Origin of the sequence: Geodermatophilus pulveris (assembly GCF_900188375.1) — a bacterium.
Lineage (GTDB): Bacteria > Actinomycetota > Actinomycetes > Mycobacteriales > Geodermatophilaceae > Geodermatophilus > Geodermatophilus pulveris.
The window spans coordinates 1-55,459 of the sequence record NZ_FZOO01000001.1 but is presented as its reverse complement, the minus strand read 5'-3'; the positions used below and the strand labels follow the sequence as shown (position 1 = coordinate 55,459).

The 55,459-nt window shown below is 75.8% G+C and carries 58 protein-coding genes (1 of these 58 cut by a window edge); 35 read left to right on the top strand and 23 right to left on the bottom strand.

Annotated elements, in window-relative coordinates:
* On the bottom strand, window positions 1-275 hold the 5' portion of the coding sequence (locus tag CHB98_RS21285; protein ID WP_179224056.1) for a MurL-like N-terminal domain-containing. 1,045 nt of this gene lie to the left of the window's left edge; only the first 275 of its 1,320 coding nucleotides appear in the window; its start codon is at window positions 273-275; its stop codon lies off the left edge, out of view.
* Window positions 268-1,596: a UDP-N-acetylmuramoyl-L-alanine--D-glutamate ligase gene (murD, locus tag CHB98_RS00280; RefSeq protein ID WP_179224054.1), complete on the bottom strand. Its 1,329-nt coding sequence runs from the start codon at window positions 1,594-1,596 to the stop codon at window positions 268-270. Before murD ends, CHB98_RS21285 begins: the two co-directional genes overlap by 8 nt.
* Before the next feature lie 168 nt (window positions 1,597-1,764).
* On the opposite strand from murD, the gene nhaA reads away from it, so the two are divergent.
* Window positions 1,765-3,150 carry a Na+/H+ antiporter NhaA gene (nhaA, locus tag CHB98_RS00275; RefSeq protein WP_089303628.1) on the top strand — a complete coding sequence of 462 codons (1,386 nt, stop codon included), beginning with the start codon at window positions 1,765-1,767 and terminating at the stop codon, window positions 3,148-3,150.
* 320 nt (window positions 3,151-3,470) lie between these two features.
* The gene (locus CHB98_RS00270; RefSeq protein ID WP_089303627.1) at window positions 3,471-4,154 is read left to right on the top strand and encodes a hypothetical protein; all 684 of its coding nucleotides are present in this window, start codon (window positions 3,471-3,473) and stop codon (window positions 4,152-4,154) included.
* A 3-nt stretch (window positions 4,155-4,157) separates the two neighbouring features.
* On the opposite strand, the gene CHB98_RS00265 is transcribed toward CHB98_RS00270, so the two are convergent.
* Together CHB98_RS00265 and CHB98_RS00260 are read right to left on the bottom strand one after the other, a co-directional pair.
* On the bottom strand, window positions 4,158-5,846 hold the full coding sequence (locus CHB98_RS00265; RefSeq protein ID WP_089303626.1) for a DUF885 domain-containing protein: 1,689 nt from the start codon (window positions 5,844-5,846) through the stop codon (window positions 4,158-4,160).
* Window positions 5,843-6,388: a heme-binding beta-barrel domain-containing protein gene (locus CHB98_RS00260; RefSeq protein ID WP_089303625.1), complete on the bottom strand. Its 546-nt coding sequence runs from the start codon at window positions 6,386-6,388 to the stop codon at window positions 5,843-5,845. Before CHB98_RS00260 ends, CHB98_RS00265 begins: the two co-directional genes overlap by 4 nt.
* A gap of 212 nt (window positions 6,389-6,600) precedes the next feature.
* Between CHB98_RS00260 and CHB98_RS00255 the strand changes: the two genes are divergently transcribed.
* Genes CHB98_RS00255 through CHB98_RS00245 form a run of 3 tightly spaced genes read left to right on the top strand, consistent with a single transcriptional unit; the run spans window position 6,601 to window position 9,151 of the window.
* Entirely contained in the window at window positions 6,601-7,146 is a 546-nt protein-coding gene (locus CHB98_RS00255; protein WP_245820831.1) for a PadR family transcriptional regulator, read from the top strand.
* On the top strand, window positions 7,143-7,817 hold the full coding sequence (locus CHB98_RS00250) for an ABC transporter ATP-binding protein (protein ID WP_089303623.1): 675 nt from the start codon (window positions 7,143-7,145) through the stop codon (window positions 7,815-7,817). Before CHB98_RS00255 ends, CHB98_RS00250 begins: the two co-directional genes overlap by 4 nt.
* Complete coding sequence (locus tag CHB98_RS00245; protein ID WP_089303622.1) at window positions 7,814-9,151, top strand: FtsX-like permease family protein; 1,338 nt, start codon at window positions 7,814-7,816, stop codon at window positions 9,149-9,151. The genes CHB98_RS00250 and CHB98_RS00245 overlap by 4 nt, the downstream gene beginning before the upstream one ends.
* A 178-nt stretch (window positions 9,152-9,329) precedes the next feature.
* Here CHB98_RS00245 and CHB98_RS00240 read toward each other — a convergent pair whose 3' ends face one another.
* Window positions 9,330-10,259 carry an NAD-dependent epimerase/dehydratase family protein gene (locus tag CHB98_RS00240; RefSeq protein ID WP_089303621.1) on the bottom strand — a complete coding sequence of 310 codons (930 nt, stop codon included), beginning with the start codon at window positions 10,257-10,259 and terminating at the stop codon, window positions 9,330-9,332.
* 128 nt (window positions 10,260-10,387) lie between these two features.
* Between CHB98_RS00240 and CHB98_RS00235 the strand changes: the two genes are divergently transcribed.
* On the top strand, window positions 10,388-11,071 hold the full coding sequence (locus tag CHB98_RS00235) for a TetR/AcrR family transcriptional regulator (protein ID WP_089303620.1): 684 nt from the start codon (window positions 10,388-10,390) through the stop codon (window positions 11,069-11,071).
* 81 nt (window positions 11,072-11,152) lie between these two features.
* Here CHB98_RS00235 and CHB98_RS00230 read toward each other — a convergent pair whose 3' ends face one another.
* From CHB98_RS00230 to CHB98_RS00215, 4 genes are all read right to left on the bottom strand, one after another.
* Window positions 11,153-11,446 carry a DUF1416 domain-containing protein gene (locus CHB98_RS00230; protein WP_089303619.1) on the bottom strand — a complete coding sequence of 98 codons (294 nt, stop codon included), beginning with the start codon at window positions 11,444-11,446 and terminating at the stop codon, window positions 11,153-11,155.
* 2 nt (window positions 11,447-11,448) lie between these two features.
* Window positions 11,449-12,282, bottom strand: coding sequence for a sulfurtransferase (locus CHB98_RS00225; RefSeq protein WP_089303618.1), 834 nt, complete (start codon window positions 12,280-12,282; stop codon window positions 11,449-11,451).
* 435 nt (window positions 12,283-12,717) lie between these two features.
* Window positions 12,718-13,410, bottom strand: coding sequence for an LmeA family phospholipid-binding protein (locus CHB98_RS00220; RefSeq protein WP_089303617.1), 693 nt, complete (start codon window positions 13,408-13,410; stop codon window positions 12,718-12,720).
* Between the two features lie 11 nt (window positions 13,411-13,421).
* Window positions 13,422-14,231, bottom strand: coding sequence for a hypothetical protein (locus tag CHB98_RS00215; RefSeq protein WP_143424908.1), 810 nt, complete (start codon window positions 14,229-14,231; stop codon window positions 13,422-13,424).
* A 176-nt stretch (window positions 14,232-14,407) separates the two neighbouring features.
* Between CHB98_RS00215 and CHB98_RS00210 the strand changes: the two genes are divergently transcribed.
* The 6 genes from CHB98_RS00210 (at window position 14,408) to pstB (ending at window position 20,423) form a co-directional block, all read left to right on the top strand.
* Complete coding sequence (locus tag CHB98_RS00210; protein WP_089303615.1) at window positions 14,408-15,166, top strand: winged helix-turn-helix transcriptional regulator; 759 nt, start codon at window positions 14,408-14,410, stop codon at window positions 15,164-15,166.
* 7 nt (window positions 15,167-15,173) lie between these two features.
* Window positions 15,174-16,100, top strand: a complete 927-nt coding sequence (gene mshD / locus CHB98_RS00205) for a mycothiol synthase (protein ID WP_089303614.1) — start codon at window positions 15,174-15,176, stop codon at window positions 16,098-16,100.
* Between the two features lie 245 nt (window positions 16,101-16,345).
* A complete protein-coding gene (gene pstS / locus CHB98_RS00200) occupies window positions 16,346-17,467 on the top strand; it encodes a phosphate ABC transporter substrate-binding protein PstS (RefSeq protein WP_245820830.1) in 1,122 nt (373 codons plus the stop codon).
* 123 nt (window positions 17,468-17,590) lie between these two features.
* Window positions 17,591-18,541 (top strand): phosphate ABC transporter permease subunit PstC, encoded by a 951-nt coding sequence (pstC, locus tag CHB98_RS00195; RefSeq protein ID WP_089303612.1) that lies wholly within the window; start codon window positions 17,591-17,593, stop codon window positions 18,539-18,541.
* Window positions 18,541-19,623 carry a phosphate ABC transporter permease PstA gene (gene pstA / locus CHB98_RS00190; RefSeq protein ID WP_089303611.1) on the top strand — a complete coding sequence of 361 codons (1,083 nt, stop codon included), beginning with the start codon at window positions 18,541-18,543 and terminating at the stop codon, window positions 19,621-19,623. Before pstC ends, pstA begins: the two co-directional genes overlap by 1 nt.
* Window positions 19,624-19,643: 20 nt before the next feature.
* The gene (gene pstB, locus CHB98_RS00185) at window positions 19,644-20,423 is read left to right on the top strand and encodes a phosphate ABC transporter ATP-binding protein PstB (protein WP_089303610.1); all 780 of its coding nucleotides are present in this window, start codon (window positions 19,644-19,646) and stop codon (window positions 20,421-20,423) included.
* A 24-nt stretch (window positions 20,424-20,447) separates the two neighbouring features.
* Here pstB and CHB98_RS00180 read toward each other — a convergent pair whose 3' ends face one another.
* On the bottom strand, window positions 20,448-22,367 hold the full coding sequence (locus CHB98_RS00180) for an LCP family protein (protein ID WP_245820829.1): 1,920 nt from the start codon (window positions 22,365-22,367) through the stop codon (window positions 20,448-20,450).
* 336 nt (window positions 22,368-22,703) lie between these two features.
* Here CHB98_RS00180 and CHB98_RS00175 point away from each other — a divergent pair, with 336 nt between their 5' ends.
* Window positions 22,704-23,840 (top strand): hypothetical protein, encoded by a 1,137-nt coding sequence (locus CHB98_RS00175; protein WP_143424907.1) that lies wholly within the window; start codon window positions 22,704-22,706, stop codon window positions 23,838-23,840.
* 40 nt (window positions 23,841-23,880) lie between these two features.
* Here the strand turns inward: CHB98_RS00175 and CHB98_RS00170 are convergent, their stop codons facing one another.
* Complete coding sequence (locus CHB98_RS00170) at window positions 23,881-24,312, bottom strand: DUF2795 domain-containing protein (RefSeq protein WP_089303608.1); 432 nt, start codon at window positions 24,310-24,312, stop codon at window positions 23,881-23,883.
* Between the two features lie 40 nt (window positions 24,313-24,352).
* Window positions 24,353-24,562, bottom strand: a complete 210-nt coding sequence (locus CHB98_RS00165; RefSeq protein ID WP_089303607.1) for a hypervirulence associated TUDOR domain-containing protein — start codon at window positions 24,560-24,562, stop codon at window positions 24,353-24,355.
* Window positions 24,563-24,842: 280 nt separating this feature from the next.
* Here CHB98_RS00165 and CHB98_RS00160 point away from each other — a divergent pair, with 280 nt between their 5' ends.
* From CHB98_RS00160 to CHB98_RS00130, 7 genes are all read left to right on the top strand, one after another.
* Window positions 24,843-25,631, top strand: a complete 789-nt coding sequence (locus CHB98_RS00160) for a siderophore-interacting protein (RefSeq protein WP_089303606.1) — start codon at window positions 24,843-24,845, stop codon at window positions 25,629-25,631.
* A gap of 110 nt (window positions 25,632-25,741) precedes the next feature.
* A complete protein-coding gene (locus tag CHB98_RS00155; RefSeq protein WP_089303605.1) occupies window positions 25,742-26,464 on the top strand; it encodes a response regulator transcription factor in 723 nt (240 codons plus the stop codon).
* Window positions 26,465-26,538: 74 nt separating this feature from the next.
* Window positions 26,539-28,119: a sensor histidine kinase gene (locus CHB98_RS00150; protein ID WP_245820828.1), complete on the top strand. Its 1,581-nt coding sequence runs from the start codon at window positions 26,539-26,541 to the stop codon at window positions 28,117-28,119.
* A 30-nt stretch (window positions 28,120-28,149) separates the two neighbouring features.
* A complete protein-coding gene (locus CHB98_RS00145; protein ID WP_089303604.1) occupies window positions 28,150-28,833 on the top strand; it encodes a PaaI family thioesterase in 684 nt (227 codons plus the stop codon).
* Complete coding sequence (locus CHB98_RS00140) at window positions 28,830-29,579, top strand: inositol monophosphatase family protein (RefSeq protein ID WP_089303603.1); 750 nt, start codon at window positions 28,830-28,832, stop codon at window positions 29,577-29,579. Before CHB98_RS00145 ends, CHB98_RS00140 begins: the two co-directional genes overlap by 4 nt.
* 175 nt (window positions 29,580-29,754) lie before the next feature.
* Window positions 29,755-30,663: a sulfate adenylyltransferase subunit CysD gene (gene cysD / locus CHB98_RS00135; protein WP_089303602.1), complete on the top strand. Its 909-nt coding sequence runs from the start codon at window positions 29,755-29,757 to the stop codon at window positions 30,661-30,663.
* Entirely contained in the window at window positions 30,663-31,967 is a 1,305-nt protein-coding gene (locus tag CHB98_RS00130) for a sulfate adenylyltransferase subunit 1 (RefSeq protein WP_245820827.1), read from the top strand. The genes cysD and CHB98_RS00130 overlap by 1 nt, the downstream gene beginning before the upstream one ends.
* A gap of 60 nt (window positions 31,968-32,027) precedes the next feature.
* Here CHB98_RS00130 and CHB98_RS00125 read toward each other — a convergent pair whose 3' ends face one another.
* The 5 genes from CHB98_RS00125 to CHB98_RS00110 form a co-directional block, all read right to left on the bottom strand.
* Entirely contained in the window at window positions 32,028-32,840 is an 813-nt protein-coding gene (locus CHB98_RS00125) for an FAD binding domain-containing protein (protein WP_089303601.1), read from the bottom strand.
* The gene (locus CHB98_RS00120) at window positions 32,837-33,340 is read right to left on the bottom strand and encodes a (2Fe-2S)-binding protein (protein ID WP_089303600.1); all 504 of its coding nucleotides are present in this window, start codon (window positions 33,338-33,340) and stop codon (window positions 32,837-32,839) included. Before CHB98_RS00120 ends, CHB98_RS00125 begins: the two co-directional genes overlap by 4 nt.
* Complete coding sequence (locus CHB98_RS00115; protein ID WP_089303599.1) at window positions 33,340-35,616, bottom strand: xanthine dehydrogenase family protein molybdopterin-binding subunit; 2,277 nt, start codon at window positions 35,614-35,616, stop codon at window positions 33,340-33,342. The genes CHB98_RS00120 and CHB98_RS00115 overlap by 1 nt, the downstream gene beginning before the upstream one ends.
* A gap of 92 nt (window positions 35,617-35,708) precedes the next feature.
* The gene (locus CHB98_RS21280; RefSeq protein WP_179224052.1) at window positions 35,709-35,885 is read right to left on the bottom strand and encodes a hypothetical protein; all 177 of its coding nucleotides are present in this window, start codon (window positions 35,883-35,885) and stop codon (window positions 35,709-35,711) included.
* The gene (locus CHB98_RS00110) at window positions 35,882-36,328 is read right to left on the bottom strand and encodes an ATP-binding protein (RefSeq protein ID WP_143424906.1); all 447 of its coding nucleotides are present in this window, start codon (window positions 36,326-36,328) and stop codon (window positions 35,882-35,884) included. The genes CHB98_RS21280 and CHB98_RS00110 overlap by 4 nt, the downstream gene beginning before the upstream one ends.
* 215 nt (window positions 36,329-36,543) lie before the next feature.
* On the opposite strand from CHB98_RS00110, the gene CHB98_RS00105 reads away from it, so the two are divergent.
* Window positions 36,544-36,906, top strand: a complete 363-nt coding sequence (locus CHB98_RS00105; RefSeq protein WP_089303598.1) for a hypothetical protein — start codon at window positions 36,544-36,546, stop codon at window positions 36,904-36,906.
* Between the two features lie 82 nt (window positions 36,907-36,988).
* Here CHB98_RS00105 and hrpA read toward each other — a convergent pair whose 3' ends face one another.
* Window positions 36,989-40,918, bottom strand: a complete 3,930-nt coding sequence (hrpA, locus tag CHB98_RS00100; protein ID WP_089303597.1) for an ATP-dependent RNA helicase HrpA — start codon at window positions 40,916-40,918, stop codon at window positions 36,989-36,991.
* A gap of 182 nt (window positions 40,919-41,100) precedes the next feature.
* Between hrpA and CHB98_RS00095 the strand changes: the two genes are divergently transcribed.
* Together CHB98_RS00095 and CHB98_RS00090 are read left to right on the top strand one after the other, a co-directional pair.
* Entirely contained in the window at window positions 41,101-41,628 is a 528-nt protein-coding gene (locus CHB98_RS00095) for a MarR family winged helix-turn-helix transcriptional regulator (protein WP_089303596.1), read from the top strand.
* Window positions 41,625-43,394 carry an MDR family MFS transporter gene (locus CHB98_RS00090; protein WP_089303595.1) on the top strand — a complete coding sequence of 590 codons (1,770 nt, stop codon included), beginning with the start codon at window positions 41,625-41,627 and terminating at the stop codon, window positions 43,392-43,394. The genes CHB98_RS00095 and CHB98_RS00090 overlap by 4 nt, the downstream gene beginning before the upstream one ends.
* A gap of 9 nt (window positions 43,395-43,403) precedes the next feature.
* Here the strand turns inward: CHB98_RS00090 and CHB98_RS00085 are convergent, their stop codons facing one another.
* Together CHB98_RS00085 and CHB98_RS00080 are read right to left on the bottom strand one after the other, a co-directional pair.
* A complete protein-coding gene (locus tag CHB98_RS00085; protein WP_245820826.1) occupies window positions 43,404-44,570 on the bottom strand; it encodes a zinc-dependent alcohol dehydrogenase in 1,167 nt (388 codons plus the stop codon).
* 5 nt (window positions 44,571-44,575) lie between these two features.
* Entirely contained in the window at window positions 44,576-45,028 is a 453-nt protein-coding gene (locus CHB98_RS00080) for a hypothetical protein (protein WP_089303593.1), read from the bottom strand.
* A gap of 108 nt (window positions 45,029-45,136) precedes the next feature.
* On the opposite strand from CHB98_RS00080, the gene CHB98_RS00075 reads away from it, so the two are divergent.
* The gene (locus CHB98_RS00075) at window positions 45,137-46,945 is read left to right on the top strand and encodes an acyl-CoA dehydrogenase (protein ID WP_089303592.1); all 1,809 of its coding nucleotides are present in this window, start codon (window positions 45,137-45,139) and stop codon (window positions 46,943-46,945) included.
* 72 nt (window positions 46,946-47,017) lie between these two features.
* On the opposite strand, the gene CHB98_RS00070 is transcribed toward CHB98_RS00075, so the two are convergent.
* Complete coding sequence (locus CHB98_RS00070; protein WP_089303591.1) at window positions 47,018-47,200, bottom strand: hypothetical protein; 183 nt, start codon at window positions 47,198-47,200, stop codon at window positions 47,018-47,020.
* A gap of 187 nt (window positions 47,201-47,387) precedes the next feature.
* Between CHB98_RS00070 and CHB98_RS00065 the strand changes: the two genes are divergently transcribed.
* Together CHB98_RS00065 and CHB98_RS00060 are read left to right on the top strand one after the other, a co-directional pair.
* Entirely contained in the window at window positions 47,388-48,812 is a 1,425-nt protein-coding gene (locus CHB98_RS00065) for an MFS transporter (protein WP_089303590.1), read from the top strand.
* A 95-nt stretch (window positions 48,813-48,907) separates the two neighbouring features.
* Entirely contained in the window at window positions 48,908-49,951 is a 1,044-nt protein-coding gene (locus CHB98_RS00060; protein ID WP_089303589.1) for a YihY/virulence factor BrkB family protein, read from the top strand.
* Window positions 49,952-50,008: 57 nt separating this feature from the next.
* Here CHB98_RS00060 and CHB98_RS00055 read toward each other — a convergent pair whose 3' ends face one another.
* Window positions 50,009-50,716, bottom strand: a complete 708-nt coding sequence (locus tag CHB98_RS00055) for a hemerythrin domain-containing protein (protein WP_089304165.1) — start codon at window positions 50,714-50,716, stop codon at window positions 50,009-50,011.
* Between the two features lie 177 nt (window positions 50,717-50,893).
* Here CHB98_RS00055 and CHB98_RS00050 point away from each other — a divergent pair, with 177 nt between their 5' ends.
* The 8 genes from CHB98_RS00050 to CHB98_RS00015 all read left to right on the top strand — a co-directional run bounded on the left by CHB98_RS00050 (window position 50,894) and on the right by CHB98_RS00015 (window position 54,132).
* Window positions 50,894-51,367: an Asp23/Gls24 family envelope stress response protein gene (locus tag CHB98_RS00050; RefSeq protein ID WP_089303588.1), complete on the top strand. Its 474-nt coding sequence runs from the start codon at window positions 50,894-50,896 to the stop codon at window positions 51,365-51,367.
* Complete coding sequence (locus tag CHB98_RS00045) at window positions 51,364-51,693, top strand: Asp23/Gls24 family envelope stress response protein (protein WP_089303587.1); 330 nt, start codon at window positions 51,364-51,366, stop codon at window positions 51,691-51,693. Before CHB98_RS00050 ends, CHB98_RS00045 begins: the two co-directional genes overlap by 4 nt.
* 22 nt (window positions 51,694-51,715) lie before the next feature.
* Entirely contained in the window at window positions 51,716-51,955 is a 240-nt protein-coding gene (locus CHB98_RS00040) for a hypothetical protein (protein WP_089303586.1), read from the top strand.
* 26 nt (window positions 51,956-51,981) lie between these two features.
* Window positions 51,982-52,164, top strand: coding sequence for a hypothetical protein (locus tag CHB98_RS00035; RefSeq protein WP_089303585.1), 183 nt, complete (start codon window positions 51,982-51,984; stop codon window positions 52,162-52,164).
* A complete protein-coding gene (locus CHB98_RS00030) occupies window positions 52,161-52,556 on the top strand; it encodes an Asp23/Gls24 family envelope stress response protein (protein WP_089303584.1) in 396 nt (131 codons plus the stop codon). The genes CHB98_RS00035 and CHB98_RS00030 overlap by 4 nt, the downstream gene beginning before the upstream one ends.
* A gap of 13 nt (window positions 52,557-52,569) precedes the next feature.
* Window positions 52,570-53,100, top strand: coding sequence for a DUF6286 domain-containing protein (locus tag CHB98_RS00025; RefSeq protein ID WP_089303583.1), 531 nt, complete (start codon window positions 52,570-52,572; stop codon window positions 53,098-53,100).
* Window positions 53,101-53,108: 8 nt separating this feature from the next.
* Window positions 53,109-53,660, top strand: a complete 552-nt coding sequence (gene amaP, locus CHB98_RS00020; protein WP_245820825.1) for an alkaline shock response membrane anchor protein AmaP — start codon at window positions 53,109-53,111, stop codon at window positions 53,658-53,660.
* A gap of 127 nt (window positions 53,661-53,787) precedes the next feature.
* Entirely contained in the window at window positions 53,788-54,132 is a 345-nt protein-coding gene (locus CHB98_RS00015) for an STAS domain-containing protein (protein WP_179224050.1), read from the top strand.
* Between the two features lie 27 nt (window positions 54,133-54,159).
* Here CHB98_RS00015 and CHB98_RS00010 read toward each other — a convergent pair whose 3' ends face one another.
* Window positions 54,160-54,942 (bottom strand): TetR/AcrR family transcriptional regulator C-terminal domain-containing protein, encoded by a 783-nt coding sequence (locus CHB98_RS00010; RefSeq protein ID WP_089304164.1) that lies wholly within the window; start codon window positions 54,940-54,942, stop codon window positions 54,160-54,162.
* Window positions 54,943-55,136: 194 nt separating this feature from the next.
* Here CHB98_RS00010 and CHB98_RS00005 point away from each other — a divergent pair.
* The coding region (locus tag CHB98_RS00005) for a PRC-barrel domain-containing protein (protein WP_143424905.1) at window positions 55,137-55,459 on the top strand (323 nt) is incomplete at its 3' end.

The following is a 55,459-nucleotide window of genomic DNA, read 5'->3' as shown; positions in this document are numbered from 1 at the left end:
GTGTAGGCGGCCTCGGCGACGGCGGCCTGCGCCTTGCTCACCGGCCGCTGCACGACGACCCGGCCCGGGGCCCGCAGCTTGTAGTAGCTGGTGCCCATCACCAGGTGCACGAGGTCCAGGGCGGCGTCCAGGCGGGCCGGGTCGGCGCCGGCCAGCAGCGCCGGGTCGAGGGTGAGCCGCTCGGTGAACTCGTCGCCGGCCAGCCGGAAGGTGAAGGCCGCCTCGCCGGTCGCGGGGTCGACGGAGCGGCCGGCGACGACGAACGCGTCAGACACGGGTCGCCCCGGCGTCGAGGAGGATCTGCTCATAGGTCCGTGCCAACTCCTCGTAGTTGCGGAAGCGGTTGTAGCTGGGCGCGCCCGGCGAGAGCAGCACCAGGCCGCCCGGGCGGGCCGTCCGCAGCGCCTCGGCGACGGCCTCGGCCAGGGAGCCGGTCTCGGTGACCGGGGGGTCCACGCCGGCGGCGGCCGCGGCGGCGCGGAGGTCGGCGGCGAACCGGGCGCCGGTGTCCGGGACGGTGAGCACCCGGACGGTGCCGGCGCGGGCGACGACCGCGCCGGCCAGCTCGGCGTGGTCCAGCCCGCGGTCCTGCCCGCCGGCGATCAGGGTCACCTGCTGCCCGGCGAAGGCGTCGATGGCCGCGCGCACCGACACCGGGGTGGTGCTCAGCGTGTCGTCGACGAAGGTGACGCCGTCCCGGGTGGCCACCGGGCACAGCCGGTGCGGCAGCGCCCGGAAGCCGGCGACCGCGGCGCGGACGGCGTCGGCGTGCCGGTCGAGGTCCACGCCCATGCGCACGCAGGCGGCCAGCGCGACGTGCACGTTGGCGACGTTGTGCACGCCCGCGAGCCCCTCGGGCCGGAAGCCGGCGGCCTGCTCCGGGCGGACGACGTCGGCCGGGTCGGCCAGCACCGCCGGGTCCAGGTGGGTCTCCGCGACCGGGCGGGCCTGCGGGGAGACGACCACCGACCCGGGGCCGCAGCCGGCGAACACGTGCAGCTTGTCGCGGTAGTAGGTGGCCACGTCGCCGTGCCAGTCCAGGTGCTCGGGGGACAGCGAGGTGATCGCCCCCCACCCGGACCAGCCCTCGACCGCGGCGGCCTGGTAGCTGGACACCTCGACGACGAGCGACGTCCCTCCCGCCACGGCGTCGTCGAGGAGGACGTCGAGCAGCGGGGTGCCGATGTTGCCCGCGTGCACCGCCGGGCGGCCGGCCGCGCGCAGCACGACGGCGGCCAGCGCGCTGGTCGTGCTCTTGCCCTTGGTGCCGGTGACGCACAGCGTGGGCACGCCCCGCGCGGCGAACTCGGCCAGGGCGATGCCCGTGCCGGAGGTCAGGGTGGTCCGGGCGGCCAGGGCCCGGGCGTCCTCCCGGTAGGGGCTGATGCCCGGCGAGCGCACCACCACGTCGCAGCCGGCCAGCCCGGCGACGTCCGTGCCGGCCCGCACGCCGATCGGCAGGTCCGTGGGCGGGACGGCGTCGACGACGACGACCCCGGCCGCCCCGGCGGTCAGCGCCGCGCGCACGGCGGCTCGGCCCTCCCGCCCGTGACCCCAGACGCCGACCCGGCGCCCGGCCAGCTCGGCGAGCCTCACCGGCGGGGTCGGCGCGGCCGCGCGCAACGGGGGGTCACGGCGCCCACTCTACGGAGCGGGGGGCCACCGGACGGCGCGTGCGGCCCGTCGCCGGTAGGGTCACGCTCAGGTGCGCCGGGAAGTCTGGTCGGCAGTCGATCCACCGACCCCACCTCCGGAGCCGCCCCCATGCCGTCCACCTCCACCACCCGGCTCTTCAGCCGGGGCTCCTGGGCAGAGACCAGGCGCGTCACCGACGTCCTGCGCCGGGAGACCGTCGGCGGCGCGCTGCTGCTGGTCGCGGCGACCGTCGCGCTGGTGTGGGCGAACTCCCCGTGGGGCGGGGCCTACGAGGGCCTGCGGGACACCGTGGTGGGTCCGGCCTCCCTGCACCTGGACCTCAGCCTCGGCACCTGGGCGGCCGACGGGCTGCTGGCCGTCTTCTTCTTCGTCGCCGGGCTGGAGCTCAAGCGCGAGTTCGTCGCCGGCGACCTGCGCGACCCCCGCCGGGCGGCGCTGCCGATCGCCGCGGCCGTCGGCGGGATGGCCGTGCCCGCGCTGCTGTTCGTCCTGTTCAACCTGGGCCGGGACGACGGCGCGCTGCGCGGCTGGGCCATCCCCGCCGCCACCGACATCGCCTTCGCCCTCGCCGTCCTGGCCGTGATCAGCACGCACCTGCCGGCCGCGCTGCGCACCTTCCTGCTCACCCTCGCCGTGGTCGACGACCTGCTGGCGATCATGGTGATCGCGGTCTTCTACACCGCCGAGCTGGCCGTCGGCCCGCTGCTGCTGGCGCTCGTCCCGCTGGCGCTGTTCGGGCTGCTGGTGCAGAAGCGCATCCGCTCCTGGTGGCTGCTGCTGCCCCTGGCCGCGGCCACCTGGGTGCTCGTGCACGAGTCCGGGGTGCACGCCACCGTCGCCGGCGTGCTGCTGGCCTTCACCGTGCCGGTGGTGCGCAGCGAGGCGGCCGGCGGCCCGGACGCCGGCCCGGGCCTGGCCGAGCACTTCGAGCACCGCATCCGACCCCTCTCGGCCGGCGTCGCGGTGCCGGTGTTCGCGTTCTTCTCCGCCGGCGTCGCGGTGGGGGGCGTGTCGGGCCTGGTCGAGTCGGTCACCGACAGCGTCGCCGTCGGCATCACCGCCGGGCTGGTGCTGGGCAAGGCCGTCGGCATCACCGGGGCCACCTGGCTGGTGTCCCGGTTCACCCGCGCCGAGCTGGACAGCGAGCTCGGCTGGCCGGACGTGCTCGGCCTGTCACTGCTCGGCGGCATCGGGTTCACCGTCTCGCTGCTGATCACCGAGCTGGCCTTCGGCATGGGCACCGAGACCTACGAGCACGCCAAGGTCGGCATCCTGACCGGCACCCTGCTCGCCGCGCTGCTGGCCACCGTGGTGCTGCGGCTGCGCAACCGCCGGTACAAGCGGATCTACGCCGACGAGCGGGCCGACTTCGACCACGACGGCATCCCGGACGTCTACCAGCGCGAGACGGTCGACGACCGTGCCGAGCACCGGCCCGGCTGGGAGGGCGCACCCCCTCCCGGGCGCACCGCCGGCCCTTCCGCCGAGAGCTGAACAACGGCGTTGCCGACCCCTCCGAGGCGACGTACCGTCGGGGCACACGAGAGAGGAGGTGGTCCGAACAATTGAATTCTCATCGGACTCGTGAGGTGGCTGTCCGCTAGCCGCCGTCCAGATGGGCCGCCCGTCCGGAGTGGAATCCGGACGTCGGCTCGACCGCCCGTCCGTCGCACGGCGGCGAGCGAGAACCGGACAGTCACCCGACCCCCGGGCCGCCGACACTTGTCCAGTCGGCCCACGCGCAGCCCCTGGCCCCGCCAGGCCGGTCGCCGTGGAACAGCCCGGGGGTTGTCCGTTCCCCGGGGAGGCCCGCGGTGTCCACCGGCGAGGCCCCCGGCGCCTGGGTCGCGGCCGCCCTCCGGCGGGACCGCACCGTCGCCTCCCTCGTCCCGCCGGTGTTCGCCGCCTACGCGCGGGTGCTGCACCCCGCCGTGCGCTACGCCGGGGACGACGACGTCGACGTCCGGTGGGACGAGGTCGCGGCCCACAACGGCACCGCCGCCCACCCGCTGGTGCAGTGGCCGGCGCTGACCGGTTCGTGGGAGCACGTCGCCGAGGAGGACCAGCCCGGCGTGTGGAACGACAGCCCCGCCGAGGGCCACCTCGCCGCGCACGTCGCGGCCGCGCTGGCCGCGCTGCTCGCCGGGTGGACGACCACGCCGCACGAGTGCTGGTTCGGCTGGTGCGAGGACGCGCCAGGCGGCCGCCCGCACCTGCGCCTGCCCGGCTGCGACCTGCTGCTGCGCCGCGGCCCGGTCACGCTGGCCGCGGCCAACTTCGCCCCCGAGCCGCGGGAGCAGAGCGCGGCGGTGTGGTGGCCGGCCGACCGCGCCTGGTTCGTCGCCACCGACCCGCGGCTGATGAGCAGCTACGTGGGCGGGCCGGCCGGTGCCGTCGACGCCGTCCTCGCCTCGCCGCTGGAGGCGCACCCGGCCGCCCCCGACGACCCGGTCGGCTTCGACGCCGACCGGGTCAACCCCGAACCGACCCGCTTCTGACGGCTAGAGGACGGCGAGCTCCGCGGCGAGGTCGTCGAGGCCCAGCGAGCCCTGCGACAGCGCCGCCATGTGCCACGCCTTGGCGTCGAAGGCGTCCCCCCGGGCCCGGCGCGCGGCGTCCCGGCCGGCGAGCCACGCCCGCTCGCCGAGCTTGTAGCTGATCGCCTGCCCCGGCCAGCCCAGGTAGCGCACCAGCTCGCTGTCCAGGAAGGCGGCGTCGCGGCCGCAGTTCTCCCCGAAGAAGGCGCGCGCCAGCTCCGGCGTCCAGGGCTCCCCGCGGTGCCCGGCCAGCGCGCCGTCGGCGTCGTCCGGGACGGGCAGCCGCAGGTGCATGCCGATGTCGACGACCACCCGCACCGCGCGCATCTGCTGGGCGTCGAGGTACCCGAGCCGGTCGCCGGGGTCGGTGAGGAAGCCCAGCTCGTCCATGAGCCGCTCGGCGTACAGCGCCCAGCCCTCGACGTTCGCGCCGACCGAGCCCAGCGAGGTCTGGTAGGTCGACAGCTGCCCGGAGACGTACGCCCACTGGGCCAGCTGCAGGTGGTGGCCCGGGACGCCCTCGTGGTACCAGGTCGAGGTGAGGTCCCACAGCGGGAAGCGGGTGCGGCCGAGCGTGGGCAGCCAGGTGCGGCCCGGGCGGGAGAAGTCCTGGGCGGGCCGGGTGTAGTACGGCGCGGCCGCGCTGCCCGGCGGGGCGATCCTCGCCTCGACCCGGCGCACCGGCTCGGCGAGGTCGAAGTGCGTGCCGTCCAGCGCGGCGATCGCGTCGTCCATCATCGTCTGCAGCCGCTCGCGCACGGCCTCGACGCCCTCGACGGCGGGACCGTGCACGTCCAGCCAGCGCATCGCCTCCATCGGCGTCGCGCCCGCGAGCACGCGCCCGGCCTCGGCCCGCTGCTCGGCCAGGATCCGCCGGTGCTCGGCCCAGCCCCAGGCGTAGGCCTCCTCCAGCCCGTCCCCGGCGCCCAGGTCCGACCCGGTCCAGCGGCGGGCGGCCACCGCGTACCGGTCGCGGCCGACGGCGTCCGGCGTCCCGTCGGCCTGCGGCAGGTAGACGTCGCGCAGGAAGTCGCGGACCTCGGCGACCGCGGCATCGGCGGCGCGCGCGGCGGCGTCCAGCTCGCCGCGCAGGGCGTCCGGGCCGACGGCGGCGAGCCCGGCGAAGTACGGCCCGGCCAGCCACTCGTCCAGCTGTCCCACCACGGTGACGACCTGCCGCGGCGCGGCGAACAGCCCGCGCCGGGCGCCCTCGGCCAGCGACGCGGTGAACCCGCGGTATGACTCGGGCACCCGCGCCATCCGGCGGGCCACCACCGCCCAGTCGTCGTCCGAGGCCGTCGGCATGAGCAGGAAGACCTGGCGGACCGAGTGCACCGGGCTGGCCAGGTTGGACACCGCCCGCAGCCCCTCCCCGGCGTCGTGGGCGGCCAGCTCGGCGCCCAGGCGCTCGCGCAGCAGCCGGGCGCAGCGCCGCTCCACGGGGTCGCCGTCCAGCGCCGGGTCGGCGGCCAGGGTGCGGTCGAGCTCGGCGAGGGTGTCGCGGGCCAGCTGCGCCTCGGCCTCCAGCCCGGCCGGGCCGAGGTCGGGCAGCCGGTCGTCGCCGGGGCGGGTGCCCAGCGAGGTGGCCACGATCGGGTCGAGGTCGCAGACGGCGTCGACGTACCGGTCGGCGACCTGTCTCGGGGTGCTCATCGGATCCTCTCCAGGCGGGCGGACATCGTGGGCCGCAGCGGCCCGTCGGCGTCGGCGCGGTCGATGGCGTACATGAGCGCACCCTCGACGATGCCGTAGAGCCGCACGGCGCGGGACACCTCCGGGGCGTCCGGCGTGCGGGCGAGGACGTCGCTGGTCAGCTCCCAGCTGGTCGTCGTCCGGGCCCGGCCGACGTAGAGCTCGACGAGCCCGTCGGGGCTGGTCACCAGCAGCTCGACGTCGTCCCCGCCACGGGGCCGCCAGAATCCGCTCTCCCGGACCGCGGGCCCGGCCGGCCGGCCGTCCTCGGTGAGCCGCCAGGTGCGCGACTCGTAGGCCAGGAAGCCGCGGCCGTCGTGGCTGAAGCGGGTCCACTGCCCGAAGCGGACGTCTCCGGCGGACCCGGCGACCGCGCTGGTCATGACGCCCTCACCGTGCCACTCGCCGAGCAGCGGGAGGACGGCGAGCAACTCCTCGGAGACCTCCGGGCCGGAGCGGACGTCGACGGTGTCGGGGACCGGCAGCTCGGTGTCGCCGGTCACCGGCGGGTGTCCCGCGGACGGCGCGCGAGCCGGACGGCGCCGTACCCGCAGCCGAGCGCCCCGAGCGAGGTCAGGACGACGAGGACCCAGGCGGAGACCATGCCCCCACCGTAGGCACCGCCACACGAGGTGCGGGAACGGCCCTGTCCGGCGGGTCGCGCCGCCGACTATTCACTTCATGTGTACTCATGGTGTAGACAGCTCCCGTGTCGATGACCGAGCTCCACCTGGCGCTGCTCGCCGGTGCGCCGAGACACGGCTACGACATCAAGCACGAGCACGACGCGTGGTTCCCCGACAGCCGTCCGCTGGCGTTCGGCCAGGTGTACGCGACGCTGGCCCGGCTGCAGCGCGACGGCCTGGCCCAGGTGGTGGAGACCCGCACCGACGGCGGTCCCGAGCGGACGGTCTACGCGCTGACCGAGGAGGGTGAGCGGCGCCTGCGGGCGTGGCTGGCCGAGCCGGCTGCCGCCGCCGGGTCCGGCGCCGACGAGATCGTGCGCAAGACCATCGCCGCGCTGCACACGGGCATCGACGTCCGGGGCTTCGTCAGCCGCCAGCGGGCCAGCCACCTGCGCCGCATGCGTGAGCTGCAGCGGAACCCGCCGGGTGCGGGTGCTGCCGAGCAGCTCGTCCGGGAACACGTCATCGCCCACCTCGACGCCGACCTGCGCTGGCTCGAGCTGGCCACCGAGCTGCTGCCGTCGTCCGGCCAGCAGCAGCCCCTCCGCACCGCCACCGAGAGGAACAACCCATGAGCACGGTCGAGCTGTCCGGGGTCAGCCACGCCTACGGGCGGACCCAGGCGCTGCGGGACGTCTCGCTGACCGTCGCGCCCGGCGAGGTCGTCGCGGTGACCGGCCCCAGCGGGTGCGGGAAGTCCACCCTGCTCCTGCTCGCCGCCGGGGTGCTGCGCGCGCAGAGCGGCCGGGTCGTGCTGACCGGCACCGACCTCGCCGGCGCCGACGAGGCGGCACGGGCGAGGATCCGCCGGCGCTCGGTGGGCATCGTCCTGCAGTTCGGTCAGCTCGTGCCCGACCTCCCGGTGCTGGACAACGTCGCGCTCCCCCTGCTGCTGGAGGGTCACGCGCCCCGCGAGGCCCGGGCCGCCGCCGCCGGGTGGCTCGACCGGGTCGGCCTGGACGTGCCGCCCACGACGCTGCCCAGCGAGCTGTCCGGCGGGCAGGCGCAGCTGGCCGCCGCCGCCCGGGCGCTGGTGACCGGCCCGCTCCTCGTGCTCGCCGACGAGCCCACCGCGAGCCTGGACACCGCGACCGGCCGGCAGCTGCTGGACCTCCTGGTCACCAGCACGACGGCGGCCGGCGGCTCCGTCGTGCTGGTCAGCCACGACAACGCGGTCGCCGCGCGGGCCGATCGCGAGGTCCGGCTGCGCGCGGGGTCCGTCGTGCACGAGGTGGCGCTCTCGTGAGGACGGCGACCGTCTGGCTGCTCGCCCGGCCGCGGTCGGCCGCCTCGCGCACGCGCGGCCGGCTGGTCGCCGCCGGCACCGCCGTCGCGGGCGCACTGACCCTCGCCGGGCTCGCCGTCCTGCGCGTCCCCACGGTGTCGTGGGCCACGGGGCCCGACGCGCGCCCCGTGGCCCCGGACCTCCGTCTCTCGCCACTGGTGACCGAGGCCGGGCTGCAACCCGGCGTGCTCACCGGGCTGGGGTTGCTCGTGGTGCCGGCCCTGGCGCTGGCCTGGCAGGCCCTCACGACCGGCAGCGCGCGACGGACGACGGTGCTGCACGCCCTGCGCCTGGTCGGCGCCACGCCGGCCGACCTGCGCCGGCTCGCCGCGGCGGATGCCGGCGTCCTGGGGCTCGTCGGCGGACTGCTCGCCGGTCCGCTCTACGTCGCGCTGTGGCTCGTGCTGGGTGCGGCCGTCCCGCCGTCCGCCCGGCTGCTGCCTCCCCTGGATCCGCGCGACGTGGTGAGCTGGCCGGTCGTCGCGGTGCTCGCCGGGCTGGTCGCGGCCGCTGCCGGTGCGCTGTCGACCCGCGCGCGGCGCCGGCGCCGCGTCCGCCTGTGGTGGCGGCTGGCCGGGCTGGTGCTCGCGGTCGTCGCGATCGCGGCCGCGCTGCAGACCCGGGAGGTCGGACGCGCCACCTCGGTCGCCCTGCTCGGGGGTGGACTGCTCCTCTTCCTGGTCGCCGTGCTGACCGCCGGCTCCGCGTGGGTCCGCTGGCGGGCCTGGCGGCTGGCGCGCAGCGGCCGGGCGGTGGACGTCCTGACCGCTGCCGGGTTGCGCGGGCTGAGCGGGGCGGGCGGACGGACCGCGGGCTCGGTGTTCGTCGCCGGGATCGCGCTGGGCATCGCGACGCAGTTCGCCACCGCCCTGCTGGGCGACGCGTACGGGGACGCCACCGTCTACGTCCCGGGCGTGGCCCTCGCCGCCACCGCCGCGGTGCTCGCCGTGCTCGTGGCGATCGCGGCGATGACCCTCGCCGCGGCCGACGACCTGGCGACCACGCGTCGAGCGCTGGCCTCGACCGCCGCGCTCGGAGCGCCCCCGGCCGTGCTCGAGCAGGTGCAACGGCGCCGCCTCCAGGTGGTCACCGTGACGCCGGTGGCCGCCGGTGTGCTGCTGGGCACCGCCGTCTACCCAGCATCGCTGGAAGGGCCCGGCCCGCTCGTCCTGGCCACCCTCGGGGTGCTGGGAGTGGCGGTGCTGCTGGTGTGGGCGGCCTGCCGCGGGGTGGTCCGGGCGCTGCGGCCGAGGACGAGGCTCGCCGCCGACCCGTCCTCGCTCCGGGTCGCGTGACCGACACCCGGCCCGCCCCGGCCGACGAGGAGCCCGCCACGGTCGTCGCCGCGCGACAGCTCGCCGACGAGGCCCGGGAACGCCGGCAGCTCCCACCCCGGCGCCCGGCCCCGGTGACGAGGCAGGGCCGAGGCCGGCCGCGCGTGCCCCAGGTCCCGCCGGGGAGCGAGGTCCTCCCTCAGGCGGCCGCCGGCACCGCCCGCGCGGTGGCGGCCACCACCTCGTCCCAGGGGGTGGCGCGCAGCCCGAAGATGGCCGTCGTGGCCGACGCGTCGGTGACGTAGGGCCGGTCGAACTGGTGCCGGACGTCGACGATCTCGCGCATCCGCGGGGCGGCGAGCCCGAGCCCGCGCAGCACCGGCCACGGGATGCCGCGGACCCGCGGCGGGGGCGCGCCGAGGGCCGCGGCGAGGTCGGTGAGGGCCCGGCGCTGGGAGCGCGGGGGTGCGCTGGGCACGTGCCAGGCGCGGCCGAGGGCGCGCTCGTCGGCCCCCAGGGTGACCAGCGTGGCCGCGACGTCGGGCAGGTAGGCCCAGCTGCGGGGGACGTCCGGGTCGCCCACCACCCACGCCCGCCGGCCGCGGTGCAGCGTGTCCAGCTGGCGGACCAGGTGCGACTGCGCGGCCGGCACCTGGGGGCCGACGAAGTCCGCGGCCCGGGCCTCGGTCACCCGCACCCGGCCGGCCTCGTGGGCGGCCAGCGCGTCGCGCCACATCGCGGCGCGGACCCGCCCCTTGACGTCGGTCGCGGCCAGCGGCGTCTCCGGGCCCATCGGGCCGGCCGGCGCCCCGTAGCCGTACAGGTTGCCCATGGTGACCAGCACCGCACCGGTCCGCTCGGCGGCGGTGAGCAGCGCGGCGGCGACCGGCGGCCAGTCGGTCGCCCAGCGGTGGTAGGGCGGGTTGACCGCGTTGTAGACGACGTCGGCGCCACCGGCCGCGGCGGCCAGGGCGTCCGCGTCGGCGGCGTCCACCTGCCGGTGCTCGACCGCGTCGGTCGACGTCCCGCCGCTGCGCGACAGCACCCGCACGTGGTGCCCCCGGTGCGCGAGCAGGTCGGCGGTCGCCGTCCCGACCGGGCCCTTGCCGACGATCACGTGCAGTGCCATGTCTCCTCCTGGACGTCGGGCCGAGAGCAGTGCTCTCGGTGGTGAACGACGCTCGCAGGGGAAGTCGGTGGTGTCAAGAGCAGTGCTCTCTCTTGTGTGCACCGCTCACGTCGGGCACCATCGGGCAGGTGCCGACCACCGTCCGCGACCGCGTCCGCGCCGAGCTGACCGCGGAGATCACCGCGGCGGCGCGCCGGCAGCTGGCCGAGGTGGGCGCGGCGGGGCTGTCGCTGCGCGCCGTCGCGCGGGAGGTGGGCCTGGCCTCCTCCGCCGTCTACCGCTACTTCGCCAGCCGCGACGAGCTGCTCACCCGCCTGATCATCGACGGGTACGACGCCGTGGGCGCCGCCGCGGAGGACGCCGACGACCCCGCCGCCCCGCCGCGGGAGCGCTGGGTGGCCGTCTGCCGCGCGGTCCGCGCCTGGGCCCTGGCGCACCCGCACGAGTACGCGCTGCTGTACGGCTCACCGGTGCCCGGCTACGCGGCCCCGCGGGACACGGTGCCCGCCGCCGCGCGGGTCGGCGTCGTGCTCGGCCGCATCCTGGGTGACGCTGCCCGCAGCGGCGTGCTCCCGGCGGCGGCGGGGGGCCGGCGGGACCCCGAGCTGGTCAGCGACGCCACGGCGGAGGTCCTCGGCGGGGAGCACCCTGCCCTGGACGACGCCGTCCGGGTGCGCGCCCTGCTGGCCTGGAGCTCGGTCTTCGGGGCGGTCAGCTTCGAGCTGTTCGGCCAGTTCGTCGGCTCGGTGCAGGCCACCGACCGCTGGTTCGACCGGGCGATGGGCGAGCTGGCCACGCTCGTCGGGCTCTGACCTGCGGTCCGGGGTGCGGACGCGACAGCGCCCGCCCCGGCGGCTGCGAGGGCGGGCGCTGCACCGAGTGAGGACGGGGCCTCAGGGGATGACGACGGTCGTCTCGTTCAGGCCGACGTCGGCGCCGAGGACCCGCTCACCGCGGCCGACCGGGGCCAGCGAACGGATCTTCCAGGTGCCCGGGGCGGCGAAGAAGCGGAACTCGCCCTCCGGGCTGGTGACCACCTCGGCGGTGAACTCGTCGGTGCCGTCGAGCAGGCGCACGTAGGCCCCGGCGACCGGGGCACCGTCGTGCCAGACCTGCCCCTGGATCACCGTCTGGGTGTCCAGGTCGACGCCCTTGAGCGCGCCGCCCTGCTTCGGGGCGCCGCACACGGTCAGGCCCCCTTCTCGATCGGGACGCCGACCAGCGAGCCGTACTCGGTCCACGAGCCGTCGTAGTTCTTCACGTTGGGGTGGCCGAGCAGCTCGCGCAGCACGAACCAGGTGTGGCTGGAGCGCTCGCCGATCCGGCAGTAGGCGATGGTGTCCTTGCCGGTGTCCAGGCCGGCGTCCTCGTACAGCGTGCGCAGCTCGTCGTCGCTCTTGAAGGTGCCGTCCTCGTTGGCCGCCTTGCTCCACGGGACGTTGACCGCGCTGGGGATGTGGCCGGGGCGCTGCGCGCCCTCCTGCGGCAGGTGGGCGGGGGCGACCAGCTTGCCGGCGAACTCGTCGGGCGAGCGGACGTCGACCAGGTTCTGCTGGCCGATCGCGGCGACGACCTCGTCGCGGAAGGCGCGGATGGAGGTGTCGGGCTCGGCCGCGCGGTACTGCGTCCCGGGCCGCTCGACGACGTCGGTGGACAGCGGGCGGCTGTCCAGCTCCCACTTCTTGCGGCCGCCGTCGAGCAGCTTGACGGCGGCGTGGCCGTAGAGCTTGAAGTACCAGTACGCGTAGGCGGCGAACCAGTTGTTGTTGCCGCCGTAGAGGACGACGGTGTCGTCGTTGGCGATGCCCTTGGCGCTCATCAGCTGCTCGAACTGCTCGCGGTCGACGAAGTCGCGGCGCAGCGGGTCCTGCAGGTCGGTCTTCCAGTCCAGCTTGACGGCGCCCTCGAGGTGGCCCTTGTCGTAGGCGCTGGTGTCCTCGTCGACCTCGACGAAGACGGTGCCGGGGGCGCCGAGGTGCTCCTGCGCCCAGTCGGCGGAGACGAGCACGTCGTTGCGGCTCATGGGGTGTTCCTCCCGTGGTCGGTGGGGGTGGTGGTCGTGCGCGTGCGGGTCAGGGGGTGCGGCGCACCGGGGTGCGGCGCGGCGTGCGGGGTGGCGCGGCCGGCGGCACGGAGGCGGCGGGGGCTCCCGGACGGTGGCCGGGGCGTGGGACGGGCGGGCCGGCCTCAGGGAGCCGGACACAGGCAGCTGCGGACGCGGCACAGGTCGACCGTGCGGCGGGAGGTCAGCAGCGGGCCCACGGCCGCGAGGGTAACCGATCACCGGGGACCGCCCGCCCGGGAGGCGGGGAGGCCGCGGCCCGGGCGGCGCGCCTCGGTCCGGTCCACGGCAGGTGCCAACCGGGCCGCGGGCCCGGCTGTTCCGCCCTGCGCCGGCGGCCCTCCTGCAGGGTCCCGCCGCGAGCCCGCGGGTGGCGGGGGGCAGGAGGGGCCTCCTTCAGACGCCGCCGAGCACCGTGTCGGTCGCCTCGACGGTGACCCGAACGCCGTCCTCGGCGGTCCGGACCCCGGTGACCTGCAGGCCGAAGGGCAGCGCCGGGATCCCGTACCGCAGGTCGAGGGCGTCGCTGACCTGCTCGACGAAGGCGTCGGGTGCGTCCACGCCCGCGGTGGTGGCGTCCTCGACGTCGACCACCAGGTCGCCGCCGTCCAGCGCCACCGTGCCGGTCGCGGTGAGCGGCACGCGCTGCCCGGCGAAGTCCACGCTGGTCGCCACCCGCAGCCCGTCCCCCTCGGGGGTCACGGTGGCACCGGGGCCCAGTTGCTCACCGAGCAGCGCGTAGGCCAGGGTCGCCGTCCCGTCGACCCGCTCGACGGGTACCTGCTGCACCGACCCGGACACCACGTCGGACAGCGGCACCCGGACGCCGCGCAGCGACACGTCGGCGCGGGTGCCGGCGGGCTGACCCAGGTCGGCGGAGTCCAGCGACACCCGCAGCTCCTCGTACCGGCCGGAGACCGCCTGGGTGAGGAAGGGGAAGCCCGCGAACTCCAGGTCCGGTGCCCCGCCGAGGGCCCCCCGCTCGGCGATCACCCGGGCCACCTGGTCCTCGGCGACCTCCTCGCCGACCCGGTCGGCGACCAGCAGCAGGCCGCCCACGAGGAGCAGGACCACCAGCAGTGCGCGCACCGGCCGGCCGCTCAGAACGCGTTCTGCAGCACGAGGGCGAGGGCCACCGGCGCGGCCGCGGCGACCGGCAGCGCGGCCCGCACCACCGGCGCCGCCCACGCCCGGGCCCCGGGCACCGCGTAGGCCGCGGCCAGGCCGGTGAGCGCGGCGACCGCGCCCAGCAGCAGGCCGGCGGCCGACGCCCCGAGGACCGCGACCGGGCCGCCGCCGTGCCGCAGCGCCGCGACGGCGGCCCCGGCCAGCGCGGCGACGACCAGGGCGGGGACGCCGTGCGGCACGCCGGCGGCCACCGGCGGCCGGGGCAGCACCCGGTCGACCAGCGGGCCGGCCACCAGCGCCGTCCCGGTCACGAGCAGCGCGGTGGTACCGGCCGCCGCGCCACCGGCCGCGGGCAGCAGCAGGAGGACCGCCAGCGCGCACACCCCGCACAGCAGCAGCAGCACGCCGGCCAGCGAGCCGACGACGTCGTGCCGCGGCGCGCGGCGCAGCATCTGGTGCAGCACCGCGGCGAGCAGGCCCAGCCCCGGCACGGCCAGCAGCGAGCCGACCTCCGGCCGCTCGGGCACCAGGACCAGCAGGTCCGCGCCGGCCGCCGCGGCCAGGCCCAGCACCGGCGCGCCGGCCCGGGCCGGGAGCCCGGTGGCCGGCGCCCACGCCACGGCCAGCGCCACCTGCACGACGGCGACCGCCACCAGCCGGCCGGTGTCTCCCGCCGCCGCCGGCAGGCCGACGATCAGGGCGGTCGCCACCGCCGCCGCGCCGGCGGCGGGCAGGTGCCCCGCGCGGGCGGGCGGCCCGGGCCGCACCTGCGTCGCTGTCACCCGCCGATCGTCGCAGACGCCCGGCGCCGGCTCCCCCCGGCCGGGGGGCTCCGTGTCGCGATCCGGTCACGGACGGCGACGGGGGCGTCGGGTCGGTTATCCTCGCCTCTCACCGACAGCGCCGTCGTGGGCCCCGGACGGCGCTGCGTCGTCCCCGCCTCCCCCGAGGAGACGTCATGCGACTCGTACTCATGACCGCCGCACGACAGGCGACGACCGAGGTGCTGCCCGCCCTCGGCCTGCTGGGGCACCACGTGCGCGTGGTGGCACCCGAGCTGTCCAGCCTCCTGGACGGCGACTCCGGGGACGTCGTCCTCGTCGACGCCCGCCACGACCTCATCCAGGCCCGGGCGCTGTGCGGGCTGCTGTCCTCCACCGGGGTCGCCTCCGCCCTGGTCGCGGTCCTGTCCGAGGGCGGCCTGGTGGCCCTGTCGGCCGACTGGGGCGTCGACGACGTGCTGCTCGACACCGCCGGCCCCGCCGAGGTCGACGCCCGGCTGAAGTGGGCCACCGCCCGCCGGCTGGCTGCCGTCTCCCCCGCCGACGGCGCCGACCGCGGGGTCACCCGGGCCGGCGAGCTGGTCATCGACGAGCACAGCTACTCCGCGAAGCTGCGCGGACGCCCCCTCGACCTCACCTACAAGGAGTTCGAGCTGCTGAAGTACCTGGCCCAGCACCCGGGCCGCGTCTTCTCCCGCGCGCAGCTGCTGCAGGAGATCTGGGGCTACGACTACTTCGGGGGCACCCGCACCGTCGACGTCCACGTGCGCCGGCTGCGGGCCAAGCTCGGCACCGAGCACGAGGCCCTGATCGGCACGGTGCGCAACGTCGGCTACAAGCTCGACCAGCAGGTCGCCGACGCGACCGCGGCCGCCGCGCGCGCCGAGGCGCTGACGTCGGGCAGCCCGGCCGCGGCCGACACCGAGCGGGTCTGAGGCCGCCCTGTCCGCTGCTCCCCCCGTCCGGGACGTCGGCCGGCTCGACCCCGCCGACGTCCCGGCGGTCCTGGACCTGCTGCGCGCGGCGGCCGCCGCCGACGGCGTGCGCCCGCTGTCGGAGGAGGCCGAGCTGCGGCTGCAGCACGGCGGCCCGCCCGGTGGCCGCGACGTGCTGGCTCCCGCGCCGGACGGCGGGCTGGCCGGGTACGCCCGCTTCGAGGCCGCCACCGGCGGCGCGGACGCCGAGGCCGAGCTCGTCGTCGCCCCCGGCGCCCGGCGGCGCGGCGTGGGCCGCGCCTTGCTGACCCGGCTCGAGGAGCTCGCCGGGGGGCGCCCGCTGCGGGTGTGGGCGCACGGCGACCTGCCGGGGTCGGCCGAGCTGGCGCGCTCCCGCGGGTACACGCGGGCCCGGGTGCTGCTGCAGATGCGCCGCGAGCTGGCCGGGGTGGCCGCCCAGCCGCGGCCGCGGCTGGCCGAGGGCGTCACCGTGCGCACCTTCCGGCCGGGCCGGGACGAGCAGGCCTGGCTGCGCGCCAACGCCCGCGCCTTCGCCCACCACCCCGAGCAGGGCGGCTGGACGGCGGAGGACCTGCGGCTGCGCGAGGCCGAGCCGTGGTTCGACCCCGACGGCTTCTTCCTGGCCTGGGACGGCGACCGGCTGCTCGGCTCGCACTGGACCAAGGTCCACCCGCCGGGGGACGTGGGCCCCGAGCCGGTCGGGGAGGTCTACGTGCTGGGCGTCGACCCGGACGCGCAGGGCACGGGCGTGGGTCGCGCGCTGACCGACGTCGGCCTGGCCCACCTGCGCGCCCGTGGCCTGCGGGAGGTGCTGCTCTACGTCGAGGAGGACAACGCCGCGGCGGTCGCCCTCTACGGGCGGAGCGGCTTCCGGCGGCACGCCGTCGACGTGTCCTGGCGACGCGCGCCCTGACCCGCCGGCCACAGGCAACGACCCCTCATCATGCCCGTGATCCATTCGTCACGGAATGCGGCGCGCCGATGGTTCACCACTTGTCCGCCCGCCGTGTCCGTGCAGGTCAGCGGGATCACAGAGCGCGTTCATCGCTCGTTCACCCGTCCAACCGGAGTCGTCCACCTCCGCTCCCTAGCGTCAGTCCCCGTTGGTCCCTGCTGCCCGGAATCGATGACCGGGCACCCCACCGGAAAGGCACTGAGTTGAAGCTCGGCACCAGAACCCGCGGCGCCTCCCTCTCCCTGGCCCTCGCCGGCACCCTCGCCCTCACCGCGTGCGGCGCCGCCAACGAGGAGCCTGCCGCGGCCGGCGGTGGCGGCGAGACGTCCGGTGCCACCGAGGAGCTCAGCGGCACCCTCGTCGGAGCCGGCGCCAGCAGCCAGCAGGCGGCCATGCAGGGCTGGACCGCGGCCTACTCCTCCGTCCAGCCGGGCGTGACCGTCAACTACGACCCGGTGGGCTCCGGCGGCGGCCGCGAGCAGTTCGTCGCCGGCGGCGTGGACTTCGCCGGTACCGACGCCGCGCTCGACGAGGAGGAGCTGGCCGGGGCCCAGGAGCGCTGCGCCGGCGAGGGTGAGGTCTTCGAGCTGCCCAACTACATCGCCCCGATCGCGGTCGTCTACAACCTCGAGGGCGTCGACGAGCTCAACCTGCCGCCGGAGGTGGTCGCCGGCATCTTCGCCCAGCAGATCACCAACTGGAACGACCCGGCCATCGTCGAGGCCAACCCGGACGCCACGCTGCCGGACCTGTCGATCACCCCGGTGAACCGCTCCGACGAGTCGGGCACCACCGAGAACTTCGCCGAGTACCTGGCCGCGGTCGCCCCGGACGTGTGGACCTTCGAGCCGGACGGCGTGTGGCCGGTGGAGGGCGGCGAGTCCGCCCAGGGCACGTCGGGCGTGGTCCAGGCGGTCGGTGCCGGCAACGGGACCATCGGCTACGCCGACCCCAGCCAGGCCGGCGACCTCGGCATCGCCTCGATCGGCGTGGGCGAGGAGTTCGTCCAGCCGACTCCCGAGGCCGCCTCGGCGGTCGTGGAGAACTCCGAGCGGATCGAGGGCCGCGGGGAGTACGACTACGCGATCGACATCCGGCGCGACACCACGGAGTCGGGGAACTACCCGATCGTCCAGGTGAGCTACCACGTCGGGTGCATCACCTACCCCGAGCAGGAGACCGCCGATCTCGTCGCCGACTTCATGAGCTTCGTGATCAGCGAGGAGGGCCAGCAGGCCGCGGCCGAGGCCGCCGGGTCGGCGCCGGTCTCGGACACGCTGCGGGAGCAGGCACAGGGTGCCATCGACGCCATCTCCGCCGGCTGACACCCCGTCGCACCGGCAACGGCCCGGGACGCCCCACGGCGTCCCGGGCCGTTGGCCCGCCCGGAACGGGCAGCAGGTCCTCAGCAGCCCCGCACGCATCGCCCCAGACACCACGGAGCCACGGTGACCGCCACCAGGACCCAGTCCGAGCCCGGCACCAGCCGGCCACCCCGCCGCCTCGGTGACCGCGTCTTCGCGGGCACCGCCCGGGGCGCCGGCATCGCGATCCTCGTCATCCTCGCCGGGGTCGCCGCCTTCCTCGTCGCCGAGGCCATCCCCGCGCTGACCGCCCCCGCCGAGGAGGTCCCCGGCGGCCGGGGCCTGGTGGGCTACATCGCGCCGCTGATCTTCGGGACGCTGCTGGCCGCGATCATCGCCCTGATCGTGGCCACCCCGCTGGCCGTCGCCATCGCCCTGTTCATCACCCACTACGCGCCGCGCCGGCTGGCCCAGGGGCTGGGCTACGTGGTCGACCTGCTGGCAGCCATCCCCAGCATCGTCTACGGCTTCTGGGGCATCACCTGGCTGGCCCCCAGACTGGTGCCGTTCTACCGGTGGCTCGAGGACAACCTCGGCTTCATCCCGCTCTTCGCCGGGCCCACGTCGGCCACCGGCCGCACCATGATGACCGCCGGTCTGGTGCTGGCCATCATGATCCTGCCGATCGTCAGCGCCATCTCCCGCGAGGTCTTCCTCCAGGTGCCGACCCTGCACACGGAGGCGGCGCTCGCGCTCGGCGCCACCCGCTGGGAGATGATCAGGATGGCCGTCATCCCCTACGGCAAGAGCGGCGTCATCGGTGGGTCGATGCTCGGCCTGGGCCGCGCCCTGGGCGAGACCCTCGCGGTCACCCTGGTGCTGTCGGTGTCCGGCGGCATCACCTTCAACCTGATCAGCAGCGGCAACCCGGCGACGATCGCGGCGAACATCGCGCTGCAGTTCCCCGAGTCCACCGGGATCGCGGTCAACACCCTGATCGCGAGCGGCCTGGCGCTGTTCGTCATCACCCTGGCGGTCAACATGCTCGCCCGCTGGATCGTCAACCGCCGCGCCGACTTCTCCGGAGCCAACTGATGAGCACCCAGCTGACCAGGCCCCCGGCGGGCGCCCGCGCGGCCGAGGACGGGAACGGGCGCAGCGAGCGCCGACTGCCGACATGGGTGCCCTGGGCGGTGTTCGGCGCCGCGGCGGCCATCGCCTTCGGCATCGAGGCGCTCACCGACTTCACCGTCGTCCTGGCCGTCATCTACACGATCGTCCTGGGCGTCGTCGCGAACTACGCGCTGTCCCGCTCCGTCGAGGGCAGGCGCCGGGCCACCGACCGGCTGGTGACCTCGGTGGTCACCTGTGCCTTCGCCATCGCGATGGTCCCGCTCGTGTCGCTGGTCTGGGAGGTCGTCAGCCGCGGTGCCCGCCGGCTCGACGGGGAGTTCTTCAACTCGTCCCTCGTGGGGATCATCGGCGAGGGGGGCGGCGCCTACCACGCGATCATGGGCACGCTGATCATCACGCTGCTCACCACGCTGATCTCGGTGCCGATCGGCCTGATGACCGCCATCTACCTCGTCGAGTACGCGCGGGGCCGGCTGAAGCGGTCGATCACCTTCTTCGTCGACGTCATGACCGGTATCCCGTCGATCGTCGCCGGCCTGTTCGCCTACGCCTTGTTCGCGCTGTTCTTCGGTCCCGGCGTCCGGCTGGGCATCATGGGTGCCGTCGCCCTCTCGGTGCTCATGATCCCGGTGGTCGTCCGGTCGGCCGAGGAGGTGCTCAAGCTGGTGCCCAACGAGCTCCGGGAGGCCTCGTACGCGCTCGGCGTGCCGAAGTGGCGCACGATCGTCAAGGTCGTGATCCCCACCGCGATCGCCGGCCTGGGCACCGGGGTCACGCTGGCCATCGCCCGCGTCGTCGGGGAGACCGCCCCCCTCCTGGTCACCGTCGGGATCACCAACGCGACCAACGTCGACCCGTTCGACGGCCGGATGGCGACGCTGCCGGTCTACGCCTACTACCAGCTCACCCAGCCCGGCGTGCCGCCGGAGAACGCCATCGACCGCGCGTGGACCGCCGCGCTGCTGCTCATCGCGCTGGTCATGGGCCTCAACGTCGTCGCCCGTCTCATCAGCCGCTTCTTCGCGCCCAAGACCGGTCGCTGACCGGAACCCCAGGAGGACCCGTGGCCAAGCGCATCGACTGCTCCGACGTCAACATCTACTACGGCAACTTCCTGGCCGTGGAGGGCGTCACCATCTCGATCGAACCCCGCAGCATCACCGCCCTCATCGGGCCCTCCGGGTGCGGGAAGTCGACCTTCCTCCGCACGCTCAACCGGATGCACGAGGTGATCCCCGGCGCCCGCGTCGAGGGCAAGGTCGTCATGGACGGCCAGGACCTGTACGGCTCCGACGCCGACCCGGTGACGGTGCGCCGCCAGGTCGGCATGGTGTTCCAGCGGCCGAACCCGTTCCCGACCATGTCGATCTACGAGAACGTCGCGGCCGGTCTGCGCCTCAACGGCACGCGGACCAAGAAGGCCGAGATGGACGAGCTGGTCGAGAGCTCGCTGCGCGGCGCCAACCTGTGGGAGGAGGTCAAGGACCGCCTCGACCGCCCGGGCTCCAGCCTCTCCGGCGGCCAGCAGCAGCGGCTGTGCATCGCCCGGGCGATCGCCATCGAGCCCGACGTGCTGCTGATGGACGAGCCCTGCTCGGCGCTGGACCCGATCTCCACGCTGGCCATCGAGGACCTGATGGCCGAGCTCAAGGAGCGCTACACGATCGTGATCGTCACGCACAACATGCAGCAGGCCGCCCGGGTGAGCGAGTCGACCGGCTTCTTCAACCTCAACGGGATCGGCCAGCCCGGCCGGCTCATCGAGTTCAACCCGACCGAGAAGATCTTCAGCAACCCCGACCAGAAGGCGACCGAGGACTACATCTCCGGCCGCTTCGGCTGAGGAGGCCCCCGGCCCTGCGTCGCCTCAGCAGTCCGCGGGGGCGGTGGCGACCGGCTCGGCGACCGGGGCCGGTGCGGGGGGCGGCTCCGGTGCCGGCGGGGGGACCACGACCGGGACGACGCCGGGGAAGCCCGGCCCGACGACGAGCTGCACGCCCCCGCCGGCCGCGGCGCCGGGCTCCAGCACCGCACCGGGCACGGCGGCGGCCACCGTGCGGGCCTGCTCGCCGGCGTCGGGACCGGAGCGGACGACGGTCGCGTCCACCCCGCCGGGCTCGTTGCCCACCTCGCCGACGGTGAAGCCCTGGGCGCGCAGCTGGTCGGCCACGGTGGTGGCCAGCCCGCTGGTGGCGGTGCCGTTGAGCACGTCCACGGTGATCGCCGCCGGTGCGGCGGTCAGCGGCTGCTCCGCGGGCACGGCCACCGGCTGCTCGGCGGCGGCCGGCGCGGGAGCCGCCACCGCCGGGTCGGCGGCCTCGGGTGCGACCAGCTCCGCGGGGAGCCGGCCCTCCTTGATCACCTCGTCGAACAGCGAGCGGGTGGCGGCGGCGTCGAGGACGACGTGCGCCTGCTCGCTGCCGGCCGGCACGTGGCCGACCTGCGCGACCGGCAGGCCGGTCCGCTGGACCGCGTCCCCGGACAGCTCGCCGAGCGTGCCGGCCAGGGTGCGCAGGTCGCCCAGGGTGGTCGACTCGTCGAGGGTGAGCGCGTCGGAGGCGCGGACGAGGAACCGGGTGAGGGTGACCGGGTTGCCGAGGGTCCCGGCCGACATGGCCGTCCTCAGCGTCGAGGTGAGCACCAGCTGGGCGCGCTCGGCGACGGCGTCGCCGGTCACGTCGGCGCCGGCGTCGGCGGGGGCGAGGTAGCCGGTGGCGCCCTCCCCCGACAGCCGGCTCGGGCCCGTCGGCAGCGGCTGCGCCGAGGAGGTGACCGCCGGGGTCGCCGACGGCAGGCAGACCGCCACGCCGCCGAGCGCGTCGACCATGCCGGGCAGCCGGCCCAGGTCCACGCCGAGGTAGTGGTCGACCCGCAGGCCGGACACCTGCTGCACCACGCGCACCGCGCAGGACGGACCGCCGTCGAGCAGCGCGGCGGCGAAGGACTCGGTGGCCGGCTCGCGCACCCGGCCGTCGGGGCGGATGCAGGCGGGCGTGTCCACCAGCGCGGTCGGCGGGATGCTGACCAGCACCGCGCGCTCCCCGCCGGGGCCGACGTGCGCCAGCAGGGTGGCCACGGAGGCCGGTCCCTCGGCCCCGGGCAGCCCGGTGCCGACGACGAGGTAGGTGCTCGCCGCCTCCTGCAGCCCCGCGGCGAGCACCTCGGGGCCGTCGGGGGTGAGCGCGTCGACCGCCTCGATGCGCTGGTCGACGGTGAAGTAGAGGCCGACGTGGTAGGTGAGGACGAGGCCGACGAGGACCGCCAGGACGGTCGCGGCGCGGACCAGCCGGCGCCGGCCCGGGCTGCGGGCGGCCCGCCGGGCGGCCCGGCGCTCCCGCGGCGAGGGTGGCGCCAGCCGGGTCGCCCCGGCCAGCGCCGCGTCGCGCCCGGGGATGGGCGGCAGCGGGGCGATCGGGCGGGACGGGCGGGCGCCGCCACGCTCGTCGAAGGGCGGGAACAGCGGCACGGAGGGCCGGGCCGACGGCGGCACCGGAGGCAGGCCGGTGCGCGCCGGTCCCGGCGTGGCGGCGGCCTCGGGGGGCGGCGGGGGCGAGGCGCCCGCGGGCGCACCCCCGGGGACCGGCGGCAGACCGCGCCGCGTGGCCGCCGGGGGGTCGCCGGCCGCAGGCCGGCCGTCGGAGGCGCGCCGTCCGGAGGGGCGCGGGTGGTCCGCGGGGGGCGCCTCCGCGGGCACGGGCGGCAGGCCGCGGCGGGGCCCGGCGGTCTGCGCGGGGACGGCGAGCGGCAGCGGGACCTCGCCGGTGCGTGCGGCGCGGCGGCGGCCCACGTCGCCACCCTGGCGGGCGATCAGCTGCTCGACGGTGACCGGTCCGGGCGCCGAGGCCCCGTCACCGGGGGACGGCGTGGCCGCCCGACGTCGGCCGCGGGGACGCCCGGCGCCACGGGGGTCCCCCGCGTCGTCGCGCGTGCGCTCGTTCCCCACCCGTGCCGACTTCCCGTCCTCGAACTGCCGCCCCGCGGGCGCCGTCACTTCCCGGCTCGCGCGCGGGCGTACCACTGCGCAGTCGGGCGGTCACCCACGATACGGGCGCGGGGCGGGCGTCCCGGGTCGGACGCGCGGGAGCGAGGGCCGGGTCACCTGCGGTCCGTTAGCGTCCCCGTGGTGAGGCTGCCCTTCGTCCCCGGCCCGTCCGACGTCATCTCCGCGGTCGGGGGTCTGCGCGGTGGTGTGACCGAGGCGCTGGCTCTGGTCCCCCGGCTGGCGGCCGTCATCGGAGGTGCCGAGCGGCTGCTCGACCGGGTCACCACGGCCGTCGACCGGCTCGAGGGGCTGGTGCAGCGGGCCGACACGGCGATCACCGCGGTCGACGCCACCCGGGCCCGGGCGGACGAGGCCATCGCCGCGGTCCACGCCACCCGCCGGCGGGCCGACGACGCGGTGACCGCGGTCGGGACGACGCAGCAGAAGGCCGACGACGCCATCACCGCGGTCGGCGCCACCCAGCAGAAGGCCGACGACGCGATCACGGCCGTCGGCGCCACCCAGCAGAAGGCCGACGAGGCCATCACCGCCGTCGGGCAGACCATCGCCCGCTCGGACGAGACGATCACCGCGGTCGGCGCCACCATCACCCGCTCCGACGAGACCATCGCCGCCGCGGGCCGGACCGTCACCCGCTCCGACGAGACCATCGCCGCCGCGGGCCGGACCATCGCCCGCTCCGACGAGGCCATCACCGCCGTGGGCGCCACCATCGCGCGCTCGGACGAGACGATCACCGCGGTCGGCGCGACCATCGCCCGCTCCGACGAGGCCATCACCGCCGTGGGTGGCACCGTGGCCCGGTCCGACGAGGCCATCGCCGCCGCCGGGCGGACCATCACACGCTCGGACGAGGCCATCACCGCGGTCGGGGCGTCGATCGCCGGTGCCGACGGCACGGTGTCCCGGGCGGGCGAGCTGCTGGACCGGGTGGACCCGCTGGTCGAGGTCTTCCGGGAGCCGCTGCTGGCCCTGGCCCCCGCGGTGCGCCGGCTGGCCGCCAGCGTCGAGCCCGCCGAGGTCGACGCGGTGGTCCGCTTCATCGACCGGCTGCCGCAGCTGATGACGCACCTGGACGAGGACGTCCTGCCGGTGCTGTCCTCGCTGGGCACCGTGGGCACCGACGTGCACGACCTGCTCGACACCATGCAGGACCTGCGGCACGTGGTGAAGGGCTTCCCCGGCTCCCGGATGTTCCGCCGCCGGGGCGCGGAGGAGATCGCCGAGGACGAGGGGCGCGAGGCGGCCGGGGCCTGACGGCGGAGGCCGGGGTGTCCCGGTCCCCCGCCGCCGCGGCTCAGGACTCGGTGGGGTAGCCCAGCGCGCGCACCACGTCACCGATCCGCTCGTAGGTCTCCCCCTCGGGCAGCCCGCGCAGCTCCTCGACGACGGCGTCCGGAGCCCGGTGGTCCAGCGCCGCCTCGACCAGGGCCGGCCCGTCGCTGGGGAAGTCCGCCCGGACCAGCCAGCGGGCCAGCTCGGCCCGGTGCACGACCGCGTCGCGGTCCATGCCCACCGGGGTGCCGCCGACGAGGGTGCCCTCCGGGTCGCTGTCGACGTCCGGGTCGCCCTCGGCCTGGGGCTCCGCCTCGCGCCACTCCTCGGCGCGGGTGGCGTGCCGGCCCTTGAGCATGCCCTGGATCTCGTGCTCGAGCTCCTCGTCCACCCGGGGGCTGTGCTTGGTGCTGCGGGCCGCCGTCCCGGCGAACTGGTCTCCGGTCTCGCTCACGATCGTCCTCCTGCCACTGGTGTGGTCACGGGTGCGCCGCTCACTTCTGGTGCAGCGCACCGGGCTTGTGCACGGCGGTCCTGCCGCTCCCGTCGCTCTCGACCTCGTACTGCGGCTCCTCCTTGCTGGCCTTGACCGTGCGGCCGGCGGCCTCCGTCTCCGAGGTGATCTCCCGCTTGACGGTGCCCTCGACCTCACTGCCGTGGCTCTTCCAGCTGACGTGGTCGCCCTTCTCCAGGTCGTCGGCCATCGGTGCCTCCCAGGGGTAGCTCTGCGTGGTCCCCTCTGCTGCCCGGAGTAGGCCACGGACACACATCACCCGCCCGTGGGGTCCCGTCACCCGTGCGGGCACTGACGTCGGCGCTCTCGTCACGTAGCGTCCGGACCGACGCGCCCCGTCCCACCGTTCTCGCTGCTCAGACCGATGGAGTCGGACACGGAGAGTGATGGGGCCGTCCGCGATCGCCGGCCCGGCCGACCCCATTCCCCCGGGGGCGGTCGGGTCGGCCCGCTCTAGGCTGGTGCGCGCCATGCCTGCCAGCGCCATGCCTGCCAGCCCCACCCGCCCCGTCGACGTCCTCACCGTCGCGTCGGTCCGGGACGTGACCCCGTCGGTGCGCCGCGTGCTGCTCTCCGGCACCCCGGCGGCGGCCGCGGCGGCCGGGCCGACCGTCTCGCTGCTGGTACCCCGCGTCGGCGACCCGGCGCCGCAGTGGCCCTCGGTGCAGCGCGACGGTCGGGTCGTCTGGCCGGCCGGCGCGCACGGCGTGAGCCTGCGCAGCTACACCGCCCGCCGGCAGGACGCCGACCTCGGCGAGGTGGAGATCGACTTCGTCCTGCACGGCGACGGCCCGGCCGCGGCGTGGGCGGGCGCCGCCGTCCCGGGGGCCACGCTGGCCGTCGCCGGAGGCGGGCCGCTGGGCGACCGGCCGGCCGGCTGGCTGCTGCTGGCCGGCGACGAGACCGCACTGCCCGCGATCGCGCGCATCCTGGCCGCGGCGCCGCCGTCCACCCGGGGGGTGGCGCTGGTGGAGGTCGCCGACGCCGCCGAGGAGCAGCCGCTGGTGGCGCCGGCGGGGGTCGGGGTCCGCTGGCTGCACCGCGACGGCACGCCTCCCGGGGAGGGCGCCCTGCTGGCCGACGCCGTCGCGGCGCTGGACCGGCCGGACGGGGAGGACCTCTTCGCCTGGGTGGCCGCCGAGTCCGCCGCCGTCCGCGCGATCCGCGCCGACCTGCGCGGCCGCTGGGGACTGGGCCGGGCCCAGCACCACGCCATCGGGTACTGGCGCCGCGGCCGGGCGATGGCACCCGCCGGCTGAGGGTCGGGCGGCCGGCGTCCAGACTCCTCACAGGGAACGTCCAGTGCCGGTCCAGCCCCCGGCCTCATCCTGGGCGCATGACCACGGCAGCACGTTCACCGGGAGGTGCCGTGAGCAGCACGGGCAGGGGCACCACAGCGGAGGCCCGCCTGCTCGTGGTGGACGACGAGCCGAACATCCGCGAGCTGCTGTCGGCCAGCCTCCGCTACGCCGGGTTCGAGGTGGCCACCGCCGCGGACGGCCAGCAGGCGCTGGCGATGGCGGCGTCCTTCCGGCCCGACCTGCTGGTGCTCGACGTGATGATGCCGGGCCTGGACGGCTTCGGCGTCGTCCGCCGGCTGCGGGAGAGCGGCCGGCACACGCCGGTGCTGTTCCTCACCGCCCGCGACGCCGCCGAGGACAAGGTGTCCGGGCTGACCCTGGGCGGCGACGACTACGTCACCAAGCCGTTCAGCCTCGACGAGGTGCTCGCCCGGATCCGGGCCGTGCTGCGCCGCAGCACCGGCCCGCAGCGGGCGGTGGAGTCCCCGCGGCTGTCCTTCGCCGACATCGAGCTCGACGAGGAGTCGCACGAGGTGGTCAAGGCCGGCGAGGTGGTCAGCCTCTCGCCGACGGAGTTCAAGCTGCTGCGGTACCTCATGGCCAACGCGGGCCGGGTGCTGTCCAAGGCGCAGATCCTCGACCACGTGTGGAACTACGACTTCAACGGCGACGCCAACGTCGTCGAGTCCTACATCTCCTACCTGCGCCGGAAGATCGACACGACCGAGCCGCGACTGCTGCACACGATCCGCGGCGTGGGGTACACGCTTCGGTTGCCGCGAGGCTCGTGACCACGTCCACGGGGGCGCGCACGGGGGCGGCAGCGTCGGGCACGGGCCCGGCGCGCGCCGGTGAGGAGGGCACGGTGGCCGAGGTCGCGGGGGTGCGCCCGGGAACGGCTCCGCGGGGTGCCGGGGCGCCGGGCCGGCCCTGGTCGCTGCCGCGACTGCCGCTGCGTGTCACGCTCGTGGCGGTGCTGCTGGGCCTGGTCACCATCGCCCTGACCCTGACCGGGGTGCTCACCAGCGCGCTGCTGGAGCGGTACGTCCGCGACCAGCGGGACGCCCAGATGGAAGCCGCGCTGGCCAGCTACGCCGACCGGCCGTGGTTCCGGGACGGGTGCTCGGGTCCTCCCTGGGGGCAGAACGAGCCCTCCATCGGGACGATCTACGTGGCCTGCCTGTCGCCCGGGGCCCCGCCGCTCACGATCTCCGGGCCCCCGCGTCCCGTGGACAGCCTCCCGGTGATCAACGCCGCCGCCGCCCGCCGCATCGCCGAGGGCACCGACCGGCCGGTCTTCGCCGAGGCGCCGGACGGCACCGACTGGCTCCTGGAGAGCGAGGACCTCGGCGGCGGCGTGGTCGCCATCGCCGGCGTCGACCTCGACAGCGACGACGCGGTGCTGACCCGACTGGTCGCCCTGCAGGTGGTGGTCGGCCTGGTCATCCTGGTCCTGCTGGGCAGCGCGGCCTACGTGCTGGTCCGCAACAGCCTGCGGCCGCTCACCGAGGTGGAGCGGACGGCGCGCGCGATCGCCGCCGGCGACCTGTCCCAGCGCGTGCCGGCCGGTGACGAGCGCACCGAGGTCGGCCGGCTGTCGCTGGCGCTCAACGGGATGCTGGCCCGCATCGAGCGGTCCTTCCGTGCCCAGCAGGCCTCCGAGGAGCAGGCGCGGGCCTCGGAGGCCCGGATGCGCCGGTTCGTCGCCGACGCCAGCCACGAGCTGCGCACGCCGCTGACCTCGATCCGCGGGTTCGCCGAGCTCTACCGGCAGGGCGCCGTCGGCAGCCCGGAGGAGACCGCCCGGCTGATGCAGCGGATCGAGTCCGAGGGCTCCCGGATGGGCGTGCTGGTCGAGGACCTGCTGCAGCTGGCCCGGCTCGACCAGCAGCGCCCGCTCATCATCACCCCGGTCGACCTGGCGGAGGTCGCCGGCGACGCCGTCCACGACGCGCAGGCGGTGCAGCCCGACCGGCCGATCGCGCTGCACCTGGACGAGTCGCTCAACGAGGTGCCGGTGGTGCTGGGCGACGAGGCGCGGCTGCGCCAGGTCGTCGGCAACCTGGTGACCAATGCCCTCGTGCACACCCCGCCGACGGCGGCGGTCACGGTGCGCGTCTCCGACGAGCCCGCGGCCGGGGACCCGGCGGCGGACGGCGACGACGGCGGCGTGGTCGTGCTGCAGGTCGCCGACGAGGGGCCGGGCATGGCCCCCGAGGACGCCGCGCGGGTGTTCGAGCGCTTCTACCGCGCCGACCCCTCCCGGGCCCGGACGGCGGGCGGCACCGGGCTGGGGCTGGCCATCGTCAGCGCCCTGGTGGCCGCCCACGGCGGGACGGTGCACCTGGACACCGCGCCCGGCCGGGGCGCGACCTTCACCGTCCGGCTGCCCCGCTCCGGCCCGGGCACGACGGTCCCCCCGGTGCCGGACGGCCCGGCGGCCTGAGCCGGCGAGCCGTCCGGCTACCGTCCGCTGGTGCACTCCGACGCGGGCGGGCAGCCCCACGACGCCGACCTGATGGCCGCGGTGACCGAGCTGGGCTCGGCCCTGCGGGAGCTGGTGGACGCCTCCGTCCGCAGCACGGTGCCGGCCGCCGAGCTGCGCGCCGCGGCCGCCGACGCCCGCACGGTCACCGCCCGGCTGGCCGCGGCGCAGCGCCCGGTGACGCAGCTGCCCGAGCTCGACGACCCGGCCGTCTTCCGCCGGGTGCACAACCCGGTGACCGGCGTGGGCAGCGCGCTCGCCCCGCCGCTGGACATCCGGCGGGAGGACGGCGGGCTGGTCGCCGAGGCCACCCTGGGCCCGGCCTACGAGGGCCCGCCCGGCTACGTGCACGGCGGGGTGAGCAGCCTGCTGATGGACCAGCTGCTCGGCTCGGCGGTGCTCGCCGCCGGGTTGTGGGGCATGACCGCCCAGCTGGAGCTGGGGTACCACCGGCCGGTGCCCCTCGTGACGCCGCTGGTCCTGCGCGCCCGCGTCGTCGGCAGCAGGGGCCGGCGCACCAGCGCGGCCGGCAGCATCGCCCTCGCCACCGACCCGGAGCGCCCGCTGGTGGACGCCCGCGGCGAGTGGGTCACCCCGCGCCCGGAGTCGGTGACCGACTACTTCGCGGCCATCACCGACGTCTCGGGCCAGTACGCCCCGCCGGGACGGCGGTGACCGACGTCGACGTCGCCGCCGAGGCGGCCCGCGCGGCCGCGGAGGTCCTGACCGCGCTGCGCGCCGACGGCCGGCTCACCGGCCGGGAGCTGGGGGACGCCGGGGACGCCGCCGCACAGGCCGCGATCGCCGCGGTGCTGGCCGCCCGCCGTCCCCGGGACCTGGTCTTCAGCGAGGAGGCGGCCGACGACACCCGCCGGCTGGCCGCCGAGCGGGTGTGGGTGGTCGACCCGCTCGACGGCACCCGGGAGTACGCCGAGCCCGGCCGCCCGGACTGGGCGGTGCACGTCGCGCTGTGGGCCACCGGGGAGCTGGCGTCCGCCGCGGTGGCCCTGCCCGCGCTGGGCGAGCTCCTGGTCACCGACCCCGCGCCGGCGGTGCCGCCCCCGGGCAGGGGCAGGCCGCGGATCGCGGTGAGCCGCACCCGGCCGCCCGCGGTGGCCGCGGCCGCGGCGCGCGAGCTGGACGCCGAGCTGGTGCCGATGGGGTCGGCCGGGTGGAAGGTCACCGCCGTCGTCCGCGGGGAGGCCGACGCCTACGTGCACGCCGGCGGCATGTACCAGTGGGACTCCGCGGCGCCGGTGGCCGTGGCCCGCGCCGCAGGGCTCACCGCGCTGCGGCTGGACGGCTCGCCGCTGGTCTACAACCTGCCCGACCCGTCCCTGCCGGACCTGCTGGTGTGCCGCCCGGAGCTGGCCGGCCGGCTGCTCGCGGCCGTGCGGGGAGGGTCCCCGCCGCCGCCCTGAGGGCGTGCCGGAGACTGGTGCCCGGGAATCCCCCCTGGACCGGTGCGGTTGGTGCTGGTTCAGGCCCCCCGCCCCCGACACCCACCGGAGTCCTGTCCGTGAACCAGCTCGCGAGTCCGCCCATGAGCGGAGCACGACTCGGCACGCGACCGACGAGCGCCAGCGAGGAGGTCGCGTGAGGACCCCTGACTACCGGCTGTCCCAGCTGGAGACGCTGGAGGCCGAGTCCATCCACGTCATCCGCGAGGTGGCCGCGGAGCTCGAGCGCCCGGTGCTGCTGTTCTCCGGCGGCAAGGACTCCATCGTGATGCTGGAGCTGGCCCGCAAGGCGTTCGCGCCGGCCCGCATCCCCTTCCCGGTCATGCACGTCGACACCGGGCTGAACTTCCCCGATGTGCTGGAGTTCCGCGACAAGCGGGTGGCCGAGCTGGGCGTGGAGCTGATCGTGGCCTCGGTGCCTGACGCGATGGCCCGCGGGGTGGTGCGGGAGGAACCCAACGGCTCCCGCAACCGCATCCAGACCCCGGTGCTGCTCGACGCGGTCGAGGAGCACGGCTTCACCGCGCTGTTCGGCGGCGCCCGGCGTGACGAGGACAAGGCGCGGGCCAAGGAGCGGATGTTCTCCTTCCGCGACGAGTTCGGCCAGTGGGACCCGAAGAGCCAGCGCCCCGAGCTGTGGGACCTCTACAACGGCCGGATCCACCTCGGCGAGTCGCTGCGGGTGTTCCCGCTGTCGAACTGGACCGAGCTGGACGTCTGGCAGTACATCGCCCGCGAGGAGATCGCCATCCCGCCGCTGTACCTCGCCGAGGAGCGCGAGGTCGTCGAGCGGCAGGGGATGCTCTACGCGGTCAACGAGTTCGTCCGCCCCCGGGACGGCGAGCGGCCGTTCCGGGCCCTGGTCCGCTACCGGACCGTGGGCGACGCCAACCTGACCGCCGCCGTCCGGTCGGAGGCCACCACGGTGGCCGACGTCATCGCGGAGATCGCGGTGACCCGGATGACCGAGCGCGGCGCCACCCGCGGCGACGACAAGGTCAGTGACGCCGCCATGGAGGACCGCAAGAAGGAGGGCTACTTCTGATGGGTCCCGTCGACGTGCACTCCCCCGTCGCCGAGCACGCCGCGGAGCTGGCCCGCGCCCGCAAGGACATCGTCCGGATCGCCACCGCCGGCTCGGTGGACGACGGCAAGAGCACGCTCATCGGCCGGCTGCTCTACGACAGCAAGGCGATCTTCGAGGACCAGTACGAGGCGGTCGCCCGGGCCAGCAAGGGCGACCACGTCGACCTCGCGCTGCTCACCGACGGCCTGCGCGCCGAGCGCGAGCAGGGCATCACCATCGACGTCGCCTACCGCTACTTCACCACCCCGCGGCGGACGTTCGTCCTCGCCGACACCCCCGGGCACGTGCAGTACACCCGCAACATGGTCACCGGCGCCTCCACCGCGGACCTCGCCATCGTGCTGGTCGACGCGCGCAGGGGCATGGTCGAGCAGAGCCGCCGGCACGCCTTCCTCGCCTCGCTGCTGCGGGTCCCGCACCTGGTCGTGGCGGTCAACAAGATGGACCTGGTCGGCTGGTCGGAGGAGGTCTTCGACCGGATCGCCGACGAGTTCGACGCCTTCGCCGCCAAGCTCAGCGTGCCCGACCTCACCGTCGTCCCCATCTCGGCGCTGCACGGCGACAACGTGGTGCGGCACTCGCCGAACACCCCCTGGTACGAGGGGCCGACGCTGCTGCACCACCTCGAGCACGTGCACGTGGCCAGCGACCGCAACCTCACCGACGCCCGCTTCCCGGTGCAGTACGTGATCCGGCCGCAGACCGACGAGCACCACGACTACCGGGGCTACGCCGGCACGGTGGCCAGCGGGGTGTTCCGGGTCGGCGACGAGGTCCAGGTGCTGCCCAGCGGGCTGACGACGACGATCGCCGGCATCGACGGCCCCCGCGGCCCGGTCGAGGAGGCGTTCGCGCCGATGTCGGTGACGCTGCGGCTGGACGACGACCTCGACGTCTCCCGCGGGGACCTCATCGGCAAGCCGGAGAACGTCCCGACGGCCACCCAGGACCTCGACGCGCTGGTCTGCTGGATGACCGACGAGCCGCTGCGGCCGCGGCAGCGGATCGCCGTCAAGCACACCACCCGGTCGGTGCGTGCCGTGGTGAAGGAGCTGGCCTACCGGCTGGACGTGAACACCCTGCACCGGGACCGGGAGGCGACCGAGCTGGGCCTCAACGACATCGGCCGGGTGCGGCTGCGGGCGACCCAGCCGCTGTTCGTCGACGACTACACCCGCAACCGGGCCACCGGGCGGTTCATCCTGGTCGACGAGGCCACCAACGCCACCGTGGGCGCGGGGATGCTCACCCCCGCCGGCTGAGCGGCCCCCTCCCGGGCACCGCCCCGAGCGTGCGAGGGGTGGGGAGGAGGGGGTCCTTCGTCAGGCGGCGGCCTTCTCCAGGGCGCGGCGGGTGAGCAGCCGGGCGAGGTGGCGCCGGTACTCCTGGTCGGCGTGCATGTCCGCGGTCGGCGACGTGCCCTCGTCGGCGAGCGCCGCGGCCTCGGCGATGGACGCGCCCCGGGCCAGCGCCTCCTCCGTCGCCGTCGCCCGCACCACCGAGCCGCCCATGTTGGCCAGCGCGACCCTGCCCTGCACCGCCGCGGCGGCCACGATCGGCCAGTCGTTCTCCCGGCGGGTGAACTTCTCGTAGCCCCAGCCGGCGCCGCCGGTGCGCGGCACCCGCACCTCGACGACCACCTCGTCGGGCGCCAGCGCCGTCTCGAAGAACCCGGTCCAGAAGCCGGTGACCGGCACCTCCCGCCGCCCTCCGGGGCCCTGGACGACGACGGTGCCGCCGAGCGCGAGCAGCGCGGTGGGCAGGTCCGACGCCGGGTCGCTGTGCGCCACGGTGCCGCCCAGCGTGCCGCGGTGGCGCACCTGGGGGTCGCCCACGCGCCCGGCGGTGTGCGGCAGCAGGGGCACCTCGGTGCGCGCGACCTCCGACCGCTCCAGCTCGGAGTGCCGGGTGCCGGCGCCGACGGCCACCTCGTCGCCCTCGACGCGGACGTAGGACAGCTCCCGGATGCCGCTGATGTCGACCAGCACGGACGGGACCGCCAGCCGCAGCTTCATGATCGGCAGCAGCGAGTGCCCACCGGCGAGCAGCTTGGCCTCCTCGCCGTGCTCGGTCAGCGCGGCCACGGCCTCGTCGACCGAGCGCACCCGCACGTACTCGAACGGGGCGGGGATCATGCTTCGACCTCCTGCGTCTGGGGCACCCGGCCGGCGGCCGGGCCGGACCTCGCGGCGGCCAGGACCGCCCGCACGATGTTGTGGTAGCCGGTGCACCGGCAGAGATTGCCCTCCAGGCCCTCGCGCACCTCGCGGTCGCTGGGGTCGGGGTTGTCGGCCAGCACGCCGATCGCCGCCATGACCATGCCGGGGGTGCAGAACCCGCACTGCAGCCCGTGCTCGGCGCGGAAGGCCGCCTGCACCGGGTGCAGCTCGCCGTCCGGCCCGGTCAGCCCCTCGAGGGTGGTGACCTGGCCGCCGTCGGCCTGCGCCGCGAGCACGGTGCAGCTCTTCACCGTCAGCCCGTCGACGATGACCGTGCACGCCCCACAGGACGTCGTGTCGCAGCCGACGTTCGTGGCCCGGAGCCCCCGGACGTCCCGCAGGTAGTGCGCCAGCAGCAGCCGCGGTTCCACCTCGTCGGTGCGCTGCTGGCCGTTGACGGTGATCGAGACCTGCATCAGCTGCCTCCCTGGGCCTGCTGGACGGCCCGGAACACCCGCATCGGGGTGGTGGGCATGTCGATGTGCCGGACGCCGAGGTGTGCGACGGCGTCGACGACGGCGTTCTGCACCGCCGGGGTGGAGCCGATCGTGCCGGCCTCCCCGATGCCCTTGGCACCCAGCGGGTTCATCGGGGTCGGGGTGGCCATGTCCACCAGCTCGAAGCTCGGCAGCTCGGTGGCGGAGACGAACGGGTAGTCCGCCAGCGTGGAGGTCGTCGGGTTGCCGTCCTCGTCGTACAGCACCTCCTCCAGCAGCGCCTGCGCGACGCCCTGCGCGTAGCCGCCGTGCCGCTGCCCCTCGGCGAGCAGCGGGTTGAGGACGGTCCCGGCGTCGTCGACGGCGACCAGCCGCACCACCTCCGCCTTCCCGGACTCCACGTCCACCTCGACGACGACGACGTGGGCGCCGAAGGGGAACGTCGGGGCGGCGGCGTCGAACCGGGTCCGGACCAGCAGCTGCTCGTCGGCGGCCAGCTCGGCGAAGGTGAGCCCCGTCCCCGGCGTCCCGCGGACGGCGAGCCCGGCGCCCGCCAGGTCCACGACGAGGTCCGCGGGGTCGACCTCCAGCCGCTGTGCGGCCCGCTGCCGGGCCAGCTCGACCAGCTCGCCGGCCGCCTGGTGCACCGCCGCGCCGCCCTGCTGGAGGCTGCGCGAGCCCATCGTGCCGCCGCCCTGGGCGACCAGGTCGGTGTCGCCGTGCAGCACGCTGATCCGCTCCACCGGGATGCCGAGCTGGTCGCTGGCGATCATCGCCCACGCGGTCGCGTGCCCCTGGCCGTGCGGCGAGGTGCCGGTGAGCACCGTCGCGGTGCCGTCGGGGTGCACCTCCAGCGAGGCGGCCTCCCCGGTGCCGGCGCCGTTGTCCGCCCCGGTGATCTCCACGTACACCGACATGCCGATGCCCAGCTGCCGGGGCTCCCCGGCCTCCCGGCGGCGGGCCTGCTCGGCGCGCAGGTCGGCGTAGCCGGCGGCCGCCAGCGCCGCGTCCAGCGCGGCGGTGTAGTCACCGGTGTCGTAGGTCGCCCCCGTGGGCGTGGTGTGCGGCTCGCTGAACGGCGGCACCAGGTTCTTCCGGCGCACCTCGGCGGGGTCCATGCCGATCTCCGCGGCGAACAGGTCGACGGCCCGCTCCAGCGCCGCCGTCGCCTCCGGCCGGCCGGCGCCCCGGTAGGCACCGATGGGGGTCGTCGTGGTGGCCAGTGCGCGCGCCTGCGCGTGCACCCGCGGGAACGCGTAGACCCCGGGCGCCATCAGCATGGTCAGGGTGGGCAGCACGGTGCCGATCCGGGGGTAGGCGCCGCAGTCCTGGTCGGCCACCAGGCTGTAGGCCTCGATGGTGCCGTCCCGGCGGCCCCCGATGGTGACCACCTGGTCCTGGGCCCGGCCGTGCAGCATGCCGACCAGGTTCTCCGAGCGGCTCTCCGCCCAGCGGACCGGCCGGTCGACGTGCCGGGCCAGCCAGGCCACGAGGGCGTACTCCGGGTCGGCGCCGATCTTGGCCCCGAAGCCGCCGCCGACGTCGGGGGTGATCAGGTGGATCAGGTCGGGGTCCATGTCCAGCCAGTCGCCGAACTGTCCCCTCGCCTGCTGGGCGCCCTGGTTGGTGCACCAGACGGTGACCCGGCCGTCCTCCCCCCAGGCCGCGGCGGCTGCCCGGCCCTCCAGCGGCACCGGCGCCACCCGCTGGTTGACCATCGCCTGGGTGACGACGACCTCGCAGCCGGCGAACAGGTCCTCCGGCGCGGGGCCGCCGAACGAGGCCATGACGTTGGTGCCCGCCTCCGGGAACAGCAGCACCTCGTCGGTGGCCGCCGCGGCCGTGCCGACCACCGCGGGCAGGGGGTCGATGTCGACGACGACCAGCTCGGCGGCGTCCTCGCCCTGGTAGGCCTCCTCGGTGAGGACGACGGCCACCGGGTCGCCGACGAAGCGGACGCGGTCCGACGCCAGCCACGGGCGGGTCATCGCCCGGTTCACGAACGGGAACGGCGGCGGGATCGGGGCCAGGCCGGCGAGGTCCTGCGCCGTGACCACGGCGACCACGCCCGGCGCCTCCAGGGCGGCGGAGGCGTCCACGGCCTCCAGCCGCCCGTGCGCGACGGGGGACCGCACGAAGGTCGCGTGCAGCGCCCCGGTCAGCCGGTCGTCGGTCACGTCGTCGGTGTAGGTGGCACCACGTGTGAGGAACAGCGGGTCTTCGGTGCGGACCACCCGCGTACCGAGGATGCTCATGTGCTCACCTTCCGTGGGTGGGTGACCTCGGTCACCCTGCCGCACGGAGCGCCGGTCCGCCAGCCGCTCCCACCGGCGCGGGAGGGACGGGCTCAGCCCGTGGTGTCAGCGGTGGGGTCGGGGGCCTGGCTGGCGTCGCCGTTCCAGTCCTTGCCCGCCTCGTCGGCGTGCTCGGAGATGCTGTCGGTCTGCCCGGCGACGGTCTGCACCATCTCCTCGTCGGAGAGGTCCTCGCCCGCGCTGTACGTCGTGCCGTCCGGCTCGCTCATGCCGTTCCCTCCTCGGTGGGTCGCTCCTCCGCCGGTCCCCGCGGGCCGTCGTCGGCAAACCCCGGGGGCGCCAGCTCGAACCACACGCACTTGCCGTCGCCGCGCTCCTCGATGCCCCAGCGGTCGGCGATGGCCTCGACCAACCGCATGCCCCGGCCGCGCTGGGCGGAGACCTGCAGGTCCCGGACGACGGGGCGCAGCGCGGAGCCGTCGGCCACGGAGATGCGCAGCCACCGCTCCGCCAGCGTGACGTGCAGGGTGAAGGAGGCCTCACCGGCCACGTGGTCGACGACGTTGGCCACCAGCTCGGTCACGAGCAGGGCGGCGTCCTCGGCATCGTGCGGGGCGCCCCAGGCGTGCAGCAGGTCCCGCACCAGGTGCCGGGCCACGGGGACGCTGGGGGGCACCGGGTGCAGGTCGACGGAGGCCACGAGCGTGGACATCGATCCCCCTCCCTGGGCGTGCGAGCCGCGGTGCAGTTGGGCACTCACTGTGCGTCACGCCATCTGGTCGTGCGCAACATATACGCGCCGATGGTCGTGAGCAACACCTGTTGCACGCGCGGGGCATTGCATGTCACGGGCCTTGCGCACCGCGCCGGCAGTATGGATAGTGGGCAACTCTGTTGGCTCCATCCATTCTGCGAGACGGAGGGCCCGTGGCGATCGACACCGGCGAGCAGGACCCGGCCGTCCGGGCGCTCCGCGAGCTCATGGCCGTGCTCGACACCTGCCTGACCGAGCTCGGTGGCGCCCGGGCCCGCGCCGAGAAGCTCCTGGAGGAACGGCAGGCCGGCCGCACCTGGCTGGACATCGTGACGGCGGAGTCCCGCCCGCTGGTGGTCGAGCAGATCAGCTCGGTGATGGCCGCCCTGGCCAGCGCCGGCGGCGCGTGGCGGCGCGAGCAGGCGCACGCCCTGGCCGCGGAGCAGGTCAGCATCAACCGGATCGCCGCGATGTTCGGCGTCACCCGCCAGCGCATCTCCGCCCTGCTCCGCGAGCGGGCCCGCGCCCGCACGTGAGCGGCCCCGCACCGATCAGGCACGGGGATCACTGCCTACACCTGGTGCGCGAGACGCATGCACTGCTCCCTGTGCCCCACCCTCAGCCCGACAGCGCGTCGATCGCCTTGTAGACCCGCTGCTCCGACACCGGCCGGGGGGTGCCGACGGGCTGCGCGAACAGGCTGACCCGCAGCTCCTCGACCATCCACCGCACCCGGGCGACGGGGTCGTCGGGGGCCCCGGTCGACGGCACCCGGGCGCGCAGCTGCTCGTACTCGGCGGTCACCGCGGCGACCTGCTGCATCCACAGCGCGTCGCGCGCCGCGGTGGCCGGCAGCTTCTCCAGCCGGTGGGCCATCCCCCGGAGGTAGCGCACCAGGTCCGGCAGCCGCCGCCGCCCGGCCGTGGCGACGAAGCCCCGGTGCAGCAGCCCGCCCATCTGCCGGCGCAGGTCCGCGACCGCCGCCTCGGGCACCCGCCGGCCCGGTGCGGCGCCGATCGCGACCGCGACCTCGCGGGCCTGGGTGAGCACCGCCTCGACCCGCCGCACCGTGTCGGTGGTCAGCGGCAGCAGCTGGGCCTTCGCGGTCCGCACCACCGCGGCGAACCCGGCCTCGTCCCGCGGCGGCCCGCCGGCGGCCGCGAGGAGCTCGTCGGCGGCGGCGTCCACGCAGTCGTCGACCAGCGCGGGGATCTCCCCGTCGGGGTTGAACTGCACCGCCAGCCGGGTGCGCGGCGAGAGCCCCTTGACCACCTGCCGGGTCGGTGAGCCGGCGGCGAGCACGAGCAGCCTGCGGGCCCCGCGCCAGGTGAGCCGGGTCGCCTCGGCCTCGCTGGCGACCACGCGGACGCCGACCGTCGTCCCCTCGTCGACCAGCGCCGGGTACGCGGTCACCAGGTGGCCGCCGCGGCGGACCTCGACGGTGCGCGGCAGCGTGCCGAACGTCCAGGCGGTCTGCCCGGTGCTCTCCAGGTCGGAGGCGGCCGCGGCCAGGCTGGCGCGGGCCTGCGGGGCCACCCGGCGGCGCAGCGCGTGCGGCTCCTTGCCCCTCGCCAGCTCCCGGCCGGCGTCGTCGAGGACCCGGAAGGTGGCCCGCAGGTGGTCGGGCACCTGGTCCGGCGCCCAGGCGTCCGGCGGGACGACGACCCCGGCGGCGCGGCGCAGCTCGCGCTCCAGCGCCGGCAGCAGCGGCTCGGCCGGCGGGATCCGCGGCAGCACCTCGCGCACCCGGTCGGGGATCGGCACCAGGGCGCGGCGCAGCTGCTTGGGCAGCGTGCGCAGCAGCGCGGTGACCAGCTCCTCCCGGAGACCGAGGACGGTGAGGGCCAGCGACTCCCCGGAGGTCTGCTCGGCGACGGCGTCCAGCACCGCGAGCGGGACGTCGACGGTGACGCCGTCCTGCGGGGTGCCCGGGGCGAACGCGTAGGACAGCGGGAGGGTCAGCCCCTGCGTGAGCGGCACCTCGTCGGGGAAGTCCTCGACCCGCACCTGCCCGGCCGCGGCGGCGTCGGTGAGCATCTCCGGGGTGAACGTCAGCAGGTCGGGGGTCTCCCGGCGGGCGGACTTCCACCACCGGTCGAAGTGCCGGGTGGAGACGACGTCGGCGGGGATGCGGGCGTCGTAGAGCTCGACCAGCGTCTCGTCGTCCACCCGGATGTCGCGGCGGCGGGCCCGCTCCTCCAGCTCGGCGACGCGGCGCAGGGCCGCGGCGTTGTCGTGCCAGAAGCGGTGGTGCGTCGTCCACTCCCCCTGCACCAGGGCGTGCCGGATGAACAGCTCCCGGGACACGACCGGGTCGATCGAGCCGTACTGCACGCGCCGGTCGACGACCAGCGGGATGCCGTAGAGGGTGACCCGCTCGGTGGCGACGACGGACCCCCGCCTGGCGTCCCAGCGCGGCTCGGAGTACTGCCGGTGGACCAGGTGGCCGGCCAGCCGCTCGACGGTCTCCGGGTCGATGCGGGCCACGGTGCGCGCGAACAGCCGGCTGGTCTCGACCAGCTCGGCGGCGACCACCCAGCGCGGCGGCCTGCGCGCCAGCGGGGTGCCGGGGGCGATGACGAAGCGGGCGTTGCGGGCGCCGAGGTACTCGCGGCCCCCACGACCTCTCGCGCGCGGGTGGCTGTCCTCGACCTGCAGGCCGACGTGGGACAGCAGCCCGGCCAGCAGGGCGGTGTGGATGCCGCGCTCGTCGGGCTCGGCGGCGGGCCCGCCGGTGGTCATGCCCAGCCGGCGGGCGGTGCTGCGCAGCTGGCCGTGCAGGTCCTGCCACTCGCGGATGCGCAGGTAGTGCAGGAACTCGCGCTTGAGCGTGCGGCGGAACTGGCTGCCGCTGAGCGCCTCCTGCTGCTCGGTCACGTACCGCCACAGGTCGAGCAGGGCGAGGAAGTCGGAGTGCTCGTGGGCGAAGCGGGCGTGCAGCTCGTCGGCGGCCTGCTGGTGCTCGGTGGGGCGCTCGCGGGGGTCCTGGATGGTCAGCCCGGCGGCGATGACCAGCACCTCCTCCAGCACGCCGCGCCGGTCGGCCTCGACCACCATCCGGGCCATGCGCGGGTCCAGCGGCAGCGCGGCCAGCGCGCGGCCGGTGGGGGTCAGCGCACCGGCTCCGTCCAGGGCGCCGAGCTCCTCGAGCAGGGCCACGCCGTCGGCCACCGCCCGGCGGTCCGGCGGGTCGATGAACGGGAAGTCCGCGACGTCGCCGAGGTCGAGGGCGGCCATCTGCAGCAGCACCGAGGCCAGGTTGGTGCGCAGGATCTCCGGGTCGGTGTACTCCGGCCGGGCGTCGAAGTCCTCCTGCGTGTAGAGGCGGATCGCGATGCCGTCGGAGGTGCGCCCGCAGCGGCCGGAGCGCTGCCGGGCCGAGGCCTGGCTCACCGGCTCGATCGGCAGCCGCTGCACCTTCAGCCGCGCGCTGTACCGGGAGATGCGCGCGGTGCCCGGGTCGACGACGTAGCGGATGCCGGGCACGGTCAGCGAGGTCTCGGCCACGTTGGTGGCCAGCACCACGCGCCGCCCGGTGTGCCGCTGGAACACCCGGTGCTGGTCGGCGGCCGACAGGCGGGAGTAGAGCGGCAGCACCTCGACGCCGGGGAGGCGCTCGGTCAGGACGTCGGCGGTGTCGCGGATCTCCCGCTCGCCGGCGAGGAACACCAGGACGTCGCCCGGCCCCTCGGCGGCCAGCTCGTCGACGGCGTCGGCGATGGCGGTGACCTGGTCGCGGTCCGGGTCGGAGTCCGGGTCGTCGGGGTCGACCACCGGCCGGTAGCGGACCTCGACCGGGTAGGTGCGGCCGCTGACCTCGACGACCGGGGCGTCGCCGAAGTGCTTGGCCACCCGCTCCACGTCGATCGTGGCCGAGGTGATGACCACCTTGAGGTCGGGACGCCGGGGCAGCACCTGGGCCAGGTAGCCGAGCAGGAAGTCGATGTTGAGGCTGCGCTCGTGCGCCTCGTCGATGATCAGGGTGTCGTACTGGCGCAGCAGCCGGTCGCGGCCGATCTCGGCGAGCAGCACGCCGTCGGTCATGACCTTCACCAGGGTGGTGTCGGAGACCTGGTCGGTGAAGCGCACCTTCCAGCCGACGACGTCGCCCAGCGGCGTGTCCAGCTCCTCGGCGATCCGCTCGGCGACGGTGCGCGCGGCGATCCGCCGTGGCTGGGTGTGCCCGATCCGGCCGCGCACCCCGCGGCCGAGCTCCAGGGCGATCTTGGGCAGCTGGGTGGTCTTGCCCGACCCGGTCTCGCCGGCGACCACGACCACCTGGGCGTCGCGCAGCGCGGCGGCGATGTCGTCGCGGCGGGCACTGACCGGCAGCTCGGCGGGGTAGGTGACCGCGGGGACGACGGCGCGGCGGCGGGCGAGGCGCTCCTCGGCGGCCGCGACGTCGGCGGCGACCCGCTCCCGCTGCCGCGCGCGCGCCTCGGCGTCCCGGGTCCTGCGGGTGCCGTCCAGCCGCCGGCCCAGCCGGTGGGCGTCCTCGAGGGTGAGCCCGGCCAGCCGCGCGCGCAGGTCGTCCGGCGGGGTGGTCACGGGTCCTCCCGGGTCGGGGCGCCGAAGCGGCGGCGGGTGCGGGTGCCGCTCCAGGATCGCACCGGCGGCCGGCCGTCGGACGTGTGCCGGGCCACTTGCGTGCGCCGTGCAACTAGTTGCTTGATCATCACAACCGGTTGTACGCTGCACGTGTTCCGTCCCGCCGTCCCCCCGGAGTGCCCGTGCCGCCGCCCCCGCCCGTGCCCGGCCCCGCGGCACCCGGGGACGACCGCCTCACCGACCTGCGCACCCTCGGCGAGCAGCTGCCGCGCTTCATCCGGCTGGTGCACGCGCTCAAGAGCTCCCCGTCCGCCGAGGGGCGGGACCGCGCGGCGCTGACCCTGCTGTTCCCCCTGGAGCGGGTCGGGCCGCTGCGCCAGAGCGCGCTCGCCGAGCTCGTGCACGCCGACCCGTCGACGGTCAGCCGGCACGTCGCAGCACTCATCGAGCAGGGCCTGGTCCGCCGGGTCGCCGACGAGACCGACGGCCGGGCCAGCCGGCTGGTCGTCACCGACGCCGGCCGCCGGGCCATGGCGCAGGTCCGCGCCGAGCGGGAGGCGCACCTGGCCCGGGCCACCGCCGGGTGGACGGCCGCGGACCTGGGCACCCTGGCCCGCCTCTTCGGTCGCCTCCTCGACGACCTCTCCGCCTCCCTCCCCGCCGAGCCGCACACCGTGCCGGTCGACGCGTCCCCCAGAGAGAAGTCATGAGCCACAGCACCAGCACGCCCGCGGTCGACCGCGGGGCCGCCGCCGCGGCGGCCCGGGAGCCCGACGAGCACGGCGTCTTCAGCCACCGGCAGATCCTCACCATCGTCGCCGGGCTGATGGTCGCGATGTTCCTCGCGGCCCTGGACCAGACCATCGTCTCCACGGCGATCCGCACCATCGCCGACGACCTGCAGGGCTACGACCTGCAGGTCTGGGCGACCACGGCCTTCCTCATCACCTCGACGATCTCCACGCCGCTGTACGGGAAGCTGTCGGACATCTACGGCCGCCGGCCGTTCTACCTCTTCGCGATCGCCCTGTTCGTCGTCGGCTCGGTGCTGTGCGGCCTGGCCGACTCGATGTACCAGCTGGCCGCCTACCGGGCGGTCCAGGGCGCCGGCGCCGGCGGGCTGATGTCGCTGGCCCTGGCGATCATCGGCGACATCGTGCCGCCGCGGCAGCGCTCCCGGTACCAGGGCTACTTCATGGCCGTCTTCGGCATGTCCAGCGTGCTGGGCCCGGTCATCGGCGGGTTCTTCGCCGGCCAGGGCTCGCTGTTCGGGCTGGACGGCTGGCGCTGGATCTTCCTCGTCAACGTGCCGCTGGGCGCGCTGGCGTTCGCCGCCGTCTACCGCGTGCTGCACCTGCCGCACGTGCGCCGCGAGCACCGCGTCGACTGGCCGGGCGCGCTGGCGCTGGTCACCTTCGTCGTGCCGCTGCTGGTCATCGCCGAGCAGGGCCGGCTGTGGGGCTGGACGTCGGGTCGCGCGCTGCTCTGCTACGCCGTCGGCGCCCTCGGCTTCGCGCTGTTCGTCGCGATCGAGCGGGCCTACCGCGAGGAGGCGCTGCTGCCGCTGGGGCTGTTCCGCAACCGCAGCTTCACCGTCGCCACCCTCGGCAGCGTGGTCGTCGGCGCCGCCATGTTCGGCGGCCTGCTGCTGCTCCCCCAGTACCTGCAGATCGTGCAGGGCTCCAGCGCCACCGTCGCCGGGCTGCAGATGATCCCGCTGGTGCTCGGCATCATGATCGGCGCGATGAGCTCGGGCCTCAGGATCTCGCGGACCGGCCGGTACCGGGTGTTCCCGCTGCTCGGCACCGCGCTGATGACCGCGGCCCTGCTGTCGCTGTCCTTCGTCGTCGGCGCCGAGACCTCGGTCTGGGTGCTCGTGCCGTTCATGGTCGCGCTCGGGGTGGGGCTCGGGTTCAACTTCCAGCCGGCCGTCCTCGCGGTGCAGAACGCCGTGCCGCCGAGCCAGCTGGGCGTGGCCACCTCCTCGGTGACCTTCTTCCGCCAGATGGGTGCCACGGTCGGCACCGCCGCGCTGCTCTCGGTGCTGTTCAGCCGGCTGCCGGTGGAGATCGAGGAGTCGGTCGCGGCGGCGGCGGCCGGTGACCCGCGGGTGGCCCAGGCCGCGCAGAGCGGTCAGCTGCCGGTCGGGGAGGCCCTGTCGGACACCTCGTTCATCCAGGAGCTCCCGGGGTACCTCGCCCTGCCGTTCAAGGTCGGGTTCTCTGACTCGTTGGACCTGGTGTTCCTCATCGCGGCGGCCGCGGCGGCGGTCGGGTTCCTCGTGTTCCTGTTCCTGCCGCAGCTGGAGCTGTCGGACAAGTCCGGCATCCAGGCGGCGCGGGAGGCCGCCGAGCAGACCGCCGGCGCCCCGGACGCCGAGGACGCCGACGAGCAGGTGCGCCAGGCGGTCGGCGCCGCCGCCCCGACGTCCACCGCTCCCCCGGCCGGCCGTCCCGGGGACGCCGCGACCCGCTGACCCGCCCGGTCAGCCGTGCGGCGTGAACACCGCCCGCACGCAGCCGTCGGCCTTCTCCTTGAACAGCTCGTAACCGCGCGGGGCCTCCTCCAGCGGGAGCACGTGCGTGGCCAGGTGCTCGGTGACCAGCTCGCCGCGGTCCATCAGCTCGAGCAGCCGCGGGATGTAGCGCGGCCCGTGCACCTGGGCCCCGCGCAGGGTCAGCCCCTTGTTCATCACCGCGCCGAGCGGGAACTTGTCCACCATCGCGGCGAAGACGCCGAGGGTGAACACACTGCCCCCCTTGCGGCAGGCCATGATCGCCTCGCGGACGGCCGACGGCCGGTCGGTCTGCAGTCGCAGCTGCTGCTTGACCGCGTCGTAGGCGCCCTGCGGGCCGGGGCTGTGCGCCTCCATCCCGACGGCCTCGATGCACACGTCCGGCCCGCGGCCGCCGGTGTGCTCGCGCAGCTCCGCGGCGACGTCGGTGGTGGTGTAGTCGATGGTCTCCGCGCCCGCGTGGGTCCGGGCCTGGGCCAGCCGCTCGGGGAAGCGGTCGACGACGAACACCCGCTCGGCGCCCACGATCGACGACAGCCGGGCGGCCATCTGCCCGACCGCGCCGGCGCCCCAGACGGCCACCGTGTCCCCGGGCTGCACGCCGGCGAGGTCGACGCCGGTGAAGGCGGTGGAGGCGGCGTCGGAGGCGAACAGCGCGCGGTCGTCGGGGACGCCGTCGGGGACGACGAAGCTGCCGACGTCGGCGAAGGGCACCCGCATGTACTCCGCGTGGCTGCCGGCGTAGCCGCCCACGGCGTGCGAGTAGCCCAGGCAGCCGCCGATCGCCTGGCCCCACAGGCCCTCGGTGATCCCGGGGTTGGGGTTGCTGTTGTCGCACAGCGAGTACAGCTCGTGGTGGCAGTACCAGCAGGCGCCGCAGGACACGAACGAGGCGACGACGACCCGGTCGCCGACCCTGCGGTCGCGGACGCCCTTGCCGACCTCGACGACCTCGCCCATGAACTCGTGGCCGATGACGTCGCCGGCCCGCATGAACGGGATGTAGCCGGACAGCAGGTGCAGGTCCGACCCGCACGTGGTGGTGCGGGTGACCTTGAGGATGACGTCGTGGTCGTTGAGCAGCTGCGGCTCGGGCACGTCCTCCACGGACAGCTGGTTGATCCCGGTCCAGGTCACCGCCCTCACAGCACACCCTCCCGTCGCGAGGCCGCCACCGCGCCGTCCAGCAGCCGGCCGCCGGGGGTCTGCGCCCGCTCGCCGTGCGGGCGGGGGTCCATCCGCAGCACCTCGCCCACCTCGACCAGCTGCTTGGCCTCGCGCAGCGCCTGCCGCAGCCGGCCGATGTCCTCGTCGGTGGCCGGCCCGCGGTACCGGGCGGCCAGCTCGGTGCCCTTGTCGCCGGGCGCGGGGATCACCCGGGTCTCCACCCGGTCGCCGAGCGCGGCCAGCGGGGCCGGCAGCTCGGTGAGCCGGCCGGGGTCGGCGAGCACCGTGACCGCGCGCCACCGCCGGGCGGCGGTGGCCGGGTCGTCCTTGGCCGACGCGGTGCCGACGCCGGGCAGCCGCACGCTCTGCAACCGGCCGAGCAGGGCGCCGCCGGCGTCGGCGGCGCGGGAGAGCAGCGAGTTCGCCATCGAGGGTCCTCCAGGGGTCAGTCGTCCGCCCCTACCCCGGCCGTCCCCGCCCGCAACCGGCCTACTGTGGCCGGGTCGCCCGCCCACCGCCGTCCCCGGAGGCCCGTCGTGCGCTCGTCGCTGATCCTGTCCCGCCGCGACCTGGACTTCCTGCTGCACGAGTGGCTGGACGTGGAGTCGCTGGTCAAGCGGCCGCGGTACGCCGAGCACTCCCGGGAGACCTTCGACGCGGTGCTCGACCTCGCCGAGCAGATCGCCACCGAGCACTTCGCCCCGCACAACCGCACCGCCGACGAGAACGAGCCGCGCATGGTCGACGGCCGCGTCGTGATGGTGCCCGAGGTGAAGCGGGCCCTCGACGTGTTCGTCGAGGCCGGGCTGATGGCCGGGGAGTTCGACGAGGAGTACGGCGGGCTGCAGCTGCCGCACGTCGTCGGGCAGGCGGTGTTCGCCTGGTTCAAGGCGGCCAACGTCGGCACGTCGGCCTACCCGTTCCTCACCATGGGCAATGCCCGGCTGCTGCTCGCCCACGGCAGCCGGGAGCAGATCGACACCTACGTGCGCCCGGAGATCGAGGGCCGCTGGTTCGGCACGATGGCGCTGTCGGAGCCGCAGGCCGGCTCCTCGCTGGCCGACATCACGACGAAGGCCGTCCCGCAGGACGACGGCACGTACCGGCTGTTCGGCAACAAGATGTGGATCTCCGGCGGCGACCACGAGCTGACCGAGAACATCGTCCACCTGGTGCTGGCCAAGATCCCCGGCGGGCCGCCCGGGGTGAAGGGCATCTCGCTGTTCATCGTGCCCAAGGTCCTGGTCGACGCCGACGGCTCGCTCGGCGAGCGCAACGACGTCGTGCTGGCCGGCCTGAACCACAAGATGGGCTACCGGGGGACGACCAACACGCTGCTCAACTTCGGCGAGGGCGTGCACACCCCGGGCGGGCGGCCGGGCGCGGTCGGGTACCTCGTGGGCGAGCCGCACCGCGGGCTGTCCTACATGTTCCACATGATGAACGAGGCGCGGATCGGCGTCGGCATGGGCGCGACCGTGCTCGGCTACACCGGCTACCTGCACGCCCTCGACTACGCCCGCACCCGCACCCAGGGGCGGCGGGCCGGCGCCAAGGCCATGGCGCCCACGGACGCCGCCTCCCCGGCGACGCCGATCGTCGAGCACCCCGACGTGCGGCGGATGCTGCTGGCGGCGAAGTCCTACGCGGAAGGCGGGCTGGCCCTGGGCCTGTACTGCGCGCGGCTGGTCGACGAGGAGCAGACCGCGGAGACCGCCGACGACCGCACCCGCGCCCACCTCCTGCTGGACACGCTCACCCCGATCGCCAAGGCGTGGCCGTCCCAGTGGGGCCCGGTCGCCGACGACCTGGCGATCCAGGTGCACGGCGGCTACGGGTACACCCGCGACTACCCGGTCGAGCAGTTCTACCGGGACAACCGGCTCAACCCGATCCACGAGGGCACCAACGGCATCCAGGCCCTGGACCTGCTCGGCCGCAAGGTGGTCGCCCAGGGCGGCGCCGGGCTCCGGCTGCTCGGGGAGACGATCACCGCGACGACGGCGCGCGCCGCCGGCACGCCCTGGGCGTCCTTCGCCGCGGACCTGGACGCCGCGGTGGCCCGGCTGGGCTCGGTGACCGCGACACTGTGGGGTCCCGGCGACCCGGACCTCGCGCTGGCCAACGCCAGCGTCTACCTGGAGGCCGCCGGCCACCTCGTGGTCGCCTGGCTGTGGCTGGAGCAGGCGCTGGCCTGCGAGGGCTCCACCGACGCCTTCGCCGAGGGCAAGCGCGCCGCGGCCCGCTACTTCTGGCGGTGGGAGCTGCCGCGCACCCGCGTCCAGTTCGACCTGCTGGAGTCGCTGGACCGCACCGTCCTGGACACCGACCAGGCCTGGCTGTAGCGACCCCAGGACGCACCGCGCCCCGCGGCTCCGGACGGGAGACGCGGGGCGCGGGTCGTGGATCGGCCCCCGCTACGCGGCGCGGGCGCCCACCGGTTCGGCGGTCGTGGTCCGGGTGGTGCCCGGGGAGGCCGGGACGGCCTTCGCCGCGCGCTGCTCCCGTTCGTAGCGTGCCGTGGAGGAGGTCCCCATCACGATCACGAGTGCGGTCAGGACCACGAACCCGATGAGGGTCACGGTCGGCCACAGCACCATCAGTCATTCCTCCGTGCTGGATGTCGCCACCGGGCGGGGCCCTGGCGGCACGTCGTCGTCGGAGCGGGTCTGCCCACCAGCGTGGCTGCTCAACCGTCCCCCCGGGCGTCCACCGGGTGGCGTGTGAGCGAACCCACGGCGACGGGCGGCCGCACCCGCGTGTCGGTGCCCGTGGTCTGATCGCCGGGTGTCCCGCGCCGCCGACCCGGGGCGGCCGGCGCCGCGGCCGGGCGCGCTGGTCGCCGTCCTGGCGCTCGGGACGACGGCGCTGTCGCTGCTGCAGAGCCTCGTGGTCCCGCTGCTGCCGGCGATCGCCGCGCAGCTCGGGGTCTCGGCCAACGCCGCCGGCTGGGTGCTGACGGCCAACCTGCTGGCCGCCGCCGTCGCGACGCCGGTGCTGGGCCGCCTCGGCGACACCTGGGGCGAGCGGCCGGTGCTGCTCGGCGTGCTCGCCGTCATGACCGTCGGCACGCTGCTGGCCCTGGTCACCGCCTCGCTGCCGCTGCTGCTCGTGGCCCGGGTGCTCCAGGGCGCCTCCTACGGCGTGTTCCCCCTGGCGATCAGCGTGCTGCGCCGGGAGCTGCCCGCGGCCCGGCTGGGCGTGGCGATGTCGGTGGTCAGCAGCACGCTGGCGGTGGGCGGCGTCGTCGGGCTGGTGGCCGCCGGGGTGCTCACCCGGGACGGCGCGGACTACCACCGCCCCTTCTGGATCGGCCTGGTCGTCTGCGTGGTCACCCTGGTGCTGACCGCCGTGCTGCTGCCCCGCCGCCCGGCCACCGGGTCGGGGCGGGTCGACTGGACCGGCGCCGCCGTGCTGGCCGCCGGGCTGGTGCTCCTGCTGCTGCCGGTGTCGCAGGGCAACGCGTGGGGGTGGGCATCGCCGGGGACGCTGGGCTGCCTGGCCGCGGCCGCGCTCGTCCTGCCCGGCTGGGTGCTGTTGCAGCGGCGGCGGGCCGAGCCGCTGGTCCGCCCGGCCCTGCTGGCCGACCCGCGGGTCGTGGTCCCCAACCTGGCCGGGCTGGTGACCGGGGTGGGCCTGTTCACCTCCTTCCTCGCCGTCCTGCAGTACGTGCAGACACCGCCGGGGACGGCCGGCTACGGGTTCGGCGCCTCGGTGCTGGAGGCCGCCCTCGTCTACCTGCTGCCCGGCGGGCTGGCCGGCGTCCTGCTCGGCCCGGTCGCCGGGCGCGTCGTGGCGCGGGCCGGGGCGCTGACCACGCTGCGCGCCGGTGCCGTGTGCGGGGTGGCCGGGTTCGGCCTGTTCGCGGTGCTGCGCGACAGCCCGGCCCAGGTGGTGGCCGCGGGCCTGCTCACCCAGCTGTGGGTGACCGTGGCGTACGCCGCGCTGCCGGCGCTGGTGGTGGCCGCGGTCCGCCCGGAGGAGACGGGGGTGGCCAACGCGGTGAACTCGATCGCCCGGTCGGTGGGCCAGGCCGTCGGCAGCACGGTCACCGTCGCGGTCCTCGCCGCCGGGACGGGCGCGACCGGCTCGCCCTCCCCCGGCGCCTTCACCGCGGTCGCCCTGCTCGGTGCGGGCAGCGCGGCCGCCGTCGTCGCGGTCACCCTGGTCGGACGGCGGGTGCCGGTGCCGGGCGCGCGGGCGGCGCCCTGACGTCACGAACGGGTGGCGACACACCGACGGTCCGCATGGACCGCGATCATGCTGGGCACCACGAGGGTCTCCACCCACCGACCGGAGGACTGACGATGGCCCGCTCCACCGGCCCCCGCGGCAGCAGTACCGCGGCCCAGGACACTCGGTTCTCCGGCAACCGTGCCGGGGACCCCGCCCCCGACGACCCCAAGGTCAACGACACCCGCCTGGACAGCGCCCCGCAGGGCGCCGAGGGCAAGCCGACGACCGGCGGCACGCTGAAGCGGACGCTGACGGAGTTCAGCGAGGACAACCTCACCGACTGGGCGGCCGCGCTCACCTACTACGGCACCCTGGCGCTGTTCCCGGCGCTGATCGCGTTGCTGTCCATCGTCGGCCTGCTGACCGACCCGCAGCAGCTCACCGACGCGCTCACCGCGGTGGTCCCGGCGCAGGCCGCGGACACCCTGAACCCGGTCATCCAGCAGATCGCCGGGAACACCGGCACCGCCGGTCTCGGCCTGCTCCTCGGTCTGGCCGCCGCCATCTGGTCGGCGTCGGGCTACGTGGGCGCGTTCTCCCGGGCGGCCAACGTGGTCTACGAGACGCCCGAGGGCCGCAAGGTCTGGAAGCTCAAGCCGCTGCAGCTGCTGGTCACCCTGATCGGCGTGCTGTTCGCCGCGCTGATCGTGGCCATGCTGGTGCTCAGCGGCCCGGTCGTCGACGCCGTCGCCGGCGCCATCGGCCTGCCGTCCGCGGTGGTGACCGTCTGGAGCTGGGCCAAGTGGCCGGTCGTCGTCGTGCTGGTCGCGTTGATGATCGCCACGCTGTACTACTTCGCGCCCAACGTGAAGCTGCGCGGCTTCCGCTTCACCAGCCCGGGCGCGGCCGTCGCGCTGCTGGTCTGGGCCGGCGCCTCGGCGTTGTTCGCCTTCTACGTGGCCAACTTCAGCAACTACAACGCCACGTACGGCACCCTGGCCGGCGTCATCGTCTTCCTGGTGTGGTTCTGGCTGACCAACCTGGCGCTGCTGTTCGGCATCGAGCTCGACGCCGAGATCGAGCGCACCAAGGAGCTCAAGGAGGGCGTCCCGCTGGCCGAGAAGGAGATCCAGCTCGACGCCCGCGCCGAGCCGAAGGACCGCAACACGCATTGAGGACGGCCGCCCGGTGGCCCCCTCCCGAACGGGAGGGGGCCACCGGCGTGCGTGGGGTCAGCGCGCGGTCGGCGGGCCGTCGCCGCGGCGGGCCGGGCGGGTCCGCTCGACCAGGCCGGCGAGCCCGGCCAGCCCGCGGCTGACCAGCTCACCGGCGGGCGCCACCGGCGCCGGCACCCGGCGGGCGACGGCGTCGACGGCGTCGCGGGTGCGGTCCAGCGCGGACAGGGGCAGGGCCGACAGCACGTTGCCCGGCGGGCGGCGGGAGACCGTCGGGTGCGGCCGGGTCGGGGAGATCCGGCGCACCAACTCCCACCGCCGGCCCAGCGCCCGCAGCTCGCCGGCGTCCAGCCGCTCCTGCAGGCGCGGGAGCAGCAGGTCCTCCTCGTCGCGGACGTCCTCCTGCAGCACCTCCACCAGCCGGGCCAGCCGCTGCGCGCGCCGCGGGTCGTCGTGCGCCAGCGTCTCCAGCTCGGTGACCAGCTCGTTGACCTCCTGGTGCTCCTCCTCCACGCGCCGGGTGAGCTCGTCGCCGTCCGGCAGGACCCGGCGCATGACCGGCCACAGCACGGTCTCCTCGGCGAAGGCGTGGCTGAACACCAGCCGGTCGATGCGGGTGAGCACCTCCTCCTGCGCGCGGCCGGTCGTGCCGTCCAGCTCGTGCAGCAGCCGGTCCAGCCGGACGTGGTCCGCGCGCTGGCGGGCCAGGACGCTGCCCGGGCCGCCGAGCTCGGACAGGGACTGGTCGGCGATGGAACGGGTCACCGTGGGCACCTCCCGGGTGCGGATGGGGCCCCCTCCGGTGCCCACCGGTCACCCGGGCCATGCACCGGCCCGGCCCGCACCCGCAGCAAATCCCATGGCGCGCCATCCAGTGGTTTGCGTCCGAAACGCGGTGGGGACGAGTCGAGGGTCCCCCGACCCGCGACAGGAAGGCACGCCATGACCCAGTCCACGGGCACCACCACGGGCAGCACGACCACCTCGACCGCCCTCAGTCAGACCGCCTCCCCGTCGGCGCTGCAGACCAGCCAGGGCAACACCACGATCGCCGACGGCGTCGTGCAGAAGATCGCCGGGCTGGCCGCCCGGGAGGTGTCCGGCGTGTACGCCCTGGGCGGTGGCGCCGCGCGGGCCTTCGGTGCGCTCAAGGAGCGCATCCCCGGCGGCACCCAGGCGATCGGCCAGGGCGTGTCGGTCGAGGTCGGCGAGAAGCAGGCCGCCGTCGACCTGGACATCGTCACCGAGTACGGCGCCCCCATCGCCGAGATCGCCCGCTCCGTGCGGCGCAACGTGGTCAACGCCGTCGAGGGGATGACCGGCCTGCAGGTGACCGAGGTCAACATCGCCGTCAACGACATCCACCTGCCGACCGACGACCAGGGTCAGCAGCAGGAGCTCGTGCGGGTCCAGTGACGTCCGGCCCCGACCCCACCGACGCCGCCGAGGTCATCGCCGCCGCGGTCCGCACCGCGCCGGGGGTGACCGGGCTGCACGCCGGCGGCCCGCGCCCGGTGGTGACCCTGCTCCCGGGCCGCCGCGTCGACGGGGTGCAGCTCACCGACGAGCGGGTCACCGTGAGCGTCGTCGTGGCCCGGGGCGTCCCGGTCCCCGTGCTCGCCGAGCAGGTGCGGACGCGGGTGGAGCCGCTGGCCGGCGGCCGGCCGGTCGACGTGCACGTCGCCGACCTGCAGTTGCCCGAGGACGAGCCGCCGGCGCTGCCGCCCGGACCGTCGGCCTGACCCCGCCAGGAGCACCCCTGCCATGACGTCGTCCCCGTCCCCCGACGAGCGGCGACGCTGGCGCGCGGAGCTGCGCCGGCACCACCCCGACCTCGGCGGGGACGCCGAGCAGTTCCTGCGCACGCTGCGGGCCTGGGAGTCCCGGCCGGCGTCGGCCCTGGCCGGCGCCGAGGTCCGCTTCGTGCACCGTCCCCGCGGCGCCCGCCGGGTGCTCGCCTGGTGGCGCGCGCGCCGCTCCCCCGCTCCACGCCGCGTCGTGTGAGCCCCCGATCCCCTGGAGGTACCGCCATGCCCCCCACCGTGGTGGGTCTGTTCACCGGTCTGCTGCTCGGCCTCGCCTGGGTCGTCGGCGGCTTCGACGCCTTCGTCGGCACGGCCGTCCTGGGCGTGGTCGGCGCCCTCGTCGGCCGGGTCGTCACAGGCCAGCTGGACCTCACGCCCTACCTGGGCGGCCGGGGACCGGGCCGGTGACCGGCCCGGCCGACGACGCCCCGCACGCCCGGCCGCCGGAGGAGCGCGGCCGCCTGACCGTCGCCGACCGCGTGGTCGAGCGGGTCGCGGGCCATGCCGCCACCCGGGTCGACGGCGCGGCCGCCGCGCCGCGCCGGCTGCTGGGCATCCCCGTCGGGGAGTCCCGCCCGGACGCCGAGGCCGCCGTCCGGGCCACCGTCCACGGCTCCGTGGCCACCGTGGCGGCGACCGTCGCGGTGGCCTGGCCGCGGTCGGTGCGCGAGGTGACCGACGCGCTGCGCGCCGGCATCCGCGCCGAGGTCCTCCGCGTCACCGGCGTCGAGGTGGCGCACGTCGACGTCGACGTCGTCGACTTCGTGGCCGCCGGCGCGCCCGCGCGGCGCGTCCGGTGAGCGGAGGACGGCGATGACCGTGCTGAACCGGCTCCTGGCCACCGTGCTGGCCCTGGCCCTGCTGCTCGGCGGCCTGCTGGCCGTCGCCGAGATCGTCCTGGCCGCGCTCGGCCAGGAGCCCTGGCTGGTGCCGCACCCGGACTGGACCGCCTGGCTGGCCGGTCGGACCCTCCGCTCGGCGGTCGTCCGCGCGGCGCTCGCCGGCGCGGTGGTCCTCGGGCTGGTGCTGCTGGTCCCGGCGCTGCGCCGCGGCCGCCCCGGCGCCCTGCCGCTGCCCCCGCGGGTGCCGTCGGTGCGCACGACGGCGTCCCGGAAGGGCATCGAGCGCACGCTGCGTGCCGCGGCCACCCGGCCGGACGGCGTCCGCGACGCGACGGTGCGGGCCCGCCGCCGGACCGTGCGGGTGCGGGCGGCCACCGCGCTGCGCGACCCGGGGGACCTGCAGTCGAGGGTGACCGGGGCGGTCACCGAGCGGCTGGAGGAGCTCGGCCTGTCCGGCACCCTGCGGCCGCGCGTCACCGTCTCGACGGGGGCCGGCCGGTGAGCCGCCGCGTGGACACCGCCAACCGCACCGTCCTGGCCCTGCTCGGCCTGCTGCTGCTCGGCGGTGGCGGCGTCGGGCTGGCGGCCGGCTTCGGCGCCTTCGGCGACCCGCCGCCGGTGCTGCCCGAGCAGGTGCGCGGCCTCGCGGGGGAGCCGTGGTTCTGGTGGGCCGTCGCCGGCGGCTGCCTGCTGGTCGCCCTGCTGGCGCTGCGCTGGCTGCTGGCCCAGCTGCACACCACGCGGGTGAGCCGGCTGGACCTGACCCGCGACGACCGCGACGGGCGCACCGTCGTGCACGCCGGCGCCCTCACCGACGCCGTCGAGGCCGAGGCCCGGTCGCTGCGCGGGGTGCTCGGCGCCTCGGCGCGCCTCGTCGAGGACCGCGTCCGCACCCTGCGGGTCGCCGTCGAGCTCGCCGACCACGCCGACGTCGCCGAGGTCCGCCGGGTGCTGGAGGACCGGGTCGTCGCGCACGCCCGGCAGGCGGTCGACGACCCCGACCTGCCGGTGGACGTCGAGCTGCGGCCGGGCCGCCGCGCGGGGAGCCGCGGCCTGCGCTGAGGAGCGGGACGACGGGCCGCCCAGCCCCGGAGGAACCGGCCCACCACGGTGGCCCGGCGTGCGTTTACCCTGTAAACGACGCCTGGCCCAGCACCGGCCGCCGTGCGCCCACCTGACCGGAGGTCCCGTGATCCCCAGCTCCGTGCCGCCCCACCCCCCGGGTGCCGTCCGGCTGGAACCCGGGACCGGCGGCCTGGTCCTGCACCTGGCGGGCGAGGTCGACTCCGCGACCGTGGCCCGGTGGGACCGCGACCGCCCCGGGGTCGACGGCCGGCCGCAGGGCGCCGTCGTCGCGGTGGATGCCTCGGCCGCCGCCTTCCTCAACTCCGCCGGGGTGGCGTTGCTGGTGCGCGAGACGGAGTCGCACCGCCGGGCCGGCGGCCGCCCCGAGCTGCGCAACCCGTCGCGGGCGGTGCTGCAGGTGCTGCGCCTGACCGGGGTGGCCGGCCTGTTCGACGTCGTGGCCGACTGACCGTCCCACCCACCGGCGCGGGGTCGCTCAGACCGGCGAGCCGGGACGCTCGGACTCGCGCAGCATCCGCGCCAGGCGCTCGAGCAGGTTCTCCAGCGACTCCTCGAACTCCGTGGCCGACTCGTCCTCGGCCAGCAGGTGGGCCAGCCGGCGGACGTGCGGGAACTCGGCGAGCGAGCGGCCGTCGGCGGGCGGCGAGGCGTCGGCGTCGGCGTCGTCCAGCGGGCTGATCGGCACCCCGCGCTGGGAGACCTCCAGCAGCAGGTGGCCGAGCAGGAAGCTCGTGTACGCCCGGTAGGCGGCCACCGCGGCCTCGTCGCTGAACCCGTGGCTGGTGAGGGCGTCGAGGAAGGAGTCCAGCCAGCGCAGGCTGCGCAGCGGTGGCCGCACCCACGGCGCGGCCGGTGGCCGGGTGGCGACCAGCGGGAAGACCTCCGGGTGGGCGATGGCCATCCGGCGCACCCCGTGCGCCAGCCGCTGGAGGTAGTCCTGCCAGCCGTACTCGGGCGTCAGGTACACGTCCGGGTCGCCGTACAGGGCGTCGATGACGAGCTCCACGACGCCGTCGAGGAGGTCCTCCCGGCCGGTCACGTGGCGGTACAGCGCCATCCCCTCGACGCCCAGGTGGGCGCCCAGGCGGCGCATCGTCAGCGCGTCCAGCCCGTGCTCGTCGATGTAGCCGATGGCCGCGGTGAGCACCCGACGCCGGTCGAGCGGGGTCCGGACCGTCCGGGTCAGCGAGGCGCGGACGGCCCCGGCGCAGATGGGCTGCGTCGGGCCGTCGGCGCCGGGCCCGGTGTCCTCCGCCACGTGCACGCCTCCCGCTGGTCGCCGGCCCCTGTTGTACCCCCGCCGGACCGTTGCGATGCCCCCGCCGTCCACCGGGCCGACCCGGCCGGGGGGCGTTTACCCCGTAAGCAGGCGGGCACCGAAGAGGGGTACAGGCGCCCGGCCGAGCAGCCCGCCGGGAGCGCGCACCCGTCCACCTCACGACAGGAGCACGAGTGATCACCGACCAGCAGATCAGCCAGGTCATCGGCACCACCGCCTACGACGCCGACGGCGACAAGGTGGGCAAGGTCGCCGAGGTCTACCTCGACGACGAGACCGGCCGCCCCGAGTGGGCGACGGTGAACACCGGCCTGTTCGGCACCAAGGAGACGTTCGTCCCGCTGGCGCAGGCCGACCTCTCCGGCGACCAGCTCCGCTTCCCGTACGACAAGGCGAAGATCAAGGACGCCCCGAAGGTCGACACCGACGGGCACCTCTCCCCGCAGGAGGAGGAGGAGCTCTACCGCTACTACGGCCTGGGCTCCGGCCAGGGGTC

What these genes read in the sequence shown, in the direction of transcription:
- nhaA (WP_089303628.1), top strand. Translation starts at nt 1,765, where the DNA reads ATGCCGTCCACCTCCACCACCCGGCTCTTCAGCCGGGGCTCCTGGGCA.
- CHB98_RS00265 (WP_089303626.1), bottom strand. Translation starts at nt 5,846, where the DNA reads ATGAGCACCCCGAGACAGGTCGCCGACCGGTACGTCGACGCCGTCTGC.
- CHB98_RS00255 (WP_245820831.1), top strand. Translation starts at nt 6,601, where the DNA reads ATGACCGAGCTCCACCTGGCGCTGCTCGCCGGTGCGCCGAGACACGGC.
- CHB98_RS00250 (WP_089303623.1), top strand. Translation starts at nt 7,143, where the DNA reads ATGAGCACGGTCGAGCTGTCCGGGGTCAGCCACGCCTACGGGCGGACC.
- CHB98_RS00240 (WP_089303621.1), bottom strand. Translation starts at nt 10,259, where the DNA reads ATGGCACTGCACGTGATCGTCGGCAAGGGCCCGGTCGGGACGGCGACC.
- CHB98_RS00225 (WP_089303618.1), bottom strand. Translation starts at nt 12,282, where the DNA reads ATGAGCCGCAACGACGTGCTCGTCTCCGCCGACTGGGCGCAGGAGCAC.
- CHB98_RS00210 (WP_089303615.1), top strand. Translation starts at nt 14,408, where the DNA reads ATGCGACTCGTACTCATGACCGCCGCACGACAGGCGACGACCGAGGTG.
- pstA (WP_089303611.1), top strand. Translation starts at nt 18,541, where the DNA reads ATGAGCACCCAGCTGACCAGGCCCCCGGCGGGCGCCCGCGCGGCCGAG.
- CHB98_RS00165 (WP_089303607.1), bottom strand. Translation starts at nt 24,562, where the DNA reads ATGGCCGACGACCTGGAGAAGGGCGACCACGTCAGCTGGAAGAGCCAC.
- CHB98_RS00160 (WP_089303606.1), top strand. Translation starts at nt 24,843, where the DNA reads ATGCCTGCCAGCGCCATGCCTGCCAGCCCCACCCGCCCCGTCGACGTC.
- CHB98_RS00130 (WP_245820827.1), top strand. Translation starts at nt 30,663, where the DNA reads ATGGGTCCCGTCGACGTGCACTCCCCCGTCGCCGAGCACGCCGCGGAG.
- CHB98_RS00125 (WP_089303601.1), bottom strand. Translation starts at nt 32,840, where the DNA reads ATGATCCCCGCCCCGTTCGAGTACGTGCGGGTGCGCTCGGTCGACGAG.
- CHB98_RS00120 (WP_089303600.1), bottom strand. Translation starts at nt 33,340, where the DNA reads ATGCAGGTCTCGATCACCGTCAACGGCCAGCAGCGCACCGACGAGGTG.
- CHB98_RS00115 (WP_089303599.1), bottom strand. Translation starts at nt 35,616, where the DNA reads ATGAGCATCCTCGGTACGCGGGTGGTCCGCACCGAAGACCCGCTGTTC.
- CHB98_RS21280 (WP_179224052.1), bottom strand. Translation starts at nt 35,885, where the DNA reads ATGAGCGAGCCGGACGGCACGACGTACAGCGCGGGCGAGGACCTCTCC.
- CHB98_RS00110 (WP_143424906.1), bottom strand. Translation starts at nt 36,328, where the DNA reads ATGTCCACGCTCGTGGCCTCCGTCGACCTGCACCCGGTGCCCCCCAGC.
- CHB98_RS00090 (WP_089303595.1), top strand. Translation starts at nt 41,625, where the DNA reads ATGAGCCACAGCACCAGCACGCCCGCGGTCGACCGCGGGGCCGCCGCC.
- CHB98_RS00080 (WP_089303593.1), bottom strand. Translation starts at nt 45,028, where the DNA reads ATGGCGAACTCGCTGCTCTCCCGCGCCGCCGACGCCGGCGGCGCCCTG.
- CHB98_RS00070 (WP_089303591.1), bottom strand. Translation starts at nt 47,200, where the DNA reads ATGGTGCTGTGGCCGACCGTGACCCTCATCGGGTTCGTGGTCCTGACC.
- CHB98_RS00060 (WP_089303589.1), top strand. Translation starts at nt 48,908, where the DNA reads ATGGCCCGCTCCACCGGCCCCCGCGGCAGCAGTACCGCGGCCCAGGAC.
- CHB98_RS00050 (WP_089303588.1), top strand. Translation starts at nt 50,894, where the DNA reads ATGACCCAGTCCACGGGCACCACCACGGGCAGCACGACCACCTCGACC.
- CHB98_RS00040 (WP_089303586.1), top strand. Translation starts at nt 51,716, where the DNA reads ATGACGTCGTCCCCGTCCCCCGACGAGCGGCGACGCTGGCGCGCGGAG.
- CHB98_RS00035 (WP_089303585.1), top strand. Translation starts at nt 51,982, where the DNA reads ATGCCCCCCACCGTGGTGGGTCTGTTCACCGGTCTGCTGCTCGGCCTC.
- CHB98_RS00025 (WP_089303583.1), top strand. Translation starts at nt 52,570, where the DNA reads ATGACCGTGCTGAACCGGCTCCTGGCCACCGTGCTGGCCCTGGCCCTG.